Genomic DNA, 54518 nt, shown 5'->3' with positions numbered 1-54518 from the left:
GGGTGAACGTCTCCAGCGCAAGCTGGCGCAAGGCGCGCTGGCCCACGCGCACAAACACCGCATCGCGCGCCTCGTTGAACATGACCGTCAGCAGCCGCGCCATGCCGTAGGCGATGGTTAATCCCACCGCCGCAAGCCCCAGCAAAGTGGCCGCATCCGGTGCATCGCCCGCAAGCGCATCCACAGCCTGTTTATACAGCGCAGGCGTGGTGACAGAGACGACCTTGGCCATCACCAAAAGCGTCAGGGATGCCACCACCCGTCGCTTGACCCAATTCTGACCCGGTGGCCAAAGATAAGGGATCACGCGTGCCATGGTCTGAAAGCCAGTGGCCGGAGCGTCTTTGGGGGTCGGATCAAACATGGGGGGCCTCTTTTCGGCCCTGATATCTAGGGGGCTTGGCGCGGAATGGCCAGAGCCAGCTTAAGGTTTTGCCGGAATCGTAAAGACCTGCCCCGGATAAATCAGATCCGGATTGCGGATCTTGTCGCGGTTGGCCTCGTAAACCTGCACATAGAGCACGCCATCGCCAAAATTCTCCCGCGCGATACCCCATAGGGTAAAGCCGGGCTGAACGGTGATGGTGACAGGCGGCGGCGGTTCCACCGGGGCAGCAGCGGCATCTGCTGGTACTGGCGCGGGCACGGGTCCCGGATCAGGCACCACAGGCGCCGCTTCGGATGCAACGACTGTCTGGGGCGGTGTCGGATCGACGGGTGCAGACGGTGGTGCCAGCACATCGCCTTGTGTCACAGGCGCAAAGTCTGGTGCCGGGTCTGCCTGCGCAAGTGCGGTGTCTGTGGCTGTTGGTGTGGCCAGCGTAGTCCCGGCTTGGCTCAGTGTCGCCAAAGCCTCAAGCGTTTCGCGCTTGAACGGCGTCTCGAAGCGGGCCGAGACTTTGCCGGTGTCGTCCACCTGATCCACCCGTAAGGTGTAGATGCCCGGCAAGGTATCGCCCAGCGTCAGCTGCCACAGGCCCGTTGCCGCCACCGGCGCATCGGCCACCGGAGCGTTGTCCAGATAGATCCGTACCGACTGGCCAGCCTGCCCTTTGCCCGACAGTTGCACCGCGCCCGTCGGGGAATAGGAAATCGCATCCAGCAGCACCGCCGCAACGTCATCAGACGAGGCGGCCGCCCCGGTCGAGGCAGGGGCCTGCATTGCTGCGGACACCGGGGCCTGCGCCACCGTCGCGCCATCTTCGGTCACCAGCAGGGCGACGGGCGGCGCAGGGGTTTGGTCTGGGGCCACTTCGGCCAGTGCAATCGTCTCTGGCACCTCAGCATCTTGAGCTACATCTTCGGCAGCAACTTCGGCCGCAACTTCGGCCAGCGTAGCCACTTCATCACTCACGGCTGCACCCTCTGGCGCGACCACTGGCTCTGGCAGTGCCGCCGCAACAACAACCGGCCCCGCAATCGGCCCAAGGGCAATGGATTGAGCCGATGCAAGCGCGCTGCCCCCCGGCATAACCTGTCCCAGAGTCATCAAGCTGGGCAACGCGTTTGGCGGGAGCGTGAACAGCGCGGCAAACGCGCCATCGGTTCCGGCCCGTGTCTCGGCCACAACCACCCCATCGACCAGAACCGCAATCTGCGCCGATGGCTCGGCCCGGCCAGACACCACGGCAGAGCCATCCGCCTCCACCCGGTAGCTGTCAAAGCTGGGCAACACGGGGTCTGGCGCGACCTCGACCACAGGGGCCACATCGCCCTCTGGCTCTGGCACGACCTCAGCCGTCACTGTCGGTTCTGGCTCTGGGGCGACCTCAGCCGCCACCGCTACTTCTGGTTCTGGCGCGGCCTCGGCAGTCACTGTCGCCGCGGGTGTGGGCATAGCTGCCACAGGCACAGGCGTGTGCGGGGCGACTGGAATCTCTGGTGCGCGTTCCGGCCAGATCAACGCAACCACAACCGCCACCACAGCCGCACTTGCTGCAACCCCTGCCGCACGCACGGCCACGCTCATCTCTGTCCAGACCGACATCGCATTTCCCCGTCGCTTCCCCCGCCGGACCTGATCCGGCGCGCCGGACCTGTTACCGGCCCCTGCTTTCCTTTGCATAGGAACCCCGATATCACTGGGCTTGCAACGAAAATCCCAACATGAGGCCCCCATGACCCCGCTTCGTTCCATATGTGTCTTTTGCGGATCACGCCCAGGCCTGTCGCCTTCCTACGCACAGTCGGCCCGCAGTCTTGGTCAGGGCATTGCAGATCACGGCTGGCGGCTGGTGTACGGCGCGGGCGATGTCGGGCTGATGGGCGAAGTGGCGCGCGCCGCCCTGACTGCGGGGGCACGCACAATGGGCGTGATCCCGACGCATTTGATGGGCATGGAAAAGGGCAAGCGCGATCTGGGCCAGTTGGTCATCACCGAAGACATGCACGAACGCAAAAAGGTGATGTTCATGAACTCGGATGCCATCGTGGTGCTGCCCGGCGGCGCAGGCAGTCTGGATGAGTTTTTCGAAGTGCTGACGTGGCGGCAGATCGGCCTGCACACCAAGCCGATTTTCCTTCTGGATACAGATGGTTACTGGCAACCCTTGATCCAACTTATGAACCATGTGGTTGCGCAGGGATTTGCCGAGGAATCCCTGCGCAGCAGCTATATTTCAGTGCCGGATGTGCCGGGCCTTCTGGCCCAGTTGGAAAATCATCTTTCCTGAGCGTTTGCAGATATTTATCCCGCAAGGCTCACGCTGCACGCTGCATCGCTTCGGCCATCAAGTTGACGATCTTGTCCAACGGATGCTGCGTCAGCGTCTTGGGCACCATGATCGCCACCCTGCTGCGCAGATTATCGTCCAGCCGGGTGCGGATCGCTTCCAGCAGATGTGGCGGGGCGGCGATGGCCAGCCGGGTCATCTGTGACTGACGCACGGCAAACGTCAGCCGCGTCATCAGCATTGCAATCATCGCAGTTTCGGCCAACCGGGTGCGGTCACTGACCTCAACCGGCCGAGACTGCCCGGTTTGCACCGCCCGGAGCGCAGGATCGGGCGGCCCTTCCGGTCTTGGCGTCTCAATCCGGTCAATCACCCGCAAATCGGGCGCAGCCACAGTGCCCGCATTTTCCAGAATCATCGCCCCGGCACCATCCACCACCACAATCCAGCAATCACGTGTCCGCATTGGCATCGCACCCTCCCGTTGTTTTTTTCTATGTCCCCTCCAGATGGGAATTTTATCATGCTTGGGAAGTGTGACACCCTGACCACAGCAAAAACCCGCACAAAGTAAATTGCGCGGGTTTTCATTTCAGAACAAAGGCTTGGCCTTACATACGGGCAGCGACGGCTTCCCAGTTCACCAATTTGTCAAGGAAGTTGGTCAGATACGCAGGGCGCTTGTTGCGGAAATCGATGTAATAGGAGTGTTCCCACACATCACAGCCCAGCAATGCGGTCTGGCCAAAGCACAGCGGGTTGACGCCGTTTTCGGTCTTGGTGACCTTCATCGCGCCATCCGCGTCCTTCACCAGCCAAGCCCAGCCCGATCCGAACTGGCCCGCGCCAGCGGCGGAAAAATCTTCCTTGAACTTGTCAACCGAACCGAACGACTCAGTCAGCGCCTTCTCCAAAGCACCCGGCATCTTTTTCTCGCCCGGCCCCATGATGTCCCAGAAAAGGGCATGATTCCAGTGCTGGCTGGCATTGTTGAAGATGCCGTTTTGGGCCACGGCGGTCTTGTTATAGGTGCCAACGACGATCTCTTCCACCGACTTGCCTTCCCATTCGGTGCCGGCAATCAACTTGTTGCCGTTATCGACATAGGCTTTGTGGTGAATGTCGTGATGATATTCCATCGTCTCTTTCGACATGCCAAACGGGGCCAGTGCATCGTGGGCATAAGGCAGATCGGGAAGCGTGAAAGCCATGGGGTGTTCCTTTGTCGGTTCTAGCGGACTATTGGAGTGTTATGCGGCAAATAGGAGCGTTTCCGCGCCGAAGGTCAAGGGCAGCAGCGGCAAAAGGTGATACTTTAGATCAACTATCGGACCCGGCCTTTGGTTCCGTCATCGGTTGCATCGTCACCACCTCGTTCCCATCCCGCACCGCAGTATAAAAGCACGAGCGACGGTTTGTGTGACAGGCTGGCCCCTCTTGTTGCACCCGCACTAGCAGGCAGTCGCGGTCACAGTCCACCCGCAATTCCACCAGATGCTGCACATGGCCCGAGGTATCGCCCTTAACCCAGAACGCCGAGCGTGAGCGTGACCAATAGGTGACGCGGCCCGTGGCAAGGGTCTGCGCCACGGATTGCGCGTTCATCCATGCCATCATTAGCACATCGCCCGTCACATCGTCTTGGGCGATGCAAGGGATCAGGCCATTGGCGTCATACTTTAGGCTTGCAGGGTCAAATGCCATCGGGGTTCTCCTTGGCGGGCGCGAGGGATCGGTCTATCTAAGGATTGACCAAAGGAAAAGCGCCATGAGCCAAGGCGACCGGACAAACATGAGCGAAGGCAACCGGACAAACATGAGCGACACCGACCTGATCAAACTTTATTCCGGCCAGATCCTCGCCCTTGCGGCGGATGTGCCGCATCATGGCCGCCTGCCCGCACCGCAAGCGACGGTGCGCAAACGCTCGCCCTTGTGCGGGTCTACGGTGACGGTTGATCTGGTGATGGAAGCTGGCCGGGTGGCCGCGTTTGCACAAGATGTCAAAGCCTGCGCCTTGGGTCAGGCGGCTGCTGCGGTGCTGGGCCATGTCGTGATCGGGCGCACGGCGGCTGAACTGGCACTTGGCCGCGACGCCTTGCGCGCTATGCTGAAAGACGCGGGCCCGGTTCCGCCCGCGCCCTTTGATGGGTTTGTGGTGCTGACCCCGGCGCGCGACTACAAAAACCGCCATGCCTCTATCCTGCTGGCGATTGAGGCAGCAGCCGAAGCCGCCGCGATGACACAGACCCTGCCCCAAAGCTGACCATCAGCCATAAAAAAACCGCCGCGCGTCTGATCGACGGCGGCGGCAAGTGGCGTGTCTGGTGCGCGCGAAGGGCATCACTTGGGGACAGATGCAGGGCGCGCGATCGGGCAGACCGCAGGCAGTGTCAGAACGAGGTAAAGGACAGGCAAACAAAAAGCGTGGCAAACAGGGCAACGACGCCCAAAAGATCCTCAATCAACGTTGCACGGGACCGGGTGACGATGTCTTTGACTTGGGCGACCATGGCTTCCTCCTGCTTGCTTGTTGCTATATTGTTCTCATATCAGCGTTAACCTGTAAAGAACTTTTTAAGAACATTTAAGAACAAACCGGGATTACAGGGTCAACCGACCGAAATCAGCCGGATCGCCCGGTCCTGATCCAGCAGCCACAACAACACCCGCGCCGCCTGCCCGCGCGGGCTGATCAGGCCGGGGTCCATCGTCAAAAGCGCGCGCGCATCCGACTGCGCCACCGCCATCAACGCCGCTTGCCGTTCCAGATCGGCCACCCGAAACCGGGGCAAGCCAGATTGCGCGGTACCGATCAGATCACCCGCGCCGCGCATCGCCAGATCTTCCTCGGCAATGCGGAAACCGTCTTCGGTGTCGCGGATTGTGGTCAACCGCCGCTCTCCCGCCTCGGACAGCGGGGCCTGATAAAGCAGCAGGCAGGTCGATTCTGCCGCCCCGCGCCCGACGCGCCCCCGCAGCTGATGCAACTGCGCCAGCCCGAAAATCTCGGCCCGCTCGATCACCATGATTGACGCATTGGGCACGTTCACCCCCACCTCGATCACCGTGGTTGCCACCAGAACCCGAGTCTCACCGCGCTGAAACCGCGCCATTGCGGCATCCTTTTCGGCGGGGGGCAGCTGCCCATGCACCATCCCCACCACATCGCCCAAAGCCGCGCGCAACGTCGCGAAGCGCGCCTCGGCCGACGCGTAATCCAACACCTCGGAATCCTCGACCAAGGGGCAGACCCAATAGCATTGCCGCCCGTCGGCCACCGCGCGCGACAGGTGCGCCACCACTTCATCCATCCGGGCGGCGGCGATCATCACGGTCTTGATCGGTTTGCGCCCGGCAGGTTTTTCATCCAGCACCGATACATCCATATCGCCGTAGCTGGCGAGCGCGAGGCTGCGCGGGATCGGGGTTGCCGTCATCACCAGCACATCCACCGCCCGGCCCTTGGCCCCCAGCTCCATTCGCTGCGCCACGCCAAAGCGGTGCTGCTCGTCCACCACCGCAAGGCGCAGATCGTGAAACTCCACGTCCTTTTGAAACACCGCATGGGTGCCTACCAACATGGCGATATGCCCCGTCGCCAAAGCCTGTAGCTTGGCCGCACGGTCCGCACCTTTGTCGCGGCCCGTGAGCAGTTCCAACCGCACGCCAGCCGCTGCGGCCAAGGGGGCCAGCCCCTCATAATGCTGGCGCGCAAGGATTTCGGTCGGCGCCATCATCACGCCCTGCCCGCCCGCCTCAACCGCGACCAGCAGCGCCATGAATGCCACAAGCGTTTTGCCCGACCCCACATCGCCCTGTAGCAAACGGTTCATCCGCAAAGGGGTCGCCATATCGCCCGTAATCTCGGCCACTGCGCGGGTTTGCGCGCCCGTGGGCTGATAGGGCAACCCGGCCAGCACCTGCGCCTGCAACGCACCCGTGCCGCGTGTCACCACGCCTTTGGATTTGCGCAACGATGCCCGGGCCAGCGACAGCGTCAGCTGATGCGCGAACAGTTCATCATAGGCCAGCCGCGCGCGGGCCGGATCGGTTGGCGCAAGCGCCACCGCGCCGTCAGGGCGATGCACAGCGGCCACCGCCGCACGCCAATCCGGCCATCCTTCTCGCGTCTTCAGACTGGGGTCGATCCATTCGGGCAGATCGGGCGCGCGCGCTACTGCCGCCTCGGCGGCCTTGGCCACCACGCGCTGCGTAACACCTGCGGTCAGCGGATAGACAGGTTCATAGGCGGGCAGCTCTGCCGCCTCCTCGGCCCGCAAGACGTGATCGGGATGCACCATCTGGGCGATGCCATCAAACAGCTCAATCCGGCCTGACACGATGCGCCTCTGCCCGGTGGGCAGCAGCTTTTGCAGGTAATCGCCACGTGCATGGAAAAACACGAGCGCCCATTCCAGTTGGTCATCGCGCACCATCACGCGGTAGGGCTTGCCCTTGGTGCGCGGCGGGAAATGTGCGCCAACCTCAACCTCTACCGTCAGAACGCAGGGCGGCACCACATCGCGGACCGAGTCGCGGCGCGCCCGGTCCACCCCGGAATGCGGCAACAGGAACAGCAGGTCTTTGGGACGGGTGACGCCCAAAGCCTCCATCGCGCGGGCAGTCTTTGGCCCCACGCCCTCCAGCGTTTCCAGATCCGCGAACAGCGGAAACAGAATCTCGGGCCGGCTCATGCGTCGCCGATCAGGGCAAGCCAGCCGTCTTCATCCAGCGTGGCAACCCCATGTTTCGCAGCCTCTTTCAGCTTTGACCCGGCGCCGGGACCAGCCACCAGAATATCGGTCTTGGCACTCACACTGCCGGCTACCTTTGCACCCAGACTTTCCGCCCGCGCCTTGGCCTCGGCCCGGGTCATCTTTTCAAGACTGCCCGTGAAGACCACGGTTTTGCCCGCCACCGGGCTGTCACTCGCGGCTTTCCACACCACCGGCTGCACCTGCAGCTGCGCCACCAGCGCGTCAATCGCCGCGCGCTCGGCATCATTCTGGAACGCCGCCGTAAGGCTGGTCGCAAGGATCATGCCCACGCCGTCAATCGACAACAGCTCATCCCATTCGACCGCGCCCGGCACCGCATGGGTCACGCCTGCCTCAAACGCCTCCCATGTGCTGTAATGGCGTGCGAGGGTCTGCGCCGCGACCTCACCCACATGGCGGATGCCAAGGGCAAAGATCAGCCGGTCCAGCGGAATGCGCCGCTTGTCCTCAATCGCGGCGAACAGTTTCTTGGCCGACGTCTCGCCAAAACCATCACGATTTTTCAACCGTTTCAAACCGTTGTCGGCGTCTCTTGATCCAAGGGTGAAGATATCGGCGGGCGTTTTCACCGGCAGATCGGCGTCTTTGAAAAACATCTCTATCTGTTTCGCACCCAAACCTTCGATATCAAAGGCGTGGCGGCTGACAAAATGCTTAAGCCGCTCCACCGCTTGCGCAGGGCAGATCAGCCCGCCAGAACAGCGGCGCACCGCGTCGCCTTCCTCACGCAAGGCCGGGCTGCCGCATTCCGGGCATTCACGAGGAAAATCATAAGCTTGCGCGTCGATTTTACGGCGGCTCAAATCCACATCTGCCAGCTTGGGGATCACATCCCCGGCGCGGTAAACCTGCACCCAGTCGCCAATGCGAAAATCCTTGCCGCCGCGAATTTCATTGCCCTTGGCATCGCGCCCGACAATGTAATCCTCGTTGTGCAAGGTGGCGTTGCTGACCACGACACCCCCCACCGTCACCGGCTTCAGCCGCGCCACGGGTGACAGCGCCCCGGTGCGGCCAACCTGAATATCGATGCCCAGCAACTCGGTCCAGGCCAGTTCGGCGGGGAATTTATGCGCAATCGCCCAACGGGGCGTGGCCGAGCGGAAGCCAAGCCGTGCCTGCAATCCCAGATCGTTCACCTTGTAGACCACACCATCAATGTCATATCCCAGCGTGGCCCGCTGGGACTCGATCTGGCGGTAATGCGCTAGCAGGTCGTCTGGCCCATGGCAGAGGAGTGTGAGCGGGTTGGTCTGAAACCCCAAAGCCGCCAGCCGGGTAATCGCATCAAACTGCGTGGCGGCAAGCGGTTCAGACAGCGCGCCCCAGCTATAGGCAAAAAAGCGCAACGGCCGCGCGGCGGTAATTGTCGCATCCAACTGGCGCAAAGACCCGGCGGCGGCGTTACGCGGGTTTGCAAATGTCTTGGCCCCGGCAAGCGCCTGCCGTTCGTTCAGCGCTGCAAAATCGGCATGGCTCATGTAAACCTCGCCCCGCACTTCCAGCACATCGGGCGCGCCGATAAGATGTTGCGGAATATCAGCAATGGTGCGGGCATTGTCAGTAACATTCTCGCCCACCTCGCCATCACCGCGCGTGGCCGCCTGCACCAGCGACCCGGATTCGTAGCGCAAAGACAGCGACAGGCCGTCGATCTTTGGCTCGGCGGTAAAGGCCAACTCTCCGTTGTGGTTCAGATATTTGCGGACCCGGTCCTCAAAATCCGCGACGTCGGTGTCATCAAAGGCGTTCTCAAGGCTGAGCATCCGCACCTGATGCGCCACCTTGCCAAACCCATCAGAGGCCGCCGCCCCAACCAGATCGCTGGGGCTGTCGGTGCGCCGCAACTGTGGAAACCGCGCCTCGATCGCCATGTTGCGCTGCTTGAGCGCATCATATTCTGCATCCGAAATCTCGGGCGTGTCCAGAGTGTGATAGGCCCGGTTTGCACCCGCCAATACCTCAGCCAGACGCGCCAGTTCGGCGCGCGCCTGTGCTTCGGTCAACTGATCCACTGCTGTCTCGGTCATCGTCCCCTCCGCTTGCCCCCATGGTTTAGGGGGGCAACCTGGTAAGGGCAAGTCTCAGGCGCTGGCGGCCATCTTGCGTTGTACACCCACCGGATCGCGCAGAACATAGCCCCGGCCCCAGACGGTTTCGATGTAATTCTCCCCGCCCGTCGCCTCGGACAGTTTTTTGCGCAGTTTGCAGATGAACACATCGATGATCTTCAATTCCGGCTCGTCCATGCCGCCGTAAAGATGGTTCAGAAACATTTCTTTCGTCAGCGTGGTGCCTTTGCGCAAGGATAAAAGTTCCAGCATTTGATATTCTTTGCCGGTCAGATGCACGGTCTTGCTGTCCACCTCAACCGTTTTGGCATCAAGGTTGACATTAACCTTACCGGTGACAATCACCGATTGGCTGTGGCCTTTGGAGCGGCGGATAATGGCGTGAATACGGGCGACCAATTCTTCGCGATGAAAAGGTTTTGTCAAATAATCATCGGCACCGAAGCCAAATCCTTTGAGCTTTGAATCGGTGTCATCCGACCCTGAAAGAATCAGAATAGGCGTCTCAATCCGGGCCAGCCGCAATTGGCGCAACACCTCATGCCCAGACATGTCAGGCAGGTTCAGATCCAGAAGAATCAGATCATAATCATAGAGTTTTGCCAGATCTATGCCGTCTTCGCCCAAATCGGTGCAATAGACGTTCAGGTTTGCATGGGTCAGCATCAGTTCGATACTGCGTGACGTGGTAGGGTCGTCCTCAACAAGTAGAATTCGCATCTTTAAAAACTCCGCAACAGCCAGGTTCGTTAACGACATTGAGGGGGAATGGTTAACTGAGGGTTACTCTGCCTGAGCGCGAAATAAAAACAACTTAAAGTTGTCTGTATTTTTGAATGGTGGTCACTTTCAGAGCAACATCACCATGCTGCTCTACCGCTTGCCGCCAAAAGGCAAATTCTTCTTCGGACAAGGAATAGCGTTCCAGCGCCTCGGCTTCAGGAATCAAGCCGTAAACCACCGCGCGCACCACCACAGCCTTGCGGCTGGCAACCCAGCGGCGCGTTTGAGGGCTGGGCAAATCTGCCCGCGTAAGAATGCTGCCATCAGGCAATGTCACCTGTCGCGGTCCGTCCAGTCGTTTCAGATACATGGCCATGTCTTTCCGTTGGTCCACCCGGCATGCCGCAACCGTGACCCATCTGACTTAAGCGAAGGTGAAGGTTACGGCACAGCAGGGGTTGAGAGTGTCGCGCATTTTCTTATATTGCGCTCAATTCCCGAGAGGTTTGACAATGCTGGACCACCCGCTGAACTCGCTGGGGCTGCCGAAGCCGCCATCCGCCACCCGTGTCGTAGTGGCGATGTCGGGCGGCGTGGATTCGTCGGTTGTAGCCGCCATGCTGAAAGACGAAGGCTATGATGTGGTCGGCGTGACCTTGCAGCTTTACGACCATGGCGCGGCCTTGGCGAAAAAGGGCGCTTGCTGCGCGGGGCGTGACATTCACGACGCGCGGCGCGTGGCCGAAACCATGGGCTTTCCGCATTATGTGCTGGATTATGAAAACACCTTCCGCGAAGCCGTGATGGAGGAGTTTGCCGACGCTTATCTGGCCGGGGCGACTCCGGTGCCCTGCATTCGCTGCAATGAACGGGTGAAGTTCAAGGATCTGCTAGCCACCGCCAAAGATCTTGACGCCGATTGCATGGCCACCGGGCATTACATCCAGCGCAAGATGGGCGATGCGGGGGCGGAGTTGCATTCCGCCGCCGATGCCAACCGCGACCAAAGCTATTTCCTGTTCTCGACCACGGCAGAGCAACTGGCCTACCTGCGGTTTCCCTTGGGCCATCTGCAATCCAAAGCCGACACTCGCGCTCTGGCTGCGAAATACGGCCTGCCGGTGGCTGACAAGCCGGACAGTCAGGATATCTGCTTTGTGCCCAATGGCAATTATGCGGCGGTGATCGAAAAGCTGCGCCCCGGTGCTGCCGATCCCGGCGAGATTGTGGATATGGAAGGCCGCGTGCTGGGCCAGCATCGCGGCGTGATCCATTACACCATCGGGCAGCGCAAGGGGCTTGGCATCGGCGGCTTGGGTGATCCGCTGTATGTGGTGCGGCTGGACCCGGAGACGCGGCGCGTAATCGTAGGCCCACGTGAATCGCTGGCGACCCGCACGATTCCGGTGCGTGAGGTGAACTGGCTTGGCGATGCGCCGTTCGATTCTGCCGCCGAATGGCAGGTGCATGTCAAAGTGCGCTCGACCCGCCCGCCACGCCCCGCTGTAATCCGTCCGCTGTCAGCAACGGAAGCAGAGGTGGAACTGCTGGACCCCGAAGACGGCGTCAGCGCCGGGCAGGCCTGTGTGTTTTATGCACCCAAAGGCGGCCGCGTGCTGGGTGGCGGCTGGGTCTGGCGCGGGCGCTGAGACTATTCGGCGGCTTGCGCTTCAGCCTCGGCCTGCGCCGCCTCAATCTCACCGGCCTTTTTCTCGACCAGATCAACAATGTGGTCAATCATCGCCTCATTGCCCAACTTGTGGCTTTGCTTGCCCGCCAGGTAAACCATCCCCGACCCTGCCCCGCCGCCGGTAAAGCCGATGTCGGTCATCAGCGCCTCGCCGGGGCCGTTTACCACACAGCCGATGATCGACAGTGACAGGCTGGTGGTGATGTGGGCCAGACGGTCCTCTAGCGCAGTGACGGTCTTGATCACGTCAAAGCCTTGGCGCGCGCAGGACGGGCAGGAAATGATCGTCACGCCGCGATGTCGCAGGCCAAGGGATTTCAGGATCTCCAACCCGACCTTGACCTCCTCGACCGGGTCCGCCGACAAAGACACCCGGATCGTGTCGCCAATCCCCATCCACAACAGGTTGCCAAGCCCGATGGCCGATTTCACCGTGCCGGATTGCAAGCCGCCTGCCTCGGTGATGCCAAGGTGGATCGGCGCATCGGTGGCTTCGGCCAATTGTTGATAGGCGGCGGCGGCCATGAACACATCGGACGCTTTCACCGAAATCTTGAATTCGTGGAAATCGTTGTCCTGCAACAGCTTGATATGGTCCAGCCCTGATTCAACCATCGCGTCCGGGCAAGGCTCGCCGTATTTGTCCAGCAAGTGCTTTTCCAGACTGCCAGCATTCACCCCGATGCGGATGCTGCACCCGTGGTCTTTAGCGGCGCGCACCACTTCGGCCACGCGCTTGGCGTCGCCGATATTACCGGGGTTGATGCGCAGACAGGCAGCGCCCGCCTCGGCAGCCTCAATCGCGCGTTTGTAGTGGAAATGGATATCGGCCACGATCGGCACCGGACTTTCGGCGCAAATCTCGCGCAGGGCCCGCGTGCTGTCCTGATCGGGGGTGGACACCCGTACGATATCGCACCCGGCAATTGCCGCGCGCTGGATCTGTTCAATCGTGGCGGCGATATCGGTGGTCAGCGTGTTGGTCATCGTCTGCACCGAGATCGGCGCGTCGCCCCCGACAAGCACCTTGCCCACGCTGATCTGGCGCGACTTGCGGCGATAGATGTTGCGCCAAGGGCGGATGGGATTGTGGCTCATCGATGCACAGGTCCTTTGACAGTTTGCCCCTTGATAAGACGACAAAGCCGCCCCGGCAATGCCAAGGGCGGCTTTGTCAATCACGATTGACAGATTTACTGCGCCGAACCGGTTGTGGCAGCCCTACTGTGACGGCGCATTCAAAATCGTAGACGCATCGGCGACGTTCACAATCGCCGCCAGATCAGCGTCTCGGCTCAGATCAGCTACGGCGAACTTTTCGGTCAGCGCCTCTGGCGACAGCGCGACATTCCGCACCACCTGCGCACCGGGAGCAGCCGGGCCATAGGTCTGGCCGTTCACCGCAAAATAGACCGAGCCAGAGTTGCCCGCGCGCAAGACTGGCGGCGCTTCGAGTTGCGGCACCGACCAACGCTCACCCGCATCAAGGATCTTTTCAAACAGAACCGTGCCATCTGCCGCCGACACCCGCACCCATGACGGGCGCACGGCCAGAAGTTCAACCCCCGGCTGCGCTTGGGCGACGACCTGCACAGTCTGGTCATCAGTGCCAAGCGCTTCGGCAAGGGCTGCGTTCACAGCATCGGCAGAAGCGCCTGAACTGGCCAGACGCGGGTTGATTGCCGCGATCGGACCGTCACGCGAGGTTAGCACCGGCACATCCAGCGCCTGCGGACGATACAGACGGTCCAGCCGGTCTGCCTGACCCTGCACAGGATCGGCACCTGCCATCTCGGTCTCTGCCGCCGGGGCTGACCGCACCAAAGGCGCGGACCCACTGACATTGCCCAAGGGGTCAATTTCGGCCACCACGCTCGGGGCTTGATCCACCGGCGAAAGCTGCACGCGCTGCACCTCTTGCAGCACTGACCAGCCGCCATAGCCAATCGCCCCAATCAGCGCGACCAGCACCACAAGCGAGCCGACAGCGCCCGGTTCGACCCGTGCAAACAGGCTTTCGCCACGCGGGATGAAGCTTGCATTGGGATTGGCCAGCGGATCGCTGAACACTTGCGTGCTGCGCGAGCGGGCTGCGGTCATCCCCGAGGATGAGGCCGCAGCGCTCATCCCGTGGGCAACTTCGAAATTCGCTTCTTTGGAGAACCGGGCAAATGCCATATCCGGGTCCATCCCCAGATAGCGCGCATAAGACCGCACATATCCGGCCACAAAGCCCTGCGTCTCAAAAGCTGAAATATCGGCGTTCTCTATGGCGGCGATGTATGCGGCCTTGATTTTCAGCTCGCGCTGAACATCCAGCAAGGATTTCCCCATGGTGGCGCGCTCGCCCCGCATAAGGTCGCCCAACCGCAAATCGAAGTCGTCAAAGCCCTTTGGCCCCTCAGTCTCCGGCATCGAAGGTTTCGCCCTCCGCCCGATCATGCGCACTGCCCCATGAAAACCCTGTGTCCCCGTAGCCGTTTCGATCACGACTCATTTTGCTCGTATTAGGGATTCGTTACCACAGCACAAGGGCTTTTGCACCTGCGAGAAAGCGCTCAGGCCGATACCTCGGCACGATTCAGCGCACATTGCCGCCAAAGGTGATCCATCGCGCGGACCAATGCATCAATTTGCCCGAAATCATGAACAGGTGACGGGGTAAAGCGCAGCCGTTCAGTGCCACGCGGCACAGTCGGGAAGTTGATCGGCTGCACATAAACACCGAACTGATCCAACAGCATGTCAGACAGCATCTTACAATGGATGGGGTTACCGACATGCACAGGCACAATATGCGACCCATGATCGATGATCGGCAGGCCCATCCCCCGCAGACGCATCTTGAGCGTGCGGGCATAGGACTGCTGCAAATCGCGCAGCTTCTGCCCCTCATCGTTTTTCAGAAACCGCACACTTGCAGCGGCACCTGCAGCCACGGCTGGCGGCAAAGACGTGGTGAAAATAAACCCGGGGGCGTAGGAACGCACCGCATCCACCATCTTTGCACTTGCAGCAATATAGCCACCAAACACGCCATACGCCTTGGCCAATGTCGCATTGATTATATCCACCCGGTGCATCTGCTGATCGCGTTCGGCGACCCCTGCCCCGCGTGGCCCATACATTCCGACGGCATGCACCTCGTCCAGATAGGTCAGCGCGCCGAATTCTTCGGCAAGATCACAGATCTCTGCAATCGGGCCGAAATCGCCATCCATCGAATAGATCGATTCGAACGCAATCAGCTTGGGCGCGTCCGGGTCATCGGCCGCCAGCAGCGCGCGCAGATGCTCTACATCATTGTGGCGGAAAATACGCTTTTCGCCGCCGCCGCGCCGCACGCCTTCAATCATGGACGCATGGTTCAGCGCGTCGGAATAGATGATCAGGCCGGGGAAGATCTGGCGCAGGACCGACAGCGTGGCATCATTGGCAATGTAGGCGCTGGTGAACACCAAAGCTGCCTCTTTGCCGTGCAGATCGGCCAGCTCTGCCTCCAGCCGTTTGTGATAGACCGTGGTGCCGGAAATATTGCGCGTGCCGCCAGACCCCGCACCCGTCGCCTCCAGCGCCTCGTGCATGGCGGCCAACACGACTGGATGCTGGCCCATGCCCAGATAATCATTGCCACACCAGACGGTGATGTCTTTGGTGCTGCCATCGGGCCGGGTCCAGACTGCATGCGGGAACTGGCCCTTTTGCCGCTCAATATCAATAAATGTGCGGTAACGCCCTTCGTCATGCAGGCGTTGCAGGGCGGCATCAAGAGCGGTGTCATAGCGCATCGGGTCTTCTCCGTGGCACCCCTGCCAGATCGGCGCAGGGGCAGTTTGCATGCAGGTATGCCCTGATATCGGGCAAAGAACTGCGGCTTGCCTTGACTTGCATCAAAAAGCAAAGGTTTGGAAACAGGGCAATTTGACGCCCCTTGCCTTTGCCACTGCGATGTAGCCTTAACGCGCGGGGGCAACCTCCAACACGACAACGCAGGGCGATTTGGCCTTGCGGGCCGTGTCACAAGCCGCAAGAGCAGCGGTGCGGGCGGCATCCGCATCGGGCAGATCACCCAAAGCCACCGCCGAGGCAACGGCGCTGCCGTCCCTTATGAACCCCTCATCCGGCGACACAGCAAGGGCCGCGTGGCCGGTGCGGCTGGTCACGAAAAGTGACAGCGCCTGATCATTTGACGCAACAAGTCGCAGGGTTGTCACCTCGTCCGGGGTCAGGAACGGGTGCAGATGCAGGTTGACCGCAGAGCCGCCATTCACACCTGCCTCGACCGGCACGGTCTGCGCCATTGCGGGTGCGATCACGGCTACTCCGACCATCAGGCCGCATGCGAAAACGCCCATCCTGATCGTGGTTGTACTGCTCATTCTTCCTCCAATGCCGATCCGGCAGTCGTCGTCCCCGGACAGGATTTAGCGCAAAGCGGTGGCACTGGACAGTGCCTTGCTTCCTGCTACGGTCGGCAAATCGTTCACATTCCCTAGAGAAGCGGAAAGAATTCATGTCTCTGGACACAGTCCTCACCCGTATCGACACCGATCTGGAGCAATCCGTTGACCGGTTGCTGGATCTGTTGCGAATCCCCTCGATATCGACCGACCCGGCCTATGCCGCCGATTGCGCCCGCGCCGCCGACTGGCTGGTCGATGACCTGAAGTCGCTTGGCTTTGACGCCTCCAGCCGCCCGACGCCCGGTCATCCGATGGTGGTGGCACATGGCGGCACCGGCGACAAGCACCTGCTGTTTTATGGCCATTACGATGTGCAGCCCGTTGATCCGCTGCCACTGTGGCACCGCGACCCGTTTGACCCTCAGGTGCAGGATACCGCCAAGGGCCGGGTGATCCGGGGGCGTGGATCGGCGGATGACAAGGGCCAGCTGATGACGTTTCTGGAGGCGTGTCGCGCGTGGAAAGCGGTGTATGGCACCCTGCCCGGCAAACTGACGATCTTTTTAGAGGGCGAGGAAGAGTCCGGCTCGCCCAGCCTGATCCCGTTCATGCAAGAGAACGCCGCCGAGCTGCGTGCCGATATCGCCCTGATCTGCGACACCGGCATGTTCGAAGACACCACCCCCGCCATCGTGACCATGCTGCGCGGGCTGTTGGGCGAAGAACTGACGGTGCGCGGCCCCGACAAAGACCTGCATTCAGGCATGTATGGCGGTGCCGCGATCAACCCGATCCGGGTACTGAGCCGCATCCTTGGCAACCTGCACGATGATCAGGGCCGCGTGGCAGTGCCGCATTTCTATGACGGTGTGCAGGAATTGCCCGACGCCATCCGCGCCCAATGGCAGGCGCTTTCCTTTGACCATGCAAAGTTCCTTGGCGATGTCGGCCTGTCGGTTCCGGCAGGCGAGCAGGACCGCACGCCGCTGGAAATGCTGTGGTCGCGCCCAACGGCAGAGGTCAACGGCATCTGGGGCGGCTACACCGGTGAAGGGTTCAAGACCGTGCTGCCATCAGAGGCGCATGCCAAAGTGTCGTTCCGTCTGGTGGCAGGCCAAGACCCAGACGCGCTGCGTGACCATTTCCGCGCATGGGTGCAGGCCCAACTGCCGCCCGACTGCACGGTCGATTTCCATGGCCATGGCAACAGCCCGGCAGGCGTGATGTCGGTCGAGGCTCCGGCCTTTGACGCCGCGCGTCAAGCCCTGACCGACGAATGGGGCAAACCCGCCGCCTTTGTTGGCTGTGGTGGGTCGATCCCGATTGCGGGGTATTTCAAGACCTATCTAGATATGGACGCCATGCTGATCGGCTTTGGCCGCGATGATGACCTGATCCACAGCCCGAACGAGAAATACGATCTGGAGTCGTTCCACAAGGGCATCCGGTCCTGGGCACGGGTGTTGGCTCGGCTGGCGTAAGCCTGTCGGACAGGCCGGGGGCGCTGACCCCCGACCCCCGGAGTATTCTTGCCAAGATGAAAGGGCAAAGGAGTGAGCATTGTCATTCGCAGAGCGTCCGCCACGGACGAACAGGCCTGGCGCGGGCTTTGGCGGGATTATCTGGCATTCTATGACGTCACCCTGCCGCCAGAGGTGACGGCGGCGACATGGGCGCGCTGTGGTGATCCGGGGCACCTTATGACCTGCCGTCTGGCGTTCGAGGGCGACACGTTGCTGGGCTTTGCCATTCATCACCCGCATTGCTCGACCTGGGTGGCGGGGGAGGATGTGTATTTGGAGGATCTGTTTGTGGCGCAGGCCGCACGGGGCAAGGGGGTAGGCCGGGCGCTGATCGAGGATCTGATCGCGCTTGGCCGCCAGCAAGGATGGCACCGGCTGTACTGGCACACCAACCATGACAACACGGCGGCGCGCCGGCTTTACGACAGCTTTTGCCACGAGGATGGCCACATCCGATATCGTCTGACACTATAGGTCGCCGTAGCGCCCGGATCGGATGAAGCCGCTGTCTTCGCGAAAGCGCAGATAGCTGCCGTCGCTGTCGACTTCGGCGCAGATCGGGCGTTTCCCGGACCAGCTTTCACAATAGCGGTCCAAGTCCACCCGCCATTCGCCCCAGGCCCCGGCGCGCACGGTGCGGCCATCGTCGAGAAAGTATTGCGCAACGCCTTCTGGAAACACCACCACGCGTGAGGTCAGCGCATCAGCGATTTGTGGCCCCGACAGCGTTTGCCAGTCATCCGCAAACACCACCCCCGGCCAAAGCATCAAGGCCAACCCTATTCGCAGCATCCGGTCCCCTTTGCCTTGCGTCACCGTGTTGCGCAGTCTAAGGGGACCGCGCACCCCCTTTCCAATGATAGGTTCGTGATGATCCCGCGTTATTCCCGCCCCGAGATGGTTGCCCTCTGGTCGCCCGCCACGAAATTCCGCATCTGGTATGAGATCGAGGCCCATGCCTGCGATGCCATGGCCGATCTGGGCGTGATCCCGCGCGCCAATGCTGAAGCGGTCTGGCGCGCGAAGGATGTAGAGTTTGACGTGGCGCGGATCGACGAGATCGAGGCCGTGACCAAGCATGATGTCATCGCTTTCCTGACCCATCTGGCCGAACATATTGGCGCCGATGATGCGCGCTTTGTGCATCAGGGCATGACCAGTTCTGATGTGCTGGACACCACGCTGAACGTGCAACTGGTGCGTGCCGCTGATCTGTTGTTGGTGGGCGTTGACCGGGTTCTGGCCGCGCTGAAGGCGCGCGCGTTTGAGCACAAAGACACGGTCCGTATCGGCCGCAGCCACGGCATCCATGCCGAGCCCACCACCATGGGCCTGACCTTTGCGCGCTTTTACGCCGAAATGGCGCGTGGTCGGGCGCGCCTGATCAATGCGCGCGCCGAAGTGGCGACGGGGGCAATTTCGGGCGCGGTCGGCACCTTTGCCAATATCGATCCGCGGGTTGAGGAGCATGTCTGCGCGCAACTGGGCTTGACGCCGGAACCGATTTCCACCCAGGTCATCCCGCGCGACCGTCACGCAATGTTCTTTGCGACCCTTGGCGTGATTGCCAGCAGCATCGAGAATATCGCCACCGAATTCCGCCACATGCAGCGCACCGAAGTGCTGGAGGCGGAAGAGTTCTTCAGCCCCGGCCAGAAGGGCAGTTCGGCCATGCCGCACAAACGCAACCCGGTGCTGACCGAAAACCTGACCGGCCTTGCGCGTCTGGTCCGCATGGCCGTGGTGCCGGCGATGGAGAATGTGGCGCTGTGGCATGAGCGTGATATCAGCCATTCAAGCGTCGAGCGCGCGATTGGCCCTGATGCCACCATCACATTGGATTTCGCCCTGCACCGTCTGGCAAATGTTGTCGAAAAGCTGGTGGTTTACCCGGAAAACATGATGCGGAACATGAACAAGTTCCGTGGCCTGGTGATGAGCCAGCGTGTGCTGCTGGCGCTGACCCAGGCAGGTGTGTCGCGCGAAGACAGCTATCGTCTGGTGCAGCGAAACGCTATGAAGGTCTGGGAACAAGGCGCTGATTTTAAGACAGAATTGCTGAATGACGTCGAGGTTCTGGCGGCACTGACACCTGCACAGATCGAAGAAAAGTTCGACCTTGGCTATCATACTAAGCATGTCGACACGATTTTCTCGCGGGTTTTTGGCGCGTAACGAAAGCGTGATTGGCGGGGTTCGATGCCTCGCCAAAATCCATCATTGATGTTGAAAAAACCGTGCTACCTTTTGGGTTCATGAAAACACCATGGGAAGGACGACTGATGAAAACCAAAATCACCACCGCCGTCATTGCACTCATGCTGCTGCCGTCGATGTCGATGGCCTATTGCTCGGGCCACAAGGAAATCACCGCCTCGTCCTGCAAAGAGGGTACAAGCTGGGATCAGGCCAAAGGCGAATGCGTCCTGGCACCGACAACCTGAGCCGTCCGTAATCCGTCCTTAACCCCGGCGTGACAACCTGCTCCGGCAGGCTGACCAGAATGGGGACAAAGATGGCGGATAATTTTGGCAAGGCTTTGGCGCGCATTACCCCGGTGCAGCGCGCCATTTCACTTGGTTCCGGTGGCGAACGTCGCCAGCCCACTGCGCGCGAAAAGGCGGCCATCATTGTGCGTCTGATGCTTGCAGAAGGCGGGTCTATTCCTGTGGCATCACTTCCCGAACATATGCAGGCGTCACTCACCGAACAGATTGGTCTGATGCGTCTGGTGGACCGCAACACGCTGGCACAGGTGGTTGAAGAATTCATGACCGAGCTGGAGGAGGTGGGGCTGTCTTTTCCAGGCGGGATAGATGGCGCGCTGACCATGATGGATGGTCACATCAGCCCGAATGCCGCCAGCCGTCTGCGCCGTCTTGCGGGTGCGGCAGGCAAGGGCGACCCGTGGGAACGGCTGATGGTGTTGCCGGCAGAGCGTATTTTGCCGGTGCTGGAGGCGGAAAGTGTTGAAGTGGCCGCCGTCATGCTGTCGAAGCTGCCGGTGCCCAAAGCCGCTGAACTGCTGGGCCGTCTGCCCGGCGACAAGGCCCGCCGGGTGGCCTATGCCGTGTCATTAACGGGTCAGGTGGACCCTGAAACCGTGCGCCGTATCGGGCAATCGCTGGCCAGCCAGCTTGACGCCCAGCCCGCCCGCGCCTTTGACGCGGGGCCTGTGGAACGGGTTGGCGCAATCCTGAACGTCTCAACCGCCGCCACGCGTGATGATGTCCTGACCGGGCTTGACGCAGAGGATTCAGATTTCGCTGAACAGGTGCGCAAGGCGATCTTTACCTTTGCCCATATTCCCACCCGGATCATGCCGCGCGACATTCCGAAAATTGTCCGCATGGTAGAGGCAACGATGCTGGTCACCGCATTTACCGCAGCGCAGGCCCATCCGAAGCAGGCCGCTACGGTAGAGTTTTTTCTGGCCAACATGTCGCAGCGGATGGCCCAGACCATCCGCGAAGACATGGCTGCGCGCGGAAAGGTCAAGGAAAAAGACGCCGAGGAGGCGATGACCACGGTTGTGAACACCATCCGCCAGTTGGAGGGCGCAGGCGAAATCGTTATGAACAGGGATGAAGATTGACCCAGAACACAGGCCGGTGCGCGGGGTTGTGAACCCCGCTGCCGCAAGATAGCGTCCGCCCAAAGGACGTGCCATGACCCTGCCCACACTCAAAGACACCAAGAGCGGCATCCTGTTGATGATTCTGGCGATTTTCTGCTTTAGCGCGATGGATGCCGCCGCAAAGGGGCTAATCGCACGCTATCCCGTTCCGCAGGTGATCTGGGCGCGTTTTGCCGGTCAGGTGCTGATCGTGGCGGTGCTGCTGGGCCCGCGCCTGCCGCTGATGTTGCGCACACAGTGGCCGATGCTGCACCTCATCCGCTCGGCCTGCCAGCTTGGGGCGATTGCCTGCTTTTTCTCGGCCCTGCCGTTTATTGGTCTGGCAGAGGCCACCGCTTTGGCTGACCTGAACCCGGTGCTGATCACGCTGGGGGCTGCGCTGTTTCTGGGCGAGCGTCTTGGCCCGCGCCGGGTTGCTGGGGTGGTGGCGGCGCTGATCGGCGCACTGATCATCATCCGCCCCGGCCTGTCGGTGTTTACCCCTGCCGCCCTTTTGCCGCTCGCGGCGGCGGCATTCTATTCAGTCAACGCCCTGCTGACCCGCCGCCTTGGCCCGCTTGAAACAGCGTGGACACCGATGATTCTTGCCGCGCTGTTCGGCATGGCTGTCACCTCGGTCAGCCTGCCGTTTGTCTGGGTGCCGGTGCCCATGCCCGACTGGCCGCTGTTTGCGCTGATCGGCATTTTAGGCACTTTGGCACAACTGGCCCTGATCCGCGCGTTCACACTGGCCGAAGCGGGCAGTGTCGCGCCCTTTGCCTATGTCGGGCTGATTTTTGCCGCTGGATGGGGCTATGTGTTCTTCAATGAGGTTCCTGATCTGGCGACCATCATCGGCGCGCTTGTGATCGTGGTGGCAGGACTTTATGTCTGGCACCGCGAAACACGGGTGCATGGCGCATCCCAAAGCCTGTAACACGGACCCGATGATCGACAAAGACGCGCATATAAACGGCACCTGGGGCCAGTGGTTGACGGATCGTGCCATCCGCACGGTGCTGTGGCTGCTTCTGGCACTGCCCTATCGCTGGCGCGTGCCGCTATGTGGCTGGGTCATGGCGCGCATTGTCGCCCCGCTGGCGGGGTGGCCAAAACGCATCCGTGACAATCTGGCACTGACCTTGCCCGACCTGCCCGCTGACCAGATCGACCACATGGTTGCCCGCGTGCCCGAAAACATCGGACGCACTGTGATCGAGATCTATTCCGGCGCCGAGTTTATCGCCCGCACCACCGAACTGCCCCTGACGGGCGACGGTGTGGCAGCCCTTGAGGCCGCGCATCAAGCCGGACAGCCCGTCATCCTCGCCACCGGGCATTTCGGCAATTACGATGCGGTGCGCGCGGCGCTGATCGCGCGGGGCTATTCGCTTGGCGCGCTGTATCGCCCGATGTCGAACCCGTGGTTCAACGATCATTATGTGCAGGCCATCGGCACCATCGGTCAGCCAATCTTTGAACGCGGGCGCGCAGGCATGGGGCAGATGTTGAAACACCTGCGCGGTGGTGGGATGTTGGGCATTTTGCCCGATCAGCGCATGCACAAGGGTGTGAAGCTGACATTTTTCGGGCAAGAGGCGCTGACGGCGCTGTCTGCCGCAGATATGGCGCTGAAATATGATGCCATGCTGATCCCGACCTATGCGATCCGCCAGCCGGATGGCTTGTCGTTCCAGATCATTGTCGATCCACCGATCCAGCCTTCGACGCCCGAGGAAATGACTCAAGCGTTGAATGACAATCTGGAGCGTTTGATTCGCAAATACCCCGAACAGTGGTTCTGGATTCACCGCCGCTGGAAGCCGTAAGGCTTATTTCACCACCGCCGCCGCCAGAACATTCGCCGGGCCTTCGGTCTGCACGATCACCACCACCGGGTCAGAGCCTGAAACTTCCGCCGTCATCTCAAACGGGGTCACGCCCGGCCAGTCGGCAATCGCCCGCCAGTCGGTCACGATGTTGGTATAGGTTACCTCGCGCCCCTCATTCTCGCCCCGGCCAATCGCGACCGTGGCTTCGGGCGTGTAGCGGATCACCTGAATACGGGCGTTTTTTGACAGGGGAGGATTGGCCTCGGCCTTGATGACAATGCGATCTCCGTCGCGCGTCACACTCAGCCGCACCGGGCTGACCTGCGCCTGATGACGGCGTATCGCTTCGGCCACCTGCGCCGGGTCATTGCCCTCTACCCGGTCTTGCCCGCCGACAATCATTTGCGGCGTATAGATCATCCGGCTGCCCACCGCCTTGGCATAGGCTTTCTGGCGCTGGGTAAAGGCCGGGTTGCCAAAGGTATCGCGCCAACCAATATAATCCCAATAATCGACGTGCAAAGACAGGGCGATCACGTCAGGGCTTTTGACCAATTGTTCCATGAATTCATCGGCCGGGGGGCAAGACGAACAGCCTTGTGATGTGTAAAGCTCTACGACAACAGGCGATGTTTGCGCCAAAGCTGCCCCGGAAACGCCGATCCAGAGCCCAAGAGTCGCGCTGACCAAATGTCGCATCGTCACGTATATCATCCCCAAACTTGTTCATTCGTTCTACAGACTAGCCCGATGAGCCGCCAATCAAGGTTTTGCGAGTGCCTGATCAATTCACAAACGCTGAGAAATCATGGCAAGATCAACACAAGTTCACTGAAACGAGGGCTGGATTCTTGGCATACAATGGTATACAAAGCCAGCGATTCCCCGGCTTAACCCGCCGAACCCGACCTTAAGCCATTCCCCATCCCATAGCCAAGAGGCCCAAAATGACCGTCACCGTCGGACATGACAGCCAGAAAACCCGCAAATCCCTGACAGCGGGCGGCCAGACCGTCAGCTATTACTCGATCCCCGCAGCCGAGGCCGCGGGCTTGGGCGAATTCTCACGCCTTCCTGCCGCGCTTAAAGTGGTGCTGGAAAACATGCTGCGGTTTGAGGATGGTAAGACCGTCTCGGTTGACGACATCAAGGCGTTTTCCGATTGGGGCAAGCTGGGCGGCAAGAACCCGCGCGAGATCGCTTACCGTCCGGCCCGCGTGCTGATGCAGGATTTCACTGGCGTTCCCGCTGTGGTTGACCTTGCCGCGATGCGCGATGGCATCCTTGGCCTTGGCGGCAATGCGCAAAAGATCAACCCGCTGAACCCGGTCGATCTGGTCATCGACCACTCGGTCATGATCGACGAATTCGGCACTCCGCGCGCATTTCAGGCCAACGTTGACCGCGAATATGAACGGAATATGGAGCGTTATGTTTTCCTGAAATGGGGTCAGAACGCGTTCAACAATTTCCGCGTGGTGCCACCGGGCACCGGCATCTGCCATCAGGTGAACCTTGAATATCTGGCGCAGACCGTCTGGACCGATACCGATCAGGATGGCAACCCTGTCGCTTACCCTGACACGCTTGTCGGCACCGACAGCCACACCACCATGGTCAACGGACTGGCCGTTCTGGGCTGGGGCGTGGGCGGCATCGAGGCCGAGGCCGCGATGCTGGGCCAACCGGTATCCATGCTGATCCCCGAGGTTGTCGGCTTCAAGCTGACGGGCGCGATGATGGAAGGCACCACGGCCACGGATCTGGTGCTGAAAGTCGTGCAAATGCTGCGCAAACATGGCGTTGTCAGCAAGTTCGTTGAATTCTATGGCGACGGGCTGGACCGGCTGCCGCTGGCCGACCGTGCCACCATCGCCAACATGGCCCCAGAATACGGCGCCACCTGCGGCTTCTTCCCGATTGACGCCGAAACCCTGCGCTATCTGCACATGACTGGTCGGGACGAATCCCGGATTGCACTGGTCGAGGCGTATGCCAAAGCCAATGGCATGTGGCGCGACGCGGATTACAGCCCGATCTACACCAGCACGCTGGAGTTGGACATGGGCACCATCGTGCCCGCGATTTCAGGGCCAAAGCGTCCGCAGGATTACCTGCCCCTGACCACCGCCGCACAGGCATTTGGCGATTATATCCGCGGCATGCGTAAAGCTCCCGAAGTGCCGGTTCTGGAAAAGGCCGAAATGGTAGCCGAAGGCGGCAACCCTGCCCCGGCGGTTCTGCCCGGCAACCACGACGGCCTGTCCACCGCAGCGGTTGAGGGCCAGGATTACGTTCTGCGCGACGGGTCAGTTGTGATCGCCTCGATCACATCATGCACCAACACGTCGAACCCTTATGTGATGATCGGCGCGGGTCTCGTGGCGCGCAAAGCCCGCGCGCTTGGCCTGAATCGCAAGCCGTGGGTGAAAACCTCGCTGGCACCGGGCAGTCAGGTGGTGTCGGAATACCTGAACGCCGCAGGTCTGCAAGAAGACCTGGATGCCGTCGGCTTCAACCTTGTCGGCTATGGCTGCACCACATGTATCGGCAATTCCGGCCCGCTTGATCCTGCGATTTCCAAGGCCATCAATGACGGTGATCTGGTGGCGACATCCGTTCTGTCGGGCAACCGCAACTTTGAAGGCCGGATCAGCCCGGATGTGCGCGCCAACTATCTGGCCTCACCGCCACTAGTCGTCGCTTATGCGCTTGCGGGCGACATGAACATCGACATCACCAAGGATGCGATCGGCACGTCAAAGGATGGCAATCCGGTTTATCTGCGCGACATCTGGCCCACCAACAAGGAAATCGCCGACACCGTGCATGCGGTCGTCACGCGGGCGGCATTCCAGAAGAAATACGCTGACGTGTTCAAGGGCGACGAGAAATGGCAAGCCGTGAAGGTAACGGATTCCGAAACCTATGACTGGCCAACCTCGTCCACCTACATCCAGAACCCGCCCTATTTTAAAGGCATGTCCAAGACTCCGGGCGTGATTTCGAACATCGAGAGCGCGCGCGTTCTGGCACTGCTGGGTGACATGATCACCACTGACCACATCTCGCCTGCGGGTTCGTTCAAAGGATCCACTCCGGCTGGTAAGTATCTGACAGACCGTCAGGTTCCGACATCCGAGTTCAACTCTTACGGCTCGCGTCGTGGCAACCATGAAGTGATGATGCGCGGCACCTTTGCCAACATCCGCATCAAGAACGAGATGCTGTCGGATGTAGAGGGCGGTTATACCAAGGGCCCTGATGGCGCGCAGACCAGCATCTATGATGCGTCGATGGCCTATCAAGAGGCGGGCACGCCTTTGGTAATCTTTGGCGGCATCGAATACGGCGCAGGCTCGTCGCGCGACTGGGCTGCCAAGGGCACGGCTTTACTGGGCGTCAAGGCGGTGATCGCGGAATCGTTTGAGCGTATCCACCGCTCCAACCTCGTTGGTATGGGTGTGATTCCGTTCGAGTTCACCGAAGGTGCCACGCGCAAATCGCTGAACCTGACCGGGGATGAGGTGGTGTCGATCCACGGTCTTGACGGCGATCTGAAACCGCTGTCGTTGGTGCCTTGCACGATCAAGTATGCCGATGGCACCGAAAAGACCATCCAGATCAAGTGCCGTATCGATACCGAAATCGAGATCGAATATGTCGAACACGGCGGCGTGTTGCACTATGTGCTGCGCGATCTGGCAAAGTCCTGAGCCGTCGCTTATCGGCGCTTGCAGGCGTCTTTGCTGAACCGAGGCCCGGAACGAAAGTTCCGGGCCTTGTTCTTGTTAAGTTCCCGTTCATCTCGTTGTGCGACTCTGGCGCGGCCCCATGATGAAAGGCCTGCCACATGCCTGCTCGCTTCCCCCCACTCGTTCCGCAGCCGCCCGCAAAAGCAAAGGCGCGCGGCCTGCCTCAACTGCCTTGGGCAGAGTTTGGGGTATTTGCCCTGCTGGGTCTGCTTGTCGTGGGCTGACCCTAGGTCAGCCCGGCGCTTGCGCTGCCAATGCCTCGGCCAGTGCAGGTTTGAACCGGTTCTCGTAATCCGTCCCGATCAGCGGCCCGATAAAGCGCATCGCCACCGTACCATCACCGCGGATGATGAAGGTCTCTGGTGGTGCTGTCACACCCCATTCCACCCGGTTGCGGCCCTGTGGGTCGGTGGCCACGCCGATGAACGGGTTGCCCTCCTCTGCCAGATAGGCAATCGCCTTGGCATCATTATCCATGATGTTGATGGCCCCCACCCGCACGCCATCTGCCGCCATTTGCATCAGCACCGGATGTTCGGCCCGGCAAGGCGGGCACCATGTGGCAAAGAAGTTGACCACCGTGACCTGCCCCGTGCGCAAATCAGCATCGGTCAGCAGCGGAACGCCCGCAAGCCCCGTCAAAGGCACCACCGGGGCAGCGCGGTTCTGAAACGCGGTCGGCATATCGTTGGGGTTCTTCTGCATCATACTGACGTAGAACGCCCCTGCCAGCCCGGCAAAGATCACCGGGGGCAGCACCATCAGCCATTTAGCCATCTTGCTTCCCCTGTCGCGCCTCAACCTCGTCCAATTGCCGTTTCACCCGCCGCCCTTGCCACAGTGTCAACGCGATCACCGCAATCAGCAAGGCCAGTGACGCGCCATAAGAGGACAACACCGCAACCGCATATTTTCCCAGATCAGGCATCATGCAATACGCTCCCGTGCCTGCAGGGCCGACAGTCGGCGCGCGCGAATCTCTGTGCGGGTCCGTATCAACACCAGCGCCACGAACAGCAGCACGAACCCCGCGATGCACACAAGAAGCGGCAGATAATAGGCCACATCCAACGGGTCTTTTTCACCCACCTTCAGGATCGTCGAATCCTGATGCAGCCCTTGGTTCCAGAATTTCACCGCATAGCGCGACAGCACCGCAAACACCGACCCCACCATGCACAAAACCGCCGTCAGGTCGGCTGCGGTGTCGGGGTCTTCGACCGCCTGCCACAGCGCCATATACCCAAGGTAGAACAGCGCCAGAATCAAAAACGCGGTCAGGCGCGGATCCCAGGCCCACCATGTTCCCCACATCGGCTGGCCCCAGAACGCGCCCGTCACCAGCGCAATCGCGGTAAAGGTCAGCCCGACCGGAGCAGCAGCCTTGGCCGCCAACGCCGACACATGATGGCGCCGCACCAGCCAGATCAGGCTGGCCACCAGCATCATCACCCAAGCGTTGATCGCCATCATCGCGGTTGGCACATGCACGAACAGGATCTTGACCGTAGATCCCTGCTTGTAATCATCGGGGGTGAAAAAGAACCCCCAGACCAGCCCGACCACCAGACAAAGGCCCGTCAGGCCAACAACCCATGGCAAGACCCCGGCCGAAACCTGCATGAACTTCTTTGGATTGGCATATTCCCATAACGACATCGGGCTGGCGTATCCTCTCTAGGTATGCGTCTCAAGTCACTATCATGTCAAAGCGGCCGCGGGCAGGTCACAGATCAGCGCAGGTTGACGCGGATTGCTGCCGCCGCCGCAAAAGGTAACAGCGCAAGCGCCCCCGCCGTAATGCCCGCCAGCAGCAGCAAAGGCACAGACACATCAGCCCCCGCGGCACCGCGCTTCACCACTTCGGCCCCGAAAATCAGCGTCGGCACATACAAGGGCAGCACCAGCAGCGATAGCAGCAAGCCGCCGCGTTTGATCCCAACCGTCAGAGCCGCCCCAAATGCCCCGATCACCGACAGCGCAGGCGTGCCAGCAGCAAGGCTGACAACCAGCCACAGATAGCCCGGCCCCGGCAGGTTCAAAAGCACCCCCAGCACAGGGGCGGCAAGGGTCAGCGGCAAGCCCGTCACCAGCCAATGCGCCAGCGCCTTGATGGCCACCACGCCTTCCAGCGGAATGGGCGAAGTGGCCAGCAGGTCCAGCGAGCCATCCTCAAAATCCAATGCAAAGATGCGGTCCAGTGATAACAAACAGGCCAGCAGCGCACCCACCCACAGGATACCGGGCGCGATTTTTGCCAAGGTCGCGCCCTCTGGCCCCACACCCAATGGCACCAGTACCGCCACCAGCAGGAAAAACGCAAGGCCCAGGCCAAAGCCGCCCCCGGCGCGAAAGGCCAGCCGCAAATCACGGATCAACAGCGCAATCATGTGAATGCCTCGTCGAATCCACCGGTCGCAACGGGTGTCTTTGCCTTATACGGCGCAAGCTCCAGCACCCCGGCTTCAGTCAACCCCAGATCAATATGGGTGGCAATCAGCGCCATGCCGCCAGCCGCCAGATGCGCCCGCACCACGCCCGCGAACAAGGCCACGCTGGCCACATCCAGCGAGACGGTGGGTTCATCCAGCACCCAAACCGAACGCCCCGTCACCAGCAACCGCGCCAGCCCCAGCCGCCGCTTTTGCCCCGCCGACAGGTTCGCGGCCCGGCGCGCGCGCAACTCTGTCAGGTTCATTTGTGCCATCGCCTGCGCGACCCCGCCAACGCCGTGGATCGCCGCCCAGAATTGCAGGTTTTCCTCGACCGTCAGCACCGCCTTCAGCCCGTCGGCATGGGCGGCATAGGTCAGGCTTTCGGGCGGTGCGCTGACCGATCCGGTCACCGCAGGCTGCAACCCTGCCAGCGTGCGCAACAGCGTGGTCTTGCCCACCCCGTTCGGCCCACGCAAAATCAACGCCTGCCCCGCTGCCAGCGAAAAGCTTACGCCCTCCAGCACCGTCAGACCGCCGCGCGCAACGGACAGATTTTCGACCACCAATTCCATGCCCTACCCCTAGCGCAGCCCATGCGTGGCGAAAAGGCCCTGCGTCACCATGGCAATCTGCGACCCCAGCCCCTAGGCTAGCGCAAACACACGGAGGATCCGCATGCAGACTCGCAATTTTGGCCGCACAGGCCGCACGACCACCCCGATCGGCTTTGGCGCATGGGCTATCGGCGGCACATGGGGCGAGGTCACATGGGATGACGCAAAGGCCACGCTGAACGCAGCCCTTGATGCCGGAATGACCTTCATCGACACCGCCGATGTCTATGGCGACGGGCGCAGCGAACAGATCATCGCCGAGGTGCTGGGCGCGCGCGGCGGCAACCGCCCCTTTGTTGCAACCAAAGCAGGCCGCCGTCTGAACCCTCACACCGCCGAGGCCTATACCGGGGCCGCGATAGAAGCCTTCATCGATCGCAGCCTGAAAAACCTTGGGGTCGAGTGTCTTGATCTGGTGCAACTGCATTGCCCGCCCACCCCGGTCTATTCCGACCCAGCGATGTTTGCCGCCCTTGATGCGATCAAGGCCAAGGGCAAAATCGCCAATTACGGCGTATCAGTGGAAACCGTGGCAGAGGCGATGGCCGCGATCCAGAACCCCGGCGTGGTGTCGGTGCAGATCATCTACAACATGTTCCGCATGAAGCCCGCCGACGCCTTCTTTGCCCAGGCCCGCGCGCAAAACGTCGCCGTTGTTGCCCGCGTGCCACTGGCCTCGGGCCTGTTGACCGGCAAGATGACCACCGACAGTACCTTTGCCGCCGATGATCACCGCAGCTTCAACCGCAACGGCGAGGCGTTTGACAAGGGCGAGACCTTCAGCGGTGTGCCGTTTGACGTGGCACTGGACGCGGTCGAGGCGCTGCGCCCCCTGATCCCCCAAGGCACCCCCATGGCCGCCTTTGCCCTGCGCTGGATCATGATGGAACAGGCCGTCACCGTGGTTATTCCGGGCGCAAAAACTCCGGCGCAGGCACAGGCCAACGCGGCCGCCGCCGATCTGCCCGGCCTTAGTGCCGATCAGATGCGGGCGGTGCGGGATGTCTACGACCGCCTGATCGCGCCGCACGTCGCCCATCTGTGGTAACGCAAAGGGGGCGGCGCATCCATTGCGCCGCCCCCTTTGTCCGCCTTGAGGCCAGATCAGACAAAGCCTAGCCCAGAATCGCCTTCACGTAATTCACCGTCTCGGGGTATGGCGGAATACCATTGTGCTTTTCCACCGCCCCCGGGCCCGCGTTATAGGCCGCGAGTGCCAGACGCCAGCTGCCGAATTTTTGATACATCATCTTCAGATAGCGCGCGCCACCCTCAAGATTCTGGTGCGGATCGTTGATATCCACCCCCAGTTTCTGCGCGGTTCCCGGCATCAGCTGCGCAAGCCCGGTTGCGCCCTTATGCGACACAGCCCCCGCATTCCAACCCGATTCCTGCTGCACCAGCCGCAGGAACAGATCCTCTGGGATGCCATGGCGACTGGCCATCGCACGCGCAACAGTCAGATACTCGCCCTTATAGCGCCCGGAATAGCGCGGGGCCGTCGTTTCCGTCGGCGCGATTACTTTGGCTTTGCCCTGCGGCGTCAGACGGGCCGACGCCTCATATTGCTTGGCCAAGCGGCCATCGAGCAGTTTTTTCTGTGAGTTGAACACCGAGGCCCGGTTCTTGCCAGAGCCAGACAGGTTCAGACCTTCGGCAAAGCCCGCAGCAGGCACCAACCCGGACAAGGCTACGGCCAAGGACACAGAAAAGACCGCCGCACTCAGCTTCATGTAACACTTCCGGATTGCCTCAGACCCGGTGACTATAGGGAATTTTTCGGGGCGATCCAGTCCCTGCCATCCGCGTCGCTGTCAAAACATGCCATCGGCGGAATGTTGCCAACATTTCCGACGCATTCCCGCCCCCTCTGCGCATTGCAGCCCCGCCGCGTGCCCGGTATAGGTTTCTTAACCAAGACCGGAGATATTTCCGGGGCGACATATAGCGGAGGATTCCATGGCAGGCTCGGTCAACAAGGTCATTATCGTCGGCAATCTGGGCCGCGACCCCGAGGTGCGCAGCTTTGCCAATGGCGGCAAGGTGGTAAACCTGCGTATCGCCACGTCCGAAAACTGGCGTGACAAACAAACGGGCGAACGTAAAGAACGCACCGAATGGCATTCGGTGGCGATCTTCAACGAGGGTCTGGCCAAGATTGCCGAACAATACCTGCGCAAAGGCTCGACCGTGTATATCGAAGGCCAGCTGGAAACCCGCAAATGGCAGGACCAGTCGGGCGCCGACCGCTACACTACCGAGATCGTGCTGCGCCAGTACCGGGGCGAACTGACCCTGCTGGGCGGTCGCGGCGAAGGCGGCGGCGGTGGTGCTGGCGGCTCGCAGGGCGGCGGCTATGACGATCGCGGCGGCTATGACGATTACGGCAGCGCGCCTTCGGGCGGTGGTGGTATGGGCGGCAGCTCTGGTGGTGGCGCGCGTGGAGGCGACAGGGCCCCCGCAGGCCGCTCCGACCTCGACGACGAAATCCCGTTCTGATCCAAGCCCGCACACACATCACCAGGCCCCGGTCCCGTACAGGACACGGGGCCTTTTTCTGACGCCCCCTCAGACGCCCGCGCGAAAACGGCCCGCCGTTAAGGGCCTGACGACGGATCGACCCGTATCGGCCACCCGTCTCTACCTGCAGCGCCTCACAGCACCACCAACGAAAAAGGCACCCACAAAGGGGTGCCCGTTCCGTAAACCAGAAGCCGTAATCCGCAGATCAGGCCGCTTCGGTGATGAACTTCACAGCATCGCCAAAGGTCTGAATGGTTTCGGCGGCGTCATCGGGAATCTCGATCCCGAATTCTTCCTCGAACGCCATGACCAGTTCGACAGTGTCGAGCGAGTCCGCGCCCAGATCGTCGATGAAGGATGCGGTCTCGGTGACCTTGTCCTCTTCAACGCCCAGATGCTCAACGACGATCTTCTTCACGCGGTCAGCGATGTCGCTCATGTCACTTCCTCTTTTATCCAGCGGGAGGCTTTCCCGTCTCTTGTCCTTGCCCCTCACGGGGCTACTCCATCGCAACGGGGCGACGACACCGGTTTGATCCGGCGATTTCCAGCGCGCCTATAGCAAGGGCCGCACGCTTAGGCAAACGCTTTCACAAAGCCAGGCCGGACCCTGTGTTGTCACGATACCATGGCCATACCGCCGTTCACATGCAAGGTGGCACCTGTGACATATCCTGCCTCAATCGAGGCCAGATACAGCACCGCCGCCGCAATCTCCTGCGGCGTGCCCATCCGGCCCGCTGGCACCGCCCCCAGAATCGCCCCGCGCTGCGCGTCATTCAGCTTTTCCGTCATCGCGGTCTCAATAAAGCCCGGCGCCACGCAGTTCACCGTGATTCCGCGGCTGGCCACTTCCGCCGCCAACGATTTCGATAGCCCCACCATCCCGGCCTTAGAGGCGGCATAGTTCACCTGCCCGCCATTGCCTGTGGTGCCAACGACGGAACTGATGTTCACAATACGACCCCAACGCGCCTTCATCATGCCGCGCACCGCCGCCCGGCACAGCCGGAACGTCGCCGTCAGGTTGACGTCGATCACCGACTGCCAATCCTCATCCGACATCCGCATCATCAGCCCGTCCTTGGTGATCCCGGCATTGTTGACCAGCACATCGACCGACCCCATCGCCTCAGCCGCGCGCTTGACCAGCCCCTCAACCTCGGCCGCGTCAGACAGGTTGCAAGCAATAACATGCGCCCGCTCTCCCAGCTCTGCCGCCAGCGCCTCCAAGGGCGCCACCCGCGTTCCCGACAGCGCCACCGTGGCCCCGGCGCTGTGCAGCACGCGCGCAATCTCGGCACCTATCCCGCCCGAAGCCCCCGTCACCAGCGCTGTTTTTCCCGTCAGATCAAACATATCAACTGTCCTCCTCGGACCTTTTCATCTTGGTAGAAATACTCTCGGGGGGGCCGGGGGGCAGACAGCACCCCGGGGTCATCCCCAGGCGCAAGCCTCAGCCCTTCAGCGCCAGCACATCCGCAGGAACACCCACAGCCCGCGTTTCGGCCCCCGGCACGATCCGCTTGATCATCCCGGACAGCGCCTTGCCGGCCCCGATCTCCCAATATTCGGTCACCCCGGCGCGCTCCATCCACAACATGCTCTCGCGCCAGCGCACAGACCCGGTGACCTGCGCGATCAAGAGATCGCGGAACCGGTCGGGCTCCTCAATTGCCTCGGCGCGCACATTCACCACCACCGGACAGACGGGCTTTGAAATCACAACCGCCGAAAACGCTTCGGCCATCACATGCGCCGCCGGGGCCATCAGCGCACAATGGAACGGGGCCGACACCGGCAGCAGCAACGCACGTTTCGCGCCGCGCTCCTTGGCCAGCACCATGGCGCGTTCCACCGCGTCTTTATGGCCGGAAATCACCACCTGTGCGGGGTCATTGTCATTTGCGGCCTGGCACACCTCATCGCCCGCCGCTTCGGCGGCGACGGCCACCACCGTCTCGAAATCGAGACCCAGAATCGCCGCCATTGCACCAATGCCCACCGGCACCGCCTCTTGCATGGCCGCGCCCCGGATGCGCAGCAGCCGCGCGGTGTCCGACAGGGTCAGCGCCCCGGTCGCGCACAGCGCCGAATATTCGCCCAAGGAATGCCCGGCCACGAAATCGGCGTGATCCATGCCAAAGCCTTCCGCCTCCATCGCCCGCAGTGCGGCGATGGATGTCGCCATCAGCGCTGGTTGCGCGTTCTGGGTCAGGGTCAGCTCTGCGATATCTCCCTCCCAGATCAGCGTTGAAAGCTGCTCTCCCAAAGCGTCGTCAACCTCGTCGAACACTGCTTGTGCTGCCGGATAGGCTTCGGCAAGTGCGCGGCCCATGCCGATGGTTTGGGCCCCCTGGCCCGGAAATACGAATGCGCGGCCCATAGTGCCCTCCGTCTGATGTCTGCCCTGAAATAGCGCGCCACCGCCTGCAGCGCAATCACTGCGCCCTTTGCACAGGCGCTGTGCAGCAGCGGATGCTGCCTTCGCTGAGAAAAAGCGCTAGCGTCTCGCTAAATCATTGACCGGAGTTTCCCATGTCCGCCCGCAATTCGCACCGCTCTTATGGCAGGGTCGCGCGCCTGTTTCACTGGACCACCGCCGCGCTGATCCTGCTTGCAGCCCCCCTTGGCATCATTGCCAACCGCCTGCCCTATGACACGGCGCAGTCGCTCGCTTTCAAAGCGCAGGTGTTTTCCCTGCACAAAACCCTTGGCGTCGTGGTATTTTTCGTGGCGCTTGGCCGCATCCTGTGGGCACTGCTTGAGGCCCACCCCGCCCCGCTGCACCCCGAACGGCGGCTGGAGTTGTGGGTCGCGCGGCTGGTTCACTGGATGCTCTATATCAGCCTTGTTGCCGTGCCGCTGACCGGCTGGGTGCATCACGCCGCCGTCACCGGATTTGCGCCGATCTGGTGGCCGTTTGGTCAAGGCTTGCCCTTTGTGCCGCAATCCGAAGCGGTAGCGCAGGCCGCAGGCTCTGCGCATTGGGTGTTTACCAAGCTGATGATTGTCTCGATCATTCTGCATATTGCTGGTGCCCTGAAGCATCATGTGATCGACCGTGACGATACCTTGCGCCGGATGACGCTTGGCACCCTCGCACCCGCCAACCCGGTGCCGGCGCGGCGCACTGCCCTGCCGCTCCTGACTGCGGCGGCACTGTTTGGCCTTGGCGCAGGTGTCGCGGCTCTGCCACGCGGCGAACCCATCACAACCACCCCCACAGTGGCCGCGGCGCCTGCCGGAAACTGGCAGGTGTCTGCCGGCACGCTGTCCATTGGTGTGGCGCAGATGGGCCAGTCCGTCAGCGGCAGCTTTGCCACATGGTCCGCCGATATTACCTTCGACGAGGTGGCCACCAACGGCAGCCATGGCAACGTCACCGTCACCATTGATACCGCCTCGCTGACCCTTGGCTCGGTGACAACCCAAGCCAAATCCGCCGATTTCTTTGACACCGCCAACTTCCCGCAGGCGATCTTCACCGCCAACATCCTGCCCGCCGCCAGCAGATATGAGGCCACAGGCACCCTGACCTTGCGCGGGGCCGAGGTGCCAGTGACCCTGCCCTTTACGCTGACCATCGACGGCGACACCGCCACGATGACCGGGCAAACCAGCCTGGACCGCCGCGATTTCGGCATGGGGGCCAGCTATGGCGACGAATCTTCGGTCGGGTTCGGGGTGGTGGTGGACGTGGACCTGACCGCCAACCGGTCCTGATCCCACAACCAAAGCGCTGCACAGCAAAAAGGCCGCCGGATTGCCCCGGCGGCCTTTGTCGTTTTTTGATGCGCGCCTTATTCGGCCTTCATTGCTTCAACCGAGATCTGAACCTGCACTTCATCGCTGACGAAGGGCGCAAAGGCGCCGACGTTGAAATCCGACCGCAGCAGCGTGGTCGTGGCGTCAAAACCGGCCCAAGGCTTGTTCTCCATCGGGTGATCGCTGACCTGATTGAGCACAGCGTCCAGCACAACCGATTTGGTTACATCGTTCAGCGTCAGGTCGCCGGTGATCTTGGCAGTGTTCTCGCCGGTCACTTCGATGGCGGTCGAGGTAAATGTGACCATCTCTTCATCGGTGGCCCCAAAGAAATCAGCTGACATGAAATGCTCGAACCGGGCTTCCCAGCCGGTCAGCATGGATTTGACCGGGAAAGACACAGTCACGGAAGATGCGGCCGGGTTGACCTGATCAAACATGATCTCGCCGTCAAAGCCCGAGAACATGCCGAAGCCGGTCGAATAGCCAAGGTGGTTGTAGTTGAACACAATCTGGCTGTGGCTGGCGTCCAGCGTATATTTTTCGGCTTCTGCAAAGGCGGGGGCAGCGGCAAGGGCGGCAATCAGGGCGATGGGGGCGATGCGGGTCATTCAGAACTCTCCGGCTGGGCGGGCCACCATGGCCCACAATACGTCGCGGACCCTGCCCTAAATGCTGCAACCGCACAATTCACGGCCAGCGAACAAAACCTGCGCGCTGGTGAACATAACGCCTGCGTGTGGCGCACCAAACCACCCGCCTGCGCCGCGCTTGCATCTGCGCGGGCGATCTGTATAACGCACCATCCTTTCCGCATCCCTTTTAATGGCGATGCCTCTCGTGACCCGGCCGCGGAAAGGCCAAATGCCGTTGGTCTTTGAAGCCGCCCGAGACGAAAAGGACGATACATGCCACTGTATGAGCATGTCTTTATTGCGCGTCAGGATCTTTCCAACACGCAGGCTGAAGGCCTTGTCGAACATTTCACCGCAGTGCTTTCGGACAACGGCGGCAAAGTCGTTGAGTCGGAATACTGGGGCGTCAAAACGATGGCCTACAAGATCAACAAAAACCGCAAGGGCCACTACGCTTTTCTGAAATCGGATGCGCCTTCGGCCGCCGTTCAGGAAATGGAACGCCTAATGCGCTTGCATGATGACGTGATGCGCATCCTGACCATCAAGGTCGATGCTCATGGCGAAGGCCCATCCGTGCAGATGCAAAAGCGTGACGAGCGTGAACGTGGCGACCGTGATGGCGACCGTGGCGGCTTTGGCGGCGAACGCCGTGAACGTCCGTCATTCGGTGGCGGTGACCGCCCCGATCGCGGTGCAGACCGCGGCCCGCGTCGTTGATCATCAGCCTTAGGAAAGGACCATAAACCATGGCGAACAAACCATTTTTCCGCCGCCGCAAGGTTTGCCCGTTCTCGGGCGACAATGCACCGGCAATTGACTACAAAGACACACGTCTGCTGCAGCGCTACATCTCTGAGCGTGGCAAGATCGTGCCGTCGCGTATCACCGCCGTATCCGCAATCAAGCAGCGTGAGCTGGCCCGTGCGATCAAGCGCGCCCGCTTCCTCGCCCTGCTGCCCTATGCCGTGAAATAAGGAGCACCAGACATGCAAGTGATCCTTCTTCAGCGCGTGGCCAAGCTGGGCCAGATGGGCGAAGTCGTGAACGTCAAGGACGGTTACGCCCGCAACTTCCTGCTGCCGCAGGGCAAGGCGCTGCGCGCCAATGATGGCAACATCAAATCCTTCGAGGCCAAAAAGGCCCAGTTGGAAGCGCAGAACCTTGAAACCAAAAAAGAAGCCGAAGCTGTGGCCGCCAAACTGGACGGTCAGACCTTCGTCATCATCCGCTCTGCGTCCGATTCGGGCGCTCTCTACGGCTCCGTCACCACCCGTGACGCCGCCGAAGTGGCAACCGATGGCGGGTTCACTGTGAACCGTGGTCAGGTTGTCCTCGACAAGCCGATCAAAGATCTTGGCATCCACTCTGTTTCCGTGGTTCTGCACCCGGAAGTGACCGTGCGGATGAACCTGAACGTGGCCCGTTCGGCTGAAGAAGCCGAACTGCAAGCCTCGGGCAAGTCGATCCAGGATCTGGCCGCCGAAGCCGAAGCCGCAGCCGATTTCGAGATCGCCGAGTTGTTCGACGATCTGGGCGGCGCAGCACAGGAAGACTAAGGTCTTCTCAGATAAGTCTGGCGTTGCCGCCAGACCAAAGGCCGCGCGGATCGCTCCGCGCGGCCTTTTGCTTTGGCCGAAGGTTTGCCCAAACTTGGCCCCATTGCCGTGGCAAAAGACGTCACTCCAAACTGACGGACATTTCCCATGCGCCTGATCCTGCTTCTGTGTGGCCTGTCGATGCTGGGTGTCGCGGTGGCCTTTGGCTATCTGCAGGCCAATCCGAAAGTGCCCGCCTTGGCCGCCATGGCAACCGACACCACGATGCAATCCGGCCCCGCGACTGCCTTTCTGGAACAGGCCCTCGCCGCGCCCGACACCGGCGACGCCCCTGCTGCCACTGCGCCCGCTGCGGCACCCTTGATCACGCTTGCGCCCAAGGGCAAAGCAAAGGGCGCGCGCTTTGTCAAACCTCCGCTCACCGACTAGGCTGGCCCATCGCCGACACCCCGCATGTCGGCATCAGAGGCGCGTCGCCACCCGGCACATGGTCTGATCCAATCAAATCAGATCAAGGCCTATAGATGACAGCCCTTCCTGCCCCGCGCCACGACTCCACCCTTGGCATCTTGTGCCTGTGCGCGGGATTGGGGCTGTTTTCCGTGCAGGATCTGATCCTCAAACTGTTGTCGGGCAGCTATCCGCTGTCACAGGCCATGGTGTTCCGCAGCCTGACCGCTTTGCCGCTGCTCTTGTTGCTTGCTGCCCGTGATGGCGGTTTGCGCACGCTTTTCACCCCCGGCACCAACGCAATGATCGGGCGGGGTCTGGTGATGTTCGTGGCCTATGCCGCCTACTACCTTGCGCTGCCCGCCTTGCCGCTGGCGACCGCTGTTGCGCTTTATTTCTCGGCGCCGCTGTTTATCACCATCCTGTCCGTGCCGATGCTGGGCGAAACGGTCGGCTGGCGGCGCGGGCTTGCGGTGCTGGTGGGCTTTGGCGGCGTGCTGGTGATCCTGCGCCCCGGAGCAGGGTTGTTCGAGATTGCGGCCCTGCTGCCGGTTCTGTCGGGTCTGTGCTATGGGCTGTCGATGATCTTTGCCCGCCAGTTGGGCGCGCGCGAAAGTGCCGCTGCCATGGCGTTCTGGGGCAATCTGGTGTTTTTGGTGATCGCCACCGTCATGGCCTTGGGGTTTGGCGGCACCACCGCCCCCGATCTGCACCCGTCGCTGGCGTTTTTGCTGCGCGCATGGGTCTGGCCCACGCCGCTGGATGCAACGCTTATGGCGGGCTGCGGGGTGATTGCGGCGCTGGGGCTTACGCTGTTGACCCAAGCCTACCGCATCGCCGATGCCAATGCCGTCACGCCTTTTGAATACAGCGCCATGCTTTGGGGCATCCTCTGGGGCTGGGCCTTTTTTGCGGAATGGCCCGATGCTGTAGCATGGGCAGGCATCGCAACCATTGTTTTTGCCGGGCTGTTTGTGCTGTGGCGAGAACGGCTTGCGCAAAAAGGTTCCTAGAAAAACTGGCCCCGATCACGGAACCGGCAACTTTCCGCCACCCCCTGTCACGCAGTCTTTCACTCGCTGAAACATGCGTTACAAGCCATGAAAATACTATCTGGGGACGGTTCAATTTGACTTTGACACGACAGACCCGCGGCTTCGCACGCGCCACTCTTCTTTGTGCCAGCCTGCTCATGCTGACCGCCTGTGGCGACGCCATCACCAAATCCACGATGAGCGCGCCAGCCCCGTCGTCGTTCAATCCAATGCTGCAAGCTCAGGCCATTTCCGAGGTCAAGGAAAAGCAGGCGCGTGGCGCGCGGGTCTGGTGTGTGCCTTTTGCCCGCACCGCTTCGGGAGTCGAATTGAAGGGCAATGCTGGAACATGGTGGAAGGCAGCCAAAGGCGTCTACTTCCGTGGCTCGGCCCCCGAAGAAGGCGCGGTGATGGTTTTCGCCCCGCATTCCAGCAGCCGTCTTGGCCACGTTGCCGTGGTGTCCGAAGTGGTGTCCGAACGCAAAGTGCTGATCGACCACGCCAACTGGCACCGCAACCAAATCTCGCTCAAGATGCCGGTCATCGACGTGTCTGAAAACAACGACTGGTCACGGGTGCAGGTCGAAGGCACCCCCGGCGTGATCGGCAATGCCCGCCCGCTGCATGGCTTTGTCTATCCCCGCAAGATCGGCGGCGATGCCAGCCAAAGCTGACCGTTAGGGCGGCCAGCCAAGGCTGACCTCTCTGGTCAGCCCAAATCTCCAAACCGCGCCCGCAGCGCTGCCACATGGGCGCGCAAGGCGGGCACACGGTCCCAGTGCCACAGCAGATCACCCCACGAGATCGGCACAAACACCACATCATCCCCTGCCACCGCCGCACCAAAGCGCGCGATCTCGTCCCGGTGCTGCGCCTGGCGCGCCCGGTCAACAGGCTTGCCCGAGGCCCATTGCGCAGGCTCGGCATAGAGATAGACCAACACTGCCCCCAAGGCCCGCTTTTGCGCCCGTGTCCGGATGCCATAGGCGTGCTTGACCAGTTGCACCGCATCCAGCACCCGGTAATCCGCCGTGCCTGCGATCAGCGCCTGTGCAAGGGAAGTATAGCGCGCCATGTTCGTCCCCCAGACCGGGCGGTCATACACATCAGAAAACCCGGTCTGTTTGGCAGGGCGGAACGGCTCGTAGCGCTTGCTTTCCACGCCGACCAGCGTGGTGTGGGTCACGATCCCAACATCCAGCCAGGGATGCCGCCCGCCTGACCACGGAAACCGCATCTCGACCTCCAGATCCACTGTTTCCACCGCGCCTGCAGGCACACCGGGCAGCGGCGGCAGGGTGCCGGGACGCTCCAGAAACCAGCCAAAGGCATTGGCAACAAGTGCCGCCGACGATTCCGCAGAGTCAAACTTGCCCGAGCGCAGCTCATTGCCGGGCGCACGGGACAAAGCCTCCAGAATGCGCGCCTCTGGCAAATCGGGCAGGAAATTCGGCATGGTCACATCCTATGGCAAAAGAAAAGGGCCGCACCATCCGGCGCGGCCCTCCGTTCAGTCTGGTCAGACAATCAGATCTCATCCAGCGCGTCGATCGCCTTTTGAAGTTCGTCCTTGTTGACTTCTTTCTCGGTTACTTTGGCCTGACCAACGATGTGGTCAACCACCTTGTCTTCAAACAAAGGCGCGCGCAGTTGCTGTTGCATCTGCGGGTTCTTCTGGACGAATTCAAAGAACTGACGCTCTTGGCCAGGATACTGACGCGCCGCGTTCAACACGGCTTGGGTCATCTCGGCATCGGTGACGGTGATTTCAGCCTTGCGACCGATTTCAGCCAGCAACAGGCCCAGACGCACACGACGTTCGGCCAGCGACTTATGCTCGTCAGTTGGCTCGATGGCGTCGTGGTTATGGCCCTGCACCTCAGGGTTTTCTTCGTGCCACAGCTGGTGCGCGATCTGGTTCGCCTCTGCTTCAACCAAAGCTGCGGGCAGGTCAAACTTGACCAAACCGTCCAGTTGATCCAGCAAAGCGCGCTTCATGATCGCTTTGCTGGCGCCCTGATATTCCACGCCCAGACGTTCCGCGATCTGACCCTTCAGACCGGCCAGATCCTCGGCGCCGTATTTCTTGGCCAGCTCGTCATCCAGCTCGGCCGCTTTTGGCTCTTTGAGAGCCTTGATGGTGCATTCAAACACCGCCGCTTTGCCCGCCAGATTCGCCGCGCCATATTCTTCCGGGAAGGTCACGTCGACCTTCACCTCGTCACCAACCTTGGTGCCGACAAGCTGCGCTTCAAAGCCCGGAATGAACGAGTTTGACCCCAGCACCAGCGGGTAATCCTCAGCCGTGCCGCCTTCAAAATAGTCGCCGTCAACCGAGCCTTTGAAGTCGATGGTGATCTGGTCGCCATCTTTGGCCTTGGCACCCTTTTTGCGGTCGTCAAAGGACTGCGCAGTGGAGGCCAGGTTTTTCAGCGCTTCGTCAACCGATGCGTCATCGGCTTTCACCACCAGACGGTCCAGCGTGATCTTGCTTGCATCCAGTTCCGGGATCGGCGGCAGGCAGTCATAGGTCATCTCGACCACAACGTCGCGGCCCTCGGCCCAGTCATCGCCGCCCTGCATCTTTACATCAGGCTGCAAAGCCGGACGGTCGCCGGTTTTGTCAAAGTGATCCTTCATCGCGCCGTCAATCGCGTCTTGCATCGCATCGCCCAAAAGGCGCGGCCCAAACTGCTTGCGCAGGATCGCCATAGGCACCTTGCCCTTGCGAAAGCCCTTCATCTCGACTTCGGGCTGCGCTTCGACCAGCTTTTCCTGAACCTTGGCTTCCAGTTCGGCAGCGGTCACAGTGATGGTGTAGCCGCGCTTCAGCCCTTCGTTCAGGGTCTCGGTGACTTGCATATTTTCCCCATATCGGTTGGGCCGCCAGAACAGGCGGCAGTCAAAACTTTCCCGCCTCTCCTATTAATCCGCAGGGCGGCTTGCAAGCCCGAATGCCGATTTTCCGCCCGAATGTTCAGCATTTTGGGAAAAATCCGCGCATCGCAAAGGGGGGGCAGCGGCAACAGGGCAATGATGGTGCGGGTGGAGGGACTTGAACCCCCACGCCTTGCGGCGCCAGAACCTAAATCTGGTGCGTCTGCCAATTTCGCCACACCCGCAACATACGAAAGGCTAGACCCGCTATGGGGCATACCCGCCGTGCCCCGGTGTTCTAGCAAAGCGTTCCGCGACTGGCGAGAGCAAAAACGCATCCTCCGTGGCTGGCCTTACCGTCGAGATTTTGGCGGCATTCCGGCCACGCAGCCCCGAAAATGCCCCGCCCTCGCCCAAGAAAGCCTCGCCGCCGCCCTGTTCCTGCCATATTTCGGATCAAAAAAGCATGAGGCAGACAAAATGTTGGCACTGGAGTTGATCATGGCAGAGCTTTCCGTTGGACCCACCGCAGGTACCGTTGATGCCAGCACCAAAATGCCGCTCTGCGGGATCGCGGCAGGCACCATTATCCTGACCCTTGCAGGCGCCATGCCGATCGAGTTTGTGGCCCCCGGTGACAAGATCATCACCCGGTCCGGCGCACGCGCGGTCACTGGGGTTGAGATCGCCGTTGTCAAGAATGCCAGCGTGATCCGCATTTCCGAAGGCGTTTTGGGAAAAGACCGCCCCGAGGCCGACATGATCGTCGCGCCGCAACAACCGCTGTTGATCCGCGACTGGCGCGCCAAGGCCATGACTGGCGTTGATCAGGCCGTGATGCGCGCTGACCGTCTTGTGGATGGCGCCTATATCCGCAGCGAAACCGTGGCCGAGGCCCGGATCGTCACCCTGCATTTCGCAGATCCGCAGGTGATCTTTGCCGCCGGGCTGGAACTGGGGTGCGAAACGGCCGTACAGCGCGGCTGATTTCGACAATAGTCTGCCGAAAGCAAAGCCGCCCTTGGGGCGGCTTTTTTCACACCCCCAAGGCGCGGAACACTTTTGGTAGTGCCTCGGGCAGATCCTCTGCAATCAACCCCGGCCCGAAACTGCGCGCGCATTCCACATGCAGCCAGGCCCCGGTGCAAGCGGCGTCAAACGGCGCAAAGCCACGTGCCAGCAGCCCACTGATAAACCCTGCCAAAACATCGCCCGAGCCTGCCGTCGCCAGCCAAGGCGCCGTACGGTCATACGGTGCCGAATTGACGGCACAGCGCCCATCCGGCCCGGCAATGACCGTATCCGGCCCCTTGAACAGCACTGTGCACCCGGCTCGCGCCGCCGCGTCGCGCGTGGCATCCACCTTGGAATAGGCAGGCCCCGTGGTCGCAGGCGCAGCCAACCGCGCGGCAATGTCGGGAAACAACCGCGCAAATTCCCCGGCATGCGGCGTCAGCACACATCTGTCATGCAAGGCCCCAAACAGCGCGGCATCCCGTGCGATCAACGTCAGCGCATCAGCATCCAGCACCAGCGCACGGCGGGGTTCACCCCGCCGTGCCACCCCGGCCCTCAAAGCCACGCCCACCAGCGCCGCCTCCCGCGCCCCCGCCCCCATCCCCGGCCCCAGACAAAGCGCATTGATCCGCCCATCCTCCAGCACAGCAGCCAAGGCCCGCGCATCCACAACCTCCCGCAGCATCACCGCATCCAGCCGCGAAGCATGCTCCGCCAACGCGTCCGCAGCGCAGCCCACCGTCACCACCCCCGCCCCGATCCGCAGCGCCCCCCGCGCCGCCAAACGCGCCGCCCCGCCTCGGCCAGCGGGGCCGGAGAGAATAAGCGCATGGCCGTGAGAGTATTTGTGGGCATCCGTGGCTTTGCCAACCGCGTTTGTTGGCGTCGGTACCGTTGCCGTCTCAGTGGTCGAAGGCAAAGCGTCAAGGCCAATGTCCACCACCCGCAATCGCCCCCGCTGCCGCAGCCCTTCGCTCAGACAGTGACCGACCTTTGCCCGATGAAAGCTGACCGTCAGGTCAGGGCGCAACACCTCACCTAATCCAGGCCCAGCCGTTTCCCCTGCCAACACCCGCCCGCTGTCCGCGCAAAGGCCCGAGGGAAGATCGACAGACACCACCTTTGAATCCCCCAGAAAAGCATTAAACAAGGCTTTCACCGCCGCGACAACCGACGTTGCGACAGCGCGCGCCAAACCTGTGCCGAACAGGGCATCGACACAAAGCGCAACCGGCCGACCTGCGGACACCGCATCCAGTTCCAGCGCCCGCACCTCCCCTATCCCGCACCACCGCACATAATTCACCCGCGCATCCGGCGGCAGCTTTGCCGGATCGCCATACAGATACACCTCCACCTCCCAGCCCAAACCATGCAACAGCCGCGCCACCACGAACCCGTCGCCGCCATTGTTCCCCGGCCCACACAACACCACCGCCCGGCGCGGCCCATGGTTTTCATCTTGGCCCCAATACTCATCTGTGCCCGCGCCGCCGCGCAGCTCCGGCCATTCATCGAACACCGCTTCCACCACGCCACGCCCGGCACGCTCCATCAACTCCAGCCCGGTGACGGTGCCACTGGCAATCGCTGCCGCCTCAACGGCGCGCATTTGGGCAGATGTCAGAACTTCAGTCATATTTCCGCCCATTCCGTTTTTAAATCGCTCATAAATTAGCATTACCGCACAAATTTTAATCATACCTGCGAGAATCCCACCGCGCTTGCCATTGCACAAACCTTAGTCAATTGTCGCGGCTGACAGGAAATGATCAGACAGCATAAGACAGTAAAAGAACCAAGGCGCGGGGGAGTTCGGCCCATGAAGAAGATCGAGGCAATCATCAAGCCCTTCAAGCTTGATGAGGTCAAGGAGGCCCTGCAAGAAGCCGGGATTCAGGGCCTTTCCGTTACCGAAGTCAAAGGCTTTGGCCGCCAGAAGGGTCACACCGAACTGTATCGTGGCGCTGAATATGTGGTGGATTTCCTGCCCAAAGTGAAGATCGAGGTCATCCTTACCGATGATATGGTCGATCAGGCCGTTGCCGCGATCATCTCGGCCGCCCGCACTGACAAAATTGGCGATGGCAAGATTTTTGTAAGCTCGGTCGAGCAAGCCATCCGCATCCGCACAGGCGAGACCGGCGACGACGCCGTCTGACCCCCCAACATCAGGCCCGCTTGGCCTGCACTGTAACACCCAGAAACCGAAAGGCAGCATGATGAGCGCTATTAAAAAAGCTCTGAAACTGATGAAGGATGAAGAAGTCGAGTATGTCGACATCCGCTTCACCGACGTCAAAGGTAAGCTCCAGCACGTGACGCTGGTGGTTGATCTCGTGGACGAAGACTTCTTTGAAGAAGGCTTTATGTTCGATGGATCCTCCATCGCCGGCTGGAAGTCGATTGATCAGTCCGATATGAAGCTGATCCCCGACGCAACCTCGGTCTATATCGACCCGTTCTACGCGGAAAAAACCATGTGCGTGCATTGCACGGTGGTTGAGCCCGACACGGGCGAATCCTATAGCCGCGACCCGCGTGGTACCGCGCTGAAAGCCGAAGCCTACCTGAAATCCTCGGGCATTGGCGACGCGTTCTACTGCGGGCCAGAAGCCGAATTTTTCATGTTCGACGACGTGCGCTACTCGGTCAGCCCGCAGAAGGTGTCGTTCCAGATTGACGCCGAAGCCGCAGCCTGGAACACCGACGCGGAAATCGAAGGTGGCAACCTTGCCCACCGTGCAGCCCACAAGGGCGGCTACTTCCCGGTCAACCCGATTGACGAAGCCCAAGACATTCGCGGCGAAATGCTGTCCACCATGAAGCGTATGGGCATCAAGGTTGACAAGCATCACCACGAAGTTGCGACCTGCCAGCACGAACTTGGCATGATCTTTGGCGGTCTGGTCGAACAGGCCGACAACATCCAGAAATACAAGTACGTCATCCACAACGTCGCGGCCGCTTACGGCAAGACCGTAACCTTCATGCCAAAGCCCATGAAAGGCGACAACGGCTCGGGGATGCACGTGAACATGTCGATCTGGAAAGACGGCAAGCCTTTGTTTGCAGGCGACAAATATGCCGACCTGTCGCAAGAGGCGCTGTGGTTCATCGGCGGCATCATCAAGCATGCCAAGGCCCTGAACGCACTGACCAACCCGGCCACCAACAGCTACAAGCGCCTGATCCCAGGGTTCGAAGCACCGGTTCTGCTGGCCTATTCGGCCCGCAACCGCTCGGGTGCGGTTCGTATTCCGTGGACGGAATCGCCAAAGGCCAAGCGTGTTGAGGCCCGCTTCCCCGATCCGGCAGCCAACCCCTATCTGGCCTTTGCGGGTCTGTTGATGGCTGGCCTAGACGGCATCAAGAACAAGATCGACCCCGGCGCGCCTTCGGACAAGGATCTGTATGATCTGCCGCCCGAAGAACTGGCCGCGATCCCAACCGTTTGCGGCAGCTTGCGCGAAGCGCTGGAAGAGCTGGAAAAAGACATGGACTTCCTGATCGCTGGTGACGTGTTCACCAAAGACCAGTTGGAAGGTTACATGGCGCTGAAATGGGAAGAAGTGTACGCCTACGAGCATACGCCACACCCGATCGAATATGCGATGTACTACTCCTGCTGATCACAGCAGTCCCAAAACCGAAGGCCGCCCCTTGGGGCGGCCTTTTCGTTTGTGGTCAGGATGTTACAGCCAGAAGCTAAAGCGCGCGGTGAATGGGAAACTCGGCCAAAGCTGACGCCTGCGCTGCCGTCAGATCCTCCAGCCGCACCACATAGGTGTGGATTGAGAACAGCACCGCACGGCTGACTGGCAACCGGATCAGGCATTGCCGTTCCGACCGGATAAACGGCATCGCGCCCTGCGCCACCGTGTCCTTGGGTGCGTCCTCGGTCAGCGGGTTGAACAAGGGAGCACGCGAATGGTGGGCATTGGCGCGCCAAAGCGGCGTCTCGACCCGCACCGCATCCAGCAACCGCTGCACTCTGCGGCCCATATCGGGCGTGTAGTCCTCCACGGGCCGGTGCATCCGCATCAAAGGCCGCCCCAGCTTTTCGGCCAAGGTCCAGCCCGCCGGAAAGCACAACACCGCCGCCGACAGCATATGCTCGCCCGTGCCATGCTCTTGCATCAAACACAGGTCTTGCTGCACCAATCGCCCCAGCGTCTGCAATGGGCGCGCGGGGTCCAAGGTCAGCCGCACACCGTCCGGGCGCGTCACCGAATCCCCGGCCCACACAAAGCCTTCAGGCAAGCGCGCGAGCGTAAATTCATAGAATTCCTCAATGGCTTGCGCGGCAAGGCTCACCTGCCCCACCACCGCGTCCTCGCGCTCTGCAATCAGACGGTCTCGCAGCGCCATCTGACCGGCATAGGCATCATCCACCCGCAGCCAATCGGCCATATCCAGCGGCAAAATCCCCGGCAACCGCCGCGTGCGCGCATCAGCCCAAGGCGCAAAGGGCAAGCGTGATTGAACAACCCCATCCATCGCCCGCCCCTTCGTTCAGCGCTTTGCAGCGATCCGCGCCAGCTTGGCCAACAGGATCATCCAAGGTAAAGCGTGCAATACCAGATCACCGATGTCGATAGGTTTGATCAAATTTCCCTGCGCCAGCATCCGCAGTTTTTCCACCAGATGCGGTTCAGGCAAAAACGGTGACAGCCCCAGCGTCAGCGCGGCAATGACGGCATAGCTCAGGGGCAGTTGATCCAGAAAACGCATGCAAACTCCGATGTTTGGCCAAAGGCTGAAACATTTTCGGGCCTAACACATATTCTAAAGACTGCATATAGGGGAGAAGTGGCGCGGTTGACGGGGCTCGAACCCGCGACCCCCGGCGTGACAGGCCGGTACTCTAACCAACTGAGCTACAACCGCGCGATGCAGCGGGGATATAGCCGCCGACTGGGGGCGTCAAGCCGGAAAGTGGGGCAAAGTCAAAACTGCCGTGACCCTTTGAAACCGCCACAAGGTCGCCGCATGATTCCGCACAAGCATTTGATTTGAATATTTAAACCCGAAGCCTTGGACGGAGGCGGAAAACCAAAAAGCCCCCGCTTTTGCGAGGGCTTTTTGGGGCAGGAATGGCGCGGTTGACGGGGCTCGAACCCGCGACCCCCGGCGTGACAGGCCGGTACTCTAACCAACTGAGCTACAACCGCACATTCCGTCCGACCCGGTGTTACCCGCGCCGTAGGGGGGCTTTTAGGGGGATGCGCAGGGGGCGTCAAGCGGGCTTTGATCCATTCCCGCGCTTTTTTCGCGCAAGCCTATCTTTCCGGTGCAGGGATGAATTCGCCCGCGTCATCATGCGGCAGACGGAAGCGGCCATGCGCCCAATCGCCCGCCCGCCATGCCTCACGCGCGGCGTCGATCCGCTCACGCGACGAGGCCACGAAATTCCACCAGATATGGCGCGGCCCGTCCATCGTTGCGCCGCCCAGCAGCATCACCCGCGCGCCAGAATCGCCCGCCCGGACCGAGATGCAGTCGCCGGGGCGAAACACCAGCATCCGGCCCGCGTCAAAGGTCTGACCACCCACGGTTACCTCACCCGACAGGATATAGACCCCGCGGTCCTCGTGATCATCGGGCAGCGGGATCGCAGCACCGGGGGAAAGATGGGCGTCGGCGTAGAACACTTCAAACCCCACATCGACCGGTGCTGTCTGGCCATAAGCGGTGCCAAGAATCAGCCGCACCTGTTTACCCTCGCCCTCCAGTTCGGGCAGGTCTGCCTTGGTGGCGTGGACAAAGGCCGCCGGGTTGTCCTCCATCGCGCGCGGCAAGGCCAGCCAGGTCTGCAGTCCGAACAGATCATGCGGCGTGTTGCGGATGTCTCCATCCTGCCGTTCCGAATGAGTGATGCCCTGCCCTGCCAGCATCCAGTTCACTGCCCCCGGCTCGATCCATGAATCGGTGCCAAGGCTGTCGCGGTGATGAATTCGGCCCTTCATCAGATAGGTGACGGTGCCAAGGCCGATGTGCGGATGCGGGCGCACGTCGATGCCTTTGCCGGTCAGAAATTCGGCAGGGCCCATCTGGTCGAAAAAGATGAACGGCCCCACCATCTGCCGCGCGGCAGATGGTAGCGCGCGGCGCACCTCAAACCCGCCCAGATCGCGGGCGCGCGGCACAATGACGGTCTCAATGGCGTCCACAGCGTCACCGATCGGGATGGACGGGTCAAGAATGGGGTTCCAGCTCATGTTGGTCTCCTTTGGCCTAAAGATAGGCCAAAGGGGCCGCTTCGTCTTCGCCTATGGTCGCGCGGGACTTGTGCAAAAAGGCACAGCTTAGCCGAGAACTCGGGCGGTAATCGCCAAAAACGCAGAGACACCGGGCGCAATCAGCGCGTCGGGGAAATCATAAGCCGGATCATGCAGCGCCGCGCAATCCTCGCCGCTGCCCAGCAAAAACATGGCAGACCGCGTGCTGCTGCTGGCAAAGCGGCCAAAATCCTCGGATGGGCGCATCGGGCCGTCGGTGGGGCCAAAGGGGATGGCGGCGACGGTCAACCCCGCCTTTATGAGGCCAACCGCCTGAGGCTCATTGTGGCAGGCCGCAAAATCATCGTGCCAGCTGATATCCAGCCCCAACCCATGCGCGCCCGCAACCGCCTGGGCCAAGTCCTGCGCCTGCGCCCTGAGGTCGATCATATCAGCGTCGGTCAGGCTCCGCAGAGTTGCCCAAACCTCGCCCTCACCCGGCGCGATGCCAAAGCTGGGCGTCCCAAGGCGAGCGTGGGTCAAGGTCACCAGCCGGAAGCCGGGGGCCAGTGCGCCGCCCGGCCCCAGCGCCGTCAAGGCCGGGATCAGCGTGATAATGGCCGCCTGCGGTGACAGGCCGGTGTCTGGCGTTGCGGCATGGGCGGTGCGTCCGGTCAGGCGCAGACGCATCCCGCAAGAGGCGCAATTCATCGGCCCCGCCGACACCTGCGCGCGCCCCAGCGGCAGGCCCGGCATATTGTGCAGCGCAAAGGCCCAGTCGGGACGCAAAGCGGCAAAGCGCGGATCAGCCAGCACCAAAGCCGCCCCCGAGCCGTCTTCTTCAGCAGGCTGAAACATCACCACGACGCGGCCCGTCGCGGGCCGGTGGCGCGACAGATGGCGCGCGACGCCCAACACAATCGCCATATGGCCATCATGGCCACACAGATGCGCGACCCCGTCGGTCAAGGACCGATGCGGAAGGCCCGGATTTTGCAGGATAGGCAGCGCGTCCAGTTCAGCCCGGATCATCACCGTGGGGCCCGGTGCAGCGCCCGAAAACACCGCCGCCACCCCATGTCCCCCCAGACCTGTCACTATCTGGTCGGCCCCCAGCCCCTGCAACACCGCCTGCACCCGCAGCGCGGTTTGCGCCTCATGCCCCGATACCTCGGGGTGGCGGTGCAGATCGTGCCGGAACCGGGTCAGATCGATGACGTCCTGCGCGGTCAATGTCATGTCGGGGCCTTTCTTTGGGGCCAGCGGACAGTGCAAAAGCGGTGATGTCAAGCAAAGGTGGCGCTTGTGCTTGCCGCCTGTGCATCGGTCGTCTAAGCAGGGGGAAAGGACGAATTTCATGCGCATTCTGATCACCAATGACGACGGCATCAACGCTCCGGGGCTGGAGGTTCTGACCGTCATCGCCCATGAGATCGCCGGCCCCGACGGTGAGGTCTGGACCGTGGCCCCCGCGTTTGAGCAATCGGGCGTGGGTCATTGCATCAGCTATTCGCACCCCATGATGATCGCGCGTCTGGCAGAGCGCCGCTATGCCGCCGAGGGCAGTCCGGCCGATTGTGTACTGGCCGCAATTTACGATGTGCTGGATGGGGCCAAGCCCGATCTGGTGCTGTCGGGGGTGAACCGGGGCAACAACGCGGCTGAAAACACGCTCTATTCCGGCACCATTGGCGGCGCGATGGAAGCGGCGCTGCAAGGCATTCCGGCGATTGCACTGTCGCAATACATGGGGCGCGGCACCGATGATCTGGACACGCCATTTCAGGCTGCGGCCCAGCATGGGGCTGCCGTGGTGCGCAAGCTGTTGGACAAGGGCATCTGGACTCAGGACGATTATCGGGTGTTCTACAATGTGAACTTCCCGCCTGTCGCCGCCGAGAAGGTGCAGGGCACCAAAGTTGCAGCCATAGGTTTTCGCCGCGACACCTCGTTTTCGTGCGAGCCGCATCTGTCGCCGACCGGGCGGCGCTATCTGTGGATCAAGGGCGGCCCGCAGCACACGCCCACCCTGCCCGGCACAGACGCTGCTGTTAACCTTGAGGGTTGGATTTCCGTGACACCCATGCGCGCTGATCTGACGGCGCATGACCTGCTCGCGCCGTTGGAGGCGCAACTGGCATGATGGGAAGCGGCGGCCCGGATGAGACGGACGCCGAACGCAAGATGCGCTTTTTGTTTGGACTGCGATCAAGGGGCGTGACTGACGCCCGCGTGCTGACCGCGATGGAACGGGTTGACCGTGGCCTGTTCGTGCGCGGCCATTTCGCTGACCGCGCCTATGATGACATGCCGCTGCCGATTGCCTGTGGGCAGACCATCAGCCAGCCTTCGGTGGTCGGTCTGATGACGCAGGCGCTGAATGTGCAGCCACGCGATACGGTTTTGGAGGTGGGAACAGGATCAGGCTATCAGGCTGCCATTCTGGCCCATCTGGCCCGGCGCGTCTACACTGTGGACCGTCACCGGCGTCTGGTGCGTGAGGCGCAAGGCGTGTTTCAGGATCTGGGGCTTGTCAATATTACCGCCTTTTCTGCCGATGGCAGCTATGGTTTGCCCGATCAGGCCCCTTTTGACCGCATTATCGTGACCGCTGCCGCCGAAGACCCGCCCGGGCCCCTCTTGGCGCAACTCAAAGTTGGGGGTATCATGGTGTTGCCGGTGGGACAGTCCGATACCGTGCAAAGTCTGATCAAGGTGACCCGCATCAGCAGCGGATATGATTACGAAGAACTGCGCCCGGTGCGTTTCGTGCCGCTGATCGAAGGTCTTGGTGCAGAGTAGATGGCGTAACAAAGGGCGGGAAACACCGCCCGACAAACACAAGAGGCAGAGCATGACCCGCAACTCACCGGCCCCGATGGCCCCCCTTATGCGCATCCTGTGGCTGGGCAGTGCCCTTGGGGCTTTGTCGGCCTGCATGCCGACTTCTGGCGGCAGTCCGTTTACCGGGCTGGACTGGGATCTGCGCAACGGTCCGGGCGTGCTGGACACGACAGATGCGGCGCTTAGCGCCACTGAACGCAGGCCCACACCCGATGGGCGCGGCGTGATCTCTTATCCCGGGTATCAGGTGGCTGTTGCCCGGCGCGGCGATACGGTTGCCTCGGTTGCCGCTCGGGTCGGCATTCCGGCGGACGAGCTGGCACGCTATAACGCGATCATCCCGACCGACACGCTGCGCGAGGGCGAAATCGTGGCCCTGCCGCGCCGGATCCTGGACACCGGTCCGGTGCAAGGCGGCGGGATCATGACCGGAACCGGGGCCAGCCCTGCGCCCGTGGATGTGTCAAGCATCGCCACCACCGCGCTGGACCGCGTGGGCACACCAACGCCCCCCGCCACCACCAAACCCAGCACGGGCCGCGAACCGGTGCGCCATCAGGTCAAGCGCGGCGAAACCGCGTTTTCGATCGCGCGCAGCTATAACATCTCGGCCAAGGCGCTTGGCGAATGGAATGGGCTTGGCCCGAACCTTGATGTGCGCGAAGGGCAATATCTGATCATCCCGCTGGCCTCTGACGCGCCGCCACCTGCGGCACGGCAAGCGGTCAGCGTGCCCGGTGCAGGATCGGCCACGCCGACACCGCCATCGGCCACGCAGCCCCTGCCCGCAGAGAAGACCGCGCCTGCTGCCGCAAAACCCAAAGAGACCCCAGCCTCGCCCGATCTGGGCGCGCAGCGCAGCACGTCAACCAAGATGCAGATGCCGGTGCAAGGGTCGATCATCCGGCCTTATGCCAAGGGCCGCAACGACGGCATTGATATTTCTGCCCCGGCAGGTACGGCCGTCAAGGCCGCTGCCGCCGGCACTGTGGCCGCGATCACCACCGATACCGCGCAAACCCCGATCATCGTGGTGCGCCATGCCGACAATCTGCTGACGGTCTATGCCGGTGTGGACAAGATTACGGTGAAAAAGGGCGATACGGTCAGCCGGGGCCAGACCATCGCAGCGGTCAGGGCCGGCACGCCATCATTCCTGCACTTTGAGGTTCGGCGGGGTGTGGACAGCACCGACCCGGTGCCTTTCCTGCAATAGGCGCGCATGATGTCCCTGTCGGATGCCTCCGGCGGGGATATTTAAGAACAGAAAATGAGCAGGCAGAGCTTTGGGGTCTGCGTCTGTGCTACAGACGGATGCCTTCGCGGGCGGCGAGGTCGCAGAAGAACTGCCAGGCGACGCGGCCCGAGCGCGCACCACGGGTTGCTTGCCATTCAATCGCCTCGGCGCGCAGGCGGTCCTCGGGGACGCTGACCCCATGTGCAGCGCAATAGCCCCGGATCATGTTGAGGTAAT

59 protein-coding genes and 3 tRNA genes (2 of these 62 cut by a window edge) are annotated in these 54518 nt (G+C 61.5%); 26 read left to right on the top strand and 36 right to left on the bottom strand.

Features of this window, described 5'->3' with window-relative positions; all coding sequences use genetic code 11:
- Positions 1-364, bottom strand: partial view of an ABC transporter ATP-binding protein/permease gene (locus Q8K08_RS19870; protein ID WP_305251500.1) — the beginning only. It extends 1451 nt beyond the left edge of the window; only the first 364 of its 1815 coding nucleotides appear in the window; it begins with the start codon at positions 362-364; its stop codon lies beyond the left edge, outside the window.
- Positions 365-424: 60 nt separating this feature from the next.
- On the bottom strand, positions 425-1987 hold the full coding sequence (locus tag Q8K08_RS19865; protein ID WP_305251498.1) for a LysM peptidoglycan-binding domain-containing protein: 1563 nt from the start codon (positions 1985-1987) through the stop codon (positions 425-427).
- 130 nt (positions 1988-2117) lie between these two features.
- Here Q8K08_RS19865 and Q8K08_RS19860 point away from each other — a divergent pair, with 130 nt between their 5' ends.
- Positions 2118-2672: a TIGR00730 family Rossman fold protein gene (locus Q8K08_RS19860; RefSeq protein WP_305251496.1), complete on the top strand. Its 555-nt coding sequence runs from the start codon at positions 2118-2120 to the stop codon at positions 2670-2672.
- Between the two features lie 28 nt (positions 2673-2700).
- Here Q8K08_RS19860 and Q8K08_RS19855 read toward each other — a convergent pair whose 3' ends face one another.
- The 3 genes from Q8K08_RS19855 to hisI form a co-directional block, all read right to left on the bottom strand.
- On the bottom strand, positions 2701-3144 hold the full coding sequence (locus tag Q8K08_RS19855; protein WP_304799060.1) for a host attachment protein: 444 nt from the start codon (positions 3142-3144) through the stop codon (positions 2701-2703).
- 139 nt (positions 3145-3283) lie between these two features.
- On the bottom strand, positions 3284-3883 hold the full coding sequence (locus Q8K08_RS19850; RefSeq protein ID WP_304799043.1) for a superoxide dismutase: 600 nt from the start codon (positions 3881-3883) through the stop codon (positions 3284-3286).
- 109 nt (positions 3884-3992) lie between these two features.
- Positions 3993-4376 (bottom strand): phosphoribosyl-AMP cyclohydrolase, encoded by a 384-nt coding sequence (gene hisI / locus Q8K08_RS19845; RefSeq protein WP_304799036.1) that lies wholly within the window; start codon positions 4374-4376, stop codon positions 3993-3995.
- Positions 4377-4488: 112 nt separating this feature from the next.
- On the opposite strand from hisI, the gene Q8K08_RS19840 reads away from it, so the two are divergent.
- The gene (locus tag Q8K08_RS19840) at positions 4489-4938 is read left to right on the top strand and encodes an iron-sulfur cluster assembly scaffold protein (RefSeq protein ID WP_304799090.1); all 450 of its coding nucleotides are present in this window, start codon (positions 4489-4491) and stop codon (positions 4936-4938) included.
- Between the two features lie 346 nt (positions 4939-5284).
- On the opposite strand, the gene recG is transcribed toward Q8K08_RS19840, so the two are convergent.
- The 4 genes from recG to Q8K08_RS19820 all read right to left on the bottom strand — a co-directional run bounded on the left by recG (position 5285) and on the right by Q8K08_RS19820 (position 10618).
- Complete coding sequence (gene recG / locus Q8K08_RS19835) at positions 5285-7369, bottom strand: ATP-dependent DNA helicase RecG (protein ID WP_305251494.1); 2085 nt, start codon at positions 7367-7369, stop codon at positions 5285-5287.
- Complete coding sequence (gene ligA / locus Q8K08_RS19830) at positions 7366-9483, bottom strand: NAD-dependent DNA ligase LigA (RefSeq protein ID WP_305251492.1); 2118 nt, start codon at positions 9481-9483, stop codon at positions 7366-7368. The genes recG and ligA overlap by 4 nt, the downstream gene beginning before the upstream one ends.
- 54 nt (positions 9484-9537) lie before the next feature.
- Positions 9538-10245, bottom strand: a complete 708-nt coding sequence (gene ctrA / locus Q8K08_RS19825) for a response regulator transcription factor CtrA (RefSeq protein ID WP_304799000.1) — start codon at positions 10243-10245, stop codon at positions 9538-9540.
- A gap of 94 nt (positions 10246-10339) precedes the next feature.
- Positions 10340-10618: a DUF1153 domain-containing protein gene (locus tag Q8K08_RS19820; RefSeq protein WP_304798993.1), complete on the bottom strand. Its 279-nt coding sequence runs from the start codon at positions 10616-10618 to the stop codon at positions 10340-10342.
- A gap of 142 nt (positions 10619-10760) precedes the next feature.
- Between Q8K08_RS19820 and mnmA the strand changes: the two genes are divergently transcribed.
- A complete protein-coding gene (gene mnmA / locus Q8K08_RS19815; protein WP_305251489.1) occupies positions 10761-11897 on the top strand; it encodes a tRNA 2-thiouridine(34) synthase MnmA in 1137 nt (378 codons plus the stop codon).
- A 2-nt stretch (positions 11898-11899) separates the two neighbouring features.
- On the opposite strand, the gene ispG is transcribed toward mnmA, so the two are convergent.
- The 4 genes from ispG to Q8K08_RS19795 form a co-directional block, all read right to left on the bottom strand.
- Positions 11900-13036, bottom strand: coding sequence for a flavodoxin-dependent (E)-4-hydroxy-3-methylbut-2-enyl-diphosphate synthase (gene ispG, locus Q8K08_RS19810; protein WP_305251487.1), 1137 nt, complete (start codon positions 13034-13036; stop codon positions 11900-11902).
- A gap of 123 nt (positions 13037-13159) precedes the next feature.
- Positions 13160-14380: a helix-turn-helix domain-containing protein gene (locus Q8K08_RS19805; protein ID WP_304798974.1), complete on the bottom strand. Its 1221-nt coding sequence runs from the start codon at positions 14378-14380 to the stop codon at positions 13160-13162.
- A 116-nt stretch (positions 14381-14496) separates the two neighbouring features.
- A complete protein-coding gene (gene hemA, locus Q8K08_RS19800; RefSeq protein WP_305251551.1) occupies positions 14497-15726 on the bottom strand; it encodes a 5-aminolevulinate synthase in 1230 nt (409 codons plus the stop codon).
- Between the two features lie 168 nt (positions 15727-15894).
- Complete coding sequence (locus tag Q8K08_RS19795; RefSeq protein ID WP_305251484.1) at positions 15895-16317, bottom strand: hypothetical protein; 423 nt, start codon at positions 16315-16317, stop codon at positions 15895-15897.
- 134 nt (positions 16318-16451) lie between these two features.
- On the opposite strand from Q8K08_RS19795, the gene Q8K08_RS19790 reads away from it, so the two are divergent.
- Together Q8K08_RS19790 and Q8K08_RS19785 are read left to right on the top strand one after the other, a co-directional pair.
- Positions 16452-17822: a M20/M25/M40 family metallo-hydrolase gene (locus tag Q8K08_RS19790; protein ID WP_305251481.1), complete on the top strand. Its 1371-nt coding sequence runs from the start codon at positions 16452-16454 to the stop codon at positions 17820-17822.
- Between the two features lie 72 nt (positions 17823-17894).
- Positions 17895-18338 (top strand): GNAT family N-acetyltransferase, encoded by a 444-nt coding sequence (locus Q8K08_RS19785; protein WP_304800217.1) that lies wholly within the window; start codon positions 17895-17897, stop codon positions 18336-18338.
- On the opposite strand, the gene Q8K08_RS19780 is transcribed toward Q8K08_RS19785, so the two are convergent.
- A complete protein-coding gene (locus tag Q8K08_RS19780) occupies positions 18333-18656 on the bottom strand; it encodes a hypothetical protein (RefSeq protein ID WP_304800215.1) in 324 nt (107 codons plus the stop codon). The genes Q8K08_RS19785 and Q8K08_RS19780 overlap by 6 nt on opposite strands.
- A 78-nt stretch (positions 18657-18734) precedes the next feature.
- Between Q8K08_RS19780 and purB the strand changes: the two genes are divergently transcribed.
- The 5 genes from purB to Q8K08_RS19755 all read left to right on the top strand — a co-directional run bounded on the left by purB (position 18735) and on the right by Q8K08_RS19755 (position 23309).
- Complete coding sequence (gene purB, locus Q8K08_RS19775; RefSeq protein ID WP_304800213.1) at positions 18735-20039, top strand: adenylosuccinate lyase; 1305 nt, start codon at positions 18735-18737, stop codon at positions 20037-20039.
- Between the two features lie 107 nt (positions 20040-20146).
- Complete coding sequence (locus Q8K08_RS19770; protein WP_304800211.1) at positions 20147-20308, top strand: hypothetical protein; 162 nt, start codon at positions 20147-20149, stop codon at positions 20306-20308.
- Positions 20309-20379: 71 nt separating this feature from the next.
- Positions 20380-21459: a flagellar motor switch protein FliG gene (locus tag Q8K08_RS19765; protein ID WP_304800209.1), complete on the top strand. Its 1080-nt coding sequence runs from the start codon at positions 20380-20382 to the stop codon at positions 21457-21459.
- A gap of 73 nt (positions 21460-21532) precedes the next feature.
- A complete protein-coding gene (locus tag Q8K08_RS19760) occupies positions 21533-22417 on the top strand; it encodes a DMT family transporter (protein WP_305251477.1) in 885 nt (294 codons plus the stop codon).
- Positions 22418-22427: 10 nt separating this feature from the next.
- A complete protein-coding gene (locus Q8K08_RS19755) occupies positions 22428-23309 on the top strand; it encodes a lysophospholipid acyltransferase family protein (RefSeq protein ID WP_304800205.1) in 882 nt (293 codons plus the stop codon).
- A 3-nt stretch (positions 23310-23312) separates the two neighbouring features.
- Here the strand turns inward: Q8K08_RS19755 and Q8K08_RS19750 are convergent, their stop codons facing one another.
- On the bottom strand, positions 23313-24011 hold the full coding sequence (locus Q8K08_RS19750; protein WP_304800221.1) for a thioredoxin family protein: 699 nt from the start codon (positions 24009-24011) through the stop codon (positions 23313-23315).
- A gap of 248 nt (positions 24012-24259) precedes the next feature.
- Here Q8K08_RS19750 and acnA point away from each other — a divergent pair, with 248 nt between their 5' ends.
- On the top strand, positions 24260-27028 hold the full coding sequence (gene acnA / locus Q8K08_RS19745) for an aconitate hydratase AcnA (protein WP_305251475.1): 2769 nt from the start codon (positions 24260-24262) through the stop codon (positions 27026-27028).
- Between the two features lie 270 nt (positions 27029-27298).
- Here the strand turns inward: acnA and Q8K08_RS19740 are convergent, their stop codons facing one another.
- From Q8K08_RS19740 to ccmA, 5 genes are all read right to left on the bottom strand, one after another.
- On the bottom strand, positions 27299-27844 hold the full coding sequence (locus Q8K08_RS19740) for a DsbE family thiol:disulfide interchange protein (protein WP_305251473.1): 546 nt from the start codon (positions 27842-27844) through the stop codon (positions 27299-27301).
- Positions 27837-27998, bottom strand: coding sequence for a heme exporter protein CcmD (ccmD, locus tag Q8K08_RS19735; protein WP_304804879.1), 162 nt, complete (start codon positions 27996-27998; stop codon positions 27837-27839). Before ccmD ends, Q8K08_RS19740 begins: the two co-directional genes overlap by 8 nt.
- A complete protein-coding gene (locus Q8K08_RS19730) occupies positions 27995-28726 on the bottom strand; it encodes a heme ABC transporter permease (protein ID WP_304804882.1) in 732 nt (243 codons plus the stop codon). Before Q8K08_RS19730 ends, ccmD begins: the two co-directional genes overlap by 4 nt.
- A gap of 74 nt (positions 28727-28800) precedes the next feature.
- A complete protein-coding gene (ccmB, locus tag Q8K08_RS19725) occupies positions 28801-29457 on the bottom strand; it encodes a heme exporter protein CcmB (protein ID WP_304804884.1) in 657 nt (218 codons plus the stop codon).
- Positions 29454-30074 (bottom strand): heme ABC exporter ATP-binding protein CcmA, encoded by a 621-nt coding sequence (gene ccmA / locus Q8K08_RS19720; RefSeq protein WP_305251470.1) that lies wholly within the window; start codon positions 30072-30074, stop codon positions 29454-29456. The genes ccmB and ccmA overlap by 4 nt, the downstream gene beginning before the upstream one ends.
- A 103-nt stretch (positions 30075-30177) precedes the next feature.
- Here ccmA and Q8K08_RS19715 point away from each other — a divergent pair, with 103 nt between their 5' ends.
- A complete protein-coding gene (locus Q8K08_RS19715; protein WP_304804888.1) occupies positions 30178-31164 on the top strand; it encodes an aldo/keto reductase in 987 nt (328 codons plus the stop codon).
- 67 nt (positions 31165-31231) lie between these two features.
- Here the strand turns inward: Q8K08_RS19715 and Q8K08_RS19710 are convergent, their stop codons facing one another.
- Positions 31232-31849 carry a lytic transglycosylase domain-containing protein gene (locus Q8K08_RS19710; protein ID WP_304804890.1) on the bottom strand — a complete coding sequence of 206 codons (618 nt, stop codon included), beginning with the start codon at positions 31847-31849 and terminating at the stop codon, positions 31232-31234.
- A 226-nt stretch (positions 31850-32075) separates the two neighbouring features.
- Here Q8K08_RS19710 and ssb point away from each other — a divergent pair, with 226 nt between their 5' ends.
- On the top strand, positions 32076-32615 hold the full coding sequence (ssb, locus tag Q8K08_RS19705; protein WP_304804893.1) for a single-stranded DNA-binding protein: 540 nt from the start codon (positions 32076-32078) through the stop codon (positions 32613-32615).
- 229 nt (positions 32616-32844) lie between these two features.
- On the opposite strand, the gene Q8K08_RS19700 is transcribed toward ssb, so the two are convergent.
- From Q8K08_RS19700 to fabD, 3 genes are all read right to left on the bottom strand, one after another.
- A complete protein-coding gene (locus tag Q8K08_RS19700) occupies positions 32845-33078 on the bottom strand; it encodes an acyl carrier protein (protein WP_013067402.1) in 234 nt (77 codons plus the stop codon).
- A 179-nt stretch (positions 33079-33257) separates the two neighbouring features.
- Positions 33258-33998 (bottom strand): 3-oxoacyl-[acyl-carrier-protein] reductase, encoded by a 741-nt coding sequence (gene fabG, locus Q8K08_RS19695; protein ID WP_305251448.1) that lies wholly within the window; start codon positions 33996-33998, stop codon positions 33258-33260.
- 97 nt (positions 33999-34095) lie between these two features.
- Positions 34096-35025 carry an ACP S-malonyltransferase gene (fabD, locus tag Q8K08_RS19690; protein WP_305251447.1) on the bottom strand — a complete coding sequence of 310 codons (930 nt, stop codon included), beginning with the start codon at positions 35023-35025 and terminating at the stop codon, positions 34096-34098.
- Positions 35026-35177: 152 nt separating this feature from the next.
- Between fabD and Q8K08_RS19685 the strand changes: the two genes are divergently transcribed.
- Positions 35178-36365: a cytochrome b/b6 domain-containing protein gene (locus Q8K08_RS19685; protein WP_305251445.1), complete on the top strand. Its 1188-nt coding sequence runs from the start codon at positions 35178-35180 to the stop codon at positions 36363-36365.
- 77 nt (positions 36366-36442) lie between these two features.
- Here Q8K08_RS19685 and Q8K08_RS19680 read toward each other — a convergent pair whose 3' ends face one another.
- Positions 36443-37018, bottom strand: a complete 576-nt coding sequence (locus tag Q8K08_RS19680; protein ID WP_304801466.1) for a YceI family protein — start codon at positions 37016-37018, stop codon at positions 36443-36445.
- Positions 37019-37315: 297 nt separating this feature from the next.
- Between Q8K08_RS19680 and rpsF the strand changes: the two genes are divergently transcribed.
- The 6 genes from rpsF (at position 37316) to Q8K08_RS19650 (ending at position 40759) form a co-directional block, all read left to right on the top strand.
- On the top strand, positions 37316-37762 hold the full coding sequence (rpsF, locus tag Q8K08_RS19675; protein WP_304797480.1) for a 30S ribosomal protein S6: 447 nt from the start codon (positions 37316-37318) through the stop codon (positions 37760-37762).
- A 29-nt stretch (positions 37763-37791) separates the two neighbouring features.
- A complete protein-coding gene (gene rpsR / locus Q8K08_RS19670) occupies positions 37792-38019 on the top strand; it encodes a 30S ribosomal protein S18 (protein ID WP_100198517.1) in 228 nt (75 codons plus the stop codon).
- A 12-nt stretch (positions 38020-38031) separates the two neighbouring features.
- Positions 38032-38601, top strand: a complete 570-nt coding sequence (rplI, locus tag Q8K08_RS19665) for a 50S ribosomal protein L9 (protein WP_304797475.1) — start codon at positions 38032-38034, stop codon at positions 38599-38601.
- Positions 38602-38748: 147 nt separating this feature from the next.
- Entirely contained in the window at positions 38749-39030 is a 282-nt protein-coding gene (locus Q8K08_RS19660) for a hypothetical protein (RefSeq protein ID WP_304797473.1), read from the top strand.
- A 95-nt stretch (positions 39031-39125) separates the two neighbouring features.
- Complete coding sequence (locus tag Q8K08_RS19655) at positions 39126-40064, top strand: DMT family transporter (RefSeq protein WP_304797471.1); 939 nt, start codon at positions 39126-39128, stop codon at positions 40062-40064.
- A 122-nt stretch (positions 40065-40186) separates the two neighbouring features.
- Positions 40187-40759 carry a CHAP domain-containing protein gene (locus Q8K08_RS19650; protein WP_305251440.1) on the top strand — a complete coding sequence of 191 codons (573 nt, stop codon included), beginning with the start codon at positions 40187-40189 and terminating at the stop codon, positions 40757-40759.
- Positions 40760-40794: 35 nt separating this feature from the next.
- Here Q8K08_RS19650 and Q8K08_RS19645 read toward each other — a convergent pair whose 3' ends face one another.
- From Q8K08_RS19645 to Q8K08_RS19635, 3 genes are all read right to left on the bottom strand, one after another.
- Entirely contained in the window at positions 40795-41541 is a 747-nt protein-coding gene (locus tag Q8K08_RS19645; protein WP_304797468.1) for a hypothetical protein, read from the bottom strand.
- Between the two features lie 71 nt (positions 41542-41612).
- The gene (gene tig, locus Q8K08_RS19640; protein WP_305251437.1) at positions 41613-42947 is read right to left on the bottom strand and encodes a trigger factor; all 1335 of its coding nucleotides are present in this window, start codon (positions 42945-42947) and stop codon (positions 41613-41615) included.
- Between the two features lie 175 nt (positions 42948-43122).
- Positions 43123-43207, bottom strand: a tRNA-Leu gene (locus Q8K08_RS19635).
- A gap of 256 nt (positions 43208-43463) precedes the next feature.
- On the opposite strand from Q8K08_RS19635, the gene Q8K08_RS19630 reads away from it, so the two are divergent.
- Positions 43464-43949 (top strand): Hint domain-containing protein, encoded by a 486-nt coding sequence (locus tag Q8K08_RS19630; RefSeq protein ID WP_304803979.1) that lies wholly within the window; start codon positions 43464-43466, stop codon positions 43947-43949.
- Between the two features lie 49 nt (positions 43950-43998).
- On the opposite strand, the gene Q8K08_RS19625 is transcribed toward Q8K08_RS19630, so the two are convergent.
- Positions 43999-45618 carry an NAD(P)H-hydrate dehydratase gene (locus Q8K08_RS19625; RefSeq protein ID WP_305251435.1) on the bottom strand — a complete coding sequence of 540 codons (1620 nt, stop codon included), beginning with the start codon at positions 45616-45618 and terminating at the stop codon, positions 43999-44001.
- Positions 45619-45801: 183 nt separating this feature from the next.
- On the opposite strand from Q8K08_RS19625, the gene Q8K08_RS19620 reads away from it, so the two are divergent.
- Both Q8K08_RS19620 and glnA read left to right on the top strand, forming a co-directional pair.
- Complete coding sequence (locus Q8K08_RS19620) at positions 45802-46140, top strand: P-II family nitrogen regulator (protein ID WP_304801462.1); 339 nt, start codon at positions 45802-45804, stop codon at positions 46138-46140.
- A gap of 61 nt (positions 46141-46201) precedes the next feature.
- On the top strand, positions 46202-47611 hold the full coding sequence (gene glnA / locus Q8K08_RS19615) for a type I glutamate--ammonia ligase (protein WP_305251432.1): 1410 nt from the start codon (positions 46202-46204) through the stop codon (positions 47609-47611).
- Between the two features lie 76 nt (positions 47612-47687).
- Here glnA and Q8K08_RS19610 read toward each other — a convergent pair whose 3' ends face one another.
- The 6 genes from Q8K08_RS19610 to Q8K08_RS19585 all read right to left on the bottom strand — a co-directional run bounded on the left by Q8K08_RS19610 (position 47688) and on the right by Q8K08_RS19585 (position 51439).
- Positions 47688-48479, bottom strand: coding sequence for a DUF3445 domain-containing protein (locus Q8K08_RS19610; protein ID WP_305251428.1), 792 nt, complete (start codon positions 48477-48479; stop codon positions 47688-47690).
- A gap of 15 nt (positions 48480-48494) precedes the next feature.
- Positions 48495-48713 carry an RND transporter gene (locus Q8K08_RS19605; RefSeq protein WP_304804022.1) on the bottom strand — a complete coding sequence of 73 codons (219 nt, stop codon included), beginning with the start codon at positions 48711-48713 and terminating at the stop codon, positions 48495-48497.
- 79 nt (positions 48714-48792) lie between these two features.
- Positions 48793-48869 (bottom strand) — tRNA-Asp (locus Q8K08_RS19600).
- 207 nt (positions 48870-49076) lie between these two features.
- A tRNA-Asp gene (locus tag Q8K08_RS19595) sits at positions 49077-49153 on the bottom strand.
- Positions 49154-49261: 108 nt separating this feature from the next.
- The gene (locus Q8K08_RS19590; protein WP_305251426.1) at positions 49262-50200 is read right to left on the bottom strand and encodes a pirin family protein; all 939 of its coding nucleotides are present in this window, start codon (positions 50198-50200) and stop codon (positions 49262-49264) included.
- 87 nt (positions 50201-50287) lie between these two features.
- Positions 50288-51439, bottom strand: a complete 1152-nt coding sequence (locus Q8K08_RS19585) for an amidohydrolase (protein ID WP_305251424.1) — start codon at positions 51437-51439, stop codon at positions 50288-50290.
- A 118-nt stretch (positions 51440-51557) separates the two neighbouring features.
- Between Q8K08_RS19585 and surE the strand changes: the two genes are divergently transcribed.
- From surE to Q8K08_RS19570, 3 genes are read left to right on the top strand one after another with little or no spacing between them, the layout of a single operon-like run.
- Positions 51558-52343, top strand: a complete 786-nt coding sequence (gene surE / locus Q8K08_RS19580; protein ID WP_304797497.1) for a 5'/3'-nucleotidase SurE — start codon at positions 51558-51560, stop codon at positions 52341-52343.
- On the top strand, positions 52343-53002 hold the full coding sequence (locus tag Q8K08_RS19575) for a protein-L-isoaspartate(D-aspartate) O-methyltransferase (protein ID WP_304797502.1): 660 nt from the start codon (positions 52343-52345) through the stop codon (positions 53000-53002). Before surE ends, Q8K08_RS19575 begins: the two co-directional genes overlap by 1 nt.
- 52 nt (positions 53003-53054) lie before the next feature.
- On the top strand, positions 53055-54260 hold the full coding sequence (locus Q8K08_RS19570; RefSeq protein ID WP_370870568.1) for a peptidoglycan DD-metalloendopeptidase family protein: 1206 nt from the start codon (positions 53055-53057) through the stop codon (positions 54258-54260).
- Positions 54261-54348: 88 nt separating this feature from the next.
- Here Q8K08_RS19570 and Q8K08_RS19565 read toward each other — a convergent pair whose 3' ends face one another.
- Positions 54349-54518 carry the final stretch of an ATP-binding protein gene (locus Q8K08_RS19565; protein ID WP_304797493.1) on the bottom strand. Its footprint extends 670 nt past the window's final position, so 170 of the gene's 840 nt are visible here — the last part of the coding sequence; the start codon falls outside the window, past its right edge; its stop codon occupies positions 54349-54351.

This window comes from Pseudotabrizicola sp. (assembly GCF_030684215.1).
GTDB lineage: Bacteria > Pseudomonadota > Alphaproteobacteria > Rhodobacterales > Rhodobacteraceae > Pseudotabrizicola.
The sequence above is the reverse complement of the archived record's forward strand: the minus strand, read 5'-3'. Positions and strand labels throughout refer to the sequence as shown.

Bases quoted from the DNA above. Each gene is read 5' to 3' on its own strand.
- Q8K08_RS19865 (WP_305251498.1), bottom strand. From the start codon at position 1,987: ATGTCGGTCTGGACAGAGATGAGCGTGGCCGTGCGTGCGGCAGGGGTT.
- Q8K08_RS19860 (WP_305251496.1), top strand. From the start codon at position 2,118: ATGACCCCGCTTCGTTCCATATGTGTCTTTTGCGGATCACGCCCAGGC.
- Q8K08_RS19855 (WP_304799060.1), bottom strand. From the start codon at position 3,144: ATGCCAATGCGGACACGTGATTGCTGGATTGTGGTGGTGGATGGTGCC.
- Q8K08_RS19850 (WP_304799043.1), bottom strand. From the start codon at position 3,883: ATGGCTTTCACGCTTCCCGATCTGCCTTATGCCCACGATGCACTGGCC.
- hisI (WP_304799036.1), bottom strand. From the start codon at position 4,376: ATGGCATTTGACCCTGCAAGCCTAAAGTATGACGCCAATGGCCTGATC.
- Q8K08_RS19840 (WP_304799090.1), top strand. From the start codon at position 4,489: ATGAGCGACACCGACCTGATCAAACTTTATTCCGGCCAGATCCTCGCC.
- recG (WP_305251494.1), bottom strand. From the start codon at position 7,369: ATGAGCCGGCCCGAGATTCTGTTTCCGCTGTTCGCGGATCTGGAAACG.
- ligA (WP_305251492.1), bottom strand. From the start codon at position 9,483: ATGACCGAGACAGCAGTGGATCAGTTGACCGAAGCACAGGCGCGCGCC.
- ctrA (WP_304799000.1), bottom strand. From the start codon at position 10,245: ATGCGAATTCTACTTGTTGAGGACGACCCTACCACGTCACGCAGTATC.
- Q8K08_RS19820 (WP_304798993.1), bottom strand. From the start codon at position 10,618: ATGTATCTGAAACGACTGGACGGACCGCGACAGGTGACATTGCCTGAT.
- mnmA (WP_305251489.1), top strand. From the start codon at position 10,761: ATGCTGGACCACCCGCTGAACTCGCTGGGGCTGCCGAAGCCGCCATCC.
- ispG (WP_305251487.1), bottom strand. From the start codon at position 13,036: ATGAGCCACAATCCCATCCGCCCTTGGCGCAACATCTATCGCCGCAAG.
- Q8K08_RS19805 (WP_304798974.1), bottom strand. From the start codon at position 14,380: ATGATCGGGCGGAGGGCGAAACCTTCGATGCCGGAGACTGAGGGGCCA.
- hemA (WP_305251551.1), bottom strand. From the start codon at position 15,726: ATGCGCTATGACACCGCTCTTGATGCCGCCCTGCAACGCCTGCATGAC.
- Q8K08_RS19795 (WP_305251484.1), bottom strand. From the start codon at position 16,317: ATGAGCAGTACAACCACGATCAGGATGGGCGTTTTCGCATGCGGCCTG.
- Q8K08_RS19790 (WP_305251481.1), top strand. From the start codon at position 16,452: ATGTCTCTGGACACAGTCCTCACCCGTATCGACACCGATCTGGAGCAA.
- Q8K08_RS19780 (WP_304800215.1), bottom strand. From the start codon at position 18,656: ATGCTGCGAATAGGGTTGGCCTTGATGCTTTGGCCGGGGGTGGTGTTT.
- purB (WP_304800213.1), top strand. From the start codon at position 18,735: ATGATCCCGCGTTATTCCCGCCCCGAGATGGTTGCCCTCTGGTCGCCC.
- Q8K08_RS19770 (WP_304800211.1), top strand. From the start codon at position 20,147: ATGAAAACCAAAATCACCACCGCCGTCATTGCACTCATGCTGCTGCCG.
- Q8K08_RS19765 (WP_304800209.1), top strand. From the start codon at position 20,380: ATGGCGGATAATTTTGGCAAGGCTTTGGCGCGCATTACCCCGGTGCAG.
- Q8K08_RS19760 (WP_305251477.1), top strand. From the start codon at position 21,533: ATGACCCTGCCCACACTCAAAGACACCAAGAGCGGCATCCTGTTGATG.
- Q8K08_RS19755 (WP_304800205.1), top strand. From the start codon at position 22,428: ATGATCGACAAAGACGCGCATATAAACGGCACCTGGGGCCAGTGGTTG.
- Q8K08_RS19750 (WP_304800221.1), bottom strand. From the start codon at position 24,011: ATGCGACATTTGGTCAGCGCGACTCTTGGGCTCTGGATCGGCGTTTCC.
- acnA (WP_305251475.1), top strand. From the start codon at position 24,260: ATGACCGTCACCGTCGGACATGACAGCCAGAAAACCCGCAAATCCCTG.
- Q8K08_RS19740 (WP_305251473.1), bottom strand. From the start codon at position 27,844: ATGGCTAAATGGCTGATGGTGCTGCCCCCGGTGATCTTTGCCGGGCTG.
- ccmD (WP_304804879.1), bottom strand. From the start codon at position 27,998: ATGATGCCTGATCTGGGAAAATATGCGGTTGCGGTGTTGTCCTCTTAT.
- Q8K08_RS19730 (WP_304804882.1), bottom strand. From the start codon at position 28,726: ATGTCGTTATGGGAATATGCCAATCCAAAGAAGTTCATGCAGGTTTCG.
- ccmB (WP_304804884.1), bottom strand. From the start codon at position 29,457: ATGATTGCGCTGTTGATCCGTGATTTGCGGCTGGCCTTTCGCGCCGGG.
- ccmA (WP_305251470.1), bottom strand. From the start codon at position 30,074: ATGGAATTGGTGGTCGAAAATCTGTCCGTTGCGCGCGGCGGTCTGACG.
- Q8K08_RS19715 (WP_304804888.1), top strand. From the start codon at position 30,178: ATGCAGACTCGCAATTTTGGCCGCACAGGCCGCACGACCACCCCGATC.
- Q8K08_RS19710 (WP_304804890.1), bottom strand. From the start codon at position 31,849: ATGAAGCTGAGTGCGGCGGTCTTTTCTGTGTCCTTGGCCGTAGCCTTG.
- ssb (WP_304804893.1), top strand. From the start codon at position 32,076: ATGGCAGGCTCGGTCAACAAGGTCATTATCGTCGGCAATCTGGGCCGC.
- Q8K08_RS19700 (WP_013067402.1), bottom strand. From the start codon at position 33,078: ATGAGCGACATCGCTGACCGCGTGAAGAAGATCGTCGTTGAGCATCTG.
- fabG (WP_305251448.1), bottom strand. From the start codon at position 33,998: ATGTTTGATCTGACGGGAAAAACAGCGCTGGTGACGGGGGCTTCGGGC.
- fabD (WP_305251447.1), bottom strand. From the start codon at position 35,025: ATGGGCCGCGCATTCGTATTTCCGGGCCAGGGGGCCCAAACCATCGGC.
- Q8K08_RS19685 (WP_305251445.1), top strand. From the start codon at position 35,178: ATGTCCGCCCGCAATTCGCACCGCTCTTATGGCAGGGTCGCGCGCCTG.
- Q8K08_RS19680 (WP_304801466.1), bottom strand. From the start codon at position 37,018: ATGACCCGCATCGCCCCCATCGCCCTGATTGCCGCCCTTGCCGCTGCC.
- rpsF (WP_304797480.1), top strand. From the start codon at position 37,316: ATGCCACTGTATGAGCATGTCTTTATTGCGCGTCAGGATCTTTCCAAC.
- rpsR (WP_100198517.1), top strand. From the start codon at position 37,792: ATGGCGAACAAACCATTTTTCCGCCGCCGCAAGGTTTGCCCGTTCTCG.
- rplI (WP_304797475.1), top strand. From the start codon at position 38,032: ATGCAAGTGATCCTTCTTCAGCGCGTGGCCAAGCTGGGCCAGATGGGC.
- Q8K08_RS19660 (WP_304797473.1), top strand. From the start codon at position 38,749: ATGCGCCTGATCCTGCTTCTGTGTGGCCTGTCGATGCTGGGTGTCGCG.
- Q8K08_RS19655 (WP_304797471.1), top strand. From the start codon at position 39,126: ATGACAGCCCTTCCTGCCCCGCGCCACGACTCCACCCTTGGCATCTTG.
- Q8K08_RS19645 (WP_304797468.1), bottom strand. From the start codon at position 41,541: ATGCCGAATTTCCTGCCCGATTTGCCAGAGGCGCGCATTCTGGAGGCT.
- tig (WP_305251437.1), bottom strand. From the start codon at position 42,947: ATGCAAGTCACCGAGACCCTGAACGAAGGGCTGAAGCGCGGCTACACC.
- Q8K08_RS19630 (WP_304803979.1), top strand. From the start codon at position 43,464: ATGGCAGAGCTTTCCGTTGGACCCACCGCAGGTACCGTTGATGCCAGC.
- Q8K08_RS19625 (WP_305251435.1), bottom strand. From the start codon at position 45,618: ATGACTGAAGTTCTGACATCTGCCCAAATGCGCGCCGTTGAGGCGGCA.
- Q8K08_RS19620 (WP_304801462.1), top strand. From the start codon at position 45,802: ATGAAGAAGATCGAGGCAATCATCAAGCCCTTCAAGCTTGATGAGGTC.
- glnA (WP_305251432.1), top strand. From the start codon at position 46,202: ATGAGCGCTATTAAAAAAGCTCTGAAACTGATGAAGGATGAAGAAGTC.
- Q8K08_RS19610 (WP_305251428.1), bottom strand. From the start codon at position 48,479: ATGGATGGGGTTGTTCAATCACGCTTGCCCTTTGCGCCTTGGGCTGAT.
- Q8K08_RS19605 (WP_304804022.1), bottom strand. From the start codon at position 48,713: ATGCGTTTTCTGGATCAACTGCCCCTGAGCTATGCCGTCATTGCCGCG.
- Q8K08_RS19590 (WP_305251426.1), bottom strand. From the start codon at position 50,200: ATGAGCTGGAACCCCATTCTTGACCCGTCCATCCCGATCGGTGACGCT.
- Q8K08_RS19585 (WP_305251424.1), bottom strand. From the start codon at position 51,439: ATGACATTGACCGCGCAGGACGTCATCGATCTGACCCGGTTCCGGCAC.
- surE (WP_304797497.1), top strand. From the start codon at position 51,558: ATGCGCATTCTGATCACCAATGACGACGGCATCAACGCTCCGGGGCTG.
- Q8K08_RS19575 (WP_304797502.1), top strand. From the start codon at position 52,343: ATGGGAAGCGGCGGCCCGGATGAGACGGACGCCGAACGCAAGATGCGC.
- Q8K08_RS19570 (WP_370870568.1), top strand. From the start codon at position 53,055: ATGACCCGCAACTCACCGGCCCCGATGGCCCCCCTTATGCGCATCCTG.